38 protein-coding genes and 1 tRNA gene (2 of these 39 only partly in view) are annotated in these 57,671 nt (G+C 45.4%); 5 read left to right on the top strand and 34 right to left on the bottom strand.

The window, feature by feature from the left end; translation table 11 throughout:
• Positions 1 to 2,325, top strand: the 3' portion of a protein-coding gene (locus HXT44_RS06075) for a Rib/alpha-like domain-containing protein (protein WP_421782816.1). 7,050 nt of this gene lie to the left of the window's left edge; the window shows 2,325 of its 9,375 coding nt (coding positions 7,051–9,375); its start codon lies off the left edge, out of view; its stop codon occupies positions 2,323 to 2,325.
• Positions 2,326 to 2,694: 369 nt separating this feature from the next.
• Here the strand turns inward: HXT44_RS06075 and HXT44_RS06080 are convergent, their stop codons facing one another.
• The 3 genes from HXT44_RS06080 to HXT44_RS06090 form a co-directional block, all read right to left on the bottom strand.
• Positions 2,695 to 12,264 (bottom strand): fatty acid synthase subunit beta domain-containing protein, encoded by a 9,570-nt coding sequence (locus tag HXT44_RS06080; RefSeq protein WP_421782818.1) that lies wholly within the window; start codon positions 12,262 to 12,264, stop codon positions 2,695 to 2,697.
• A 128-nt stretch (positions 12,265 to 12,392) separates the two neighbouring features.
• The gene (locus HXT44_RS06085) at positions 12,393 to 14,039 is read right to left on the bottom strand and encodes an acyl-CoA carboxylase subunit beta (RefSeq protein WP_004106297.1); all 1,647 of its coding nucleotides are present in this window, start codon (positions 14,037 to 14,039) and stop codon (positions 12,393 to 12,395) included.
• Complete coding sequence (locus HXT44_RS06090; protein WP_004106295.1) at positions 14,036 to 15,940, bottom strand: biotin carboxylase N-terminal domain-containing protein; 1,905 nt, start codon at positions 15,938 to 15,940, stop codon at positions 14,036 to 14,038. The genes HXT44_RS06085 and HXT44_RS06090 overlap by 4 nt, the downstream gene beginning before the upstream one ends.
• Before the next feature lie 205 nt (positions 15,941 to 16,145).
• Between HXT44_RS06090 and HXT44_RS06095 the strand changes: the two genes are divergently transcribed.
• Complete coding sequence (locus tag HXT44_RS06095; protein WP_004109189.1) at positions 16,146 to 16,796, top strand: biotin transporter BioY; 651 nt, start codon at positions 16,146 to 16,148, stop codon at positions 16,794 to 16,796.
• A 407-nt stretch (positions 16,797 to 17,203) separates the two neighbouring features.
• Here the strand turns inward: HXT44_RS06095 and HXT44_RS06100 are convergent, their stop codons facing one another.
• Positions 17,204 to 18,106 carry a biotin--[acetyl-CoA-carboxylase] ligase gene (locus HXT44_RS06100; protein ID WP_421782820.1) on the bottom strand — a complete coding sequence of 301 codons (903 nt, stop codon included), beginning with the start codon at positions 18,104 to 18,106 and terminating at the stop codon, positions 17,204 to 17,206.
• A 102-nt stretch (positions 18,107 to 18,208) separates the two neighbouring features.
• Between HXT44_RS06100 and HXT44_RS06105 the strand changes: the two genes are divergently transcribed.
• Positions 18,209 to 20,239, top strand: a complete 2,031-nt coding sequence (locus tag HXT44_RS06105; RefSeq protein WP_116994975.1) for a DUF6020 family protein — start codon at positions 18,209 to 18,211, stop codon at positions 20,237 to 20,239.
• Between the two features lie 15 nt (positions 20,240 to 20,254).
• On the top strand, positions 20,255 to 21,616 hold the full coding sequence (locus tag HXT44_RS06110; protein ID WP_119522622.1) for a PucR family transcriptional regulator: 1,362 nt from the start codon (positions 20,255 to 20,257) through the stop codon (positions 21,614 to 21,616).
• Positions 21,617 to 22,098: 482 nt separating this feature from the next.
• Here HXT44_RS06110 and HXT44_RS06115 read toward each other — a convergent pair whose 3' ends face one another.
• The 19 genes from HXT44_RS06115 to HXT44_RS06205 form a co-directional block, all read right to left on the bottom strand.
• Positions 22,099 to 22,665: a peptidase gene (locus HXT44_RS06115; RefSeq protein ID WP_102703254.1), complete on the bottom strand. Its 567-nt coding sequence runs from the start codon at positions 22,663 to 22,665 to the stop codon at positions 22,099 to 22,101.
• Positions 22,666 to 23,266: 601 nt separating this feature from the next.
• Positions 23,267 to 23,962 carry a 50S ribosomal protein L1 gene (gene rplA, locus HXT44_RS06120; RefSeq protein ID WP_004106273.1) on the bottom strand — a complete coding sequence of 232 codons (696 nt, stop codon included), beginning with the start codon at positions 23,960 to 23,962 and terminating at the stop codon, positions 23,267 to 23,269.
• Between the two features lie 14 nt (positions 23,963 to 23,976).
• Positions 23,977 to 24,408: a 50S ribosomal protein L11 gene (gene rplK, locus HXT44_RS06125; protein WP_004118588.1), complete on the bottom strand. Its 432-nt coding sequence runs from the start codon at positions 24,406 to 24,408 to the stop codon at positions 23,977 to 23,979.
• Positions 24,409 to 24,823: 415 nt separating this feature from the next.
• Positions 24,824 to 24,952 (bottom strand): hypothetical protein, encoded by a 129-nt coding sequence (locus tag HXT44_RS06130; protein WP_004109178.1) that lies wholly within the window; start codon positions 24,950 to 24,952, stop codon positions 24,824 to 24,826.
• Positions 24,953 to 25,134: 182 nt separating this feature from the next.
• A complete protein-coding gene (locus HXT44_RS06135) occupies positions 25,135 to 25,596 on the bottom strand; it encodes a Panacea domain-containing protein (RefSeq protein ID WP_012914475.1) in 462 nt (153 codons plus the stop codon).
• Positions 25,597 to 25,690: 94 nt separating this feature from the next.
• A complete protein-coding gene (locus tag HXT44_RS06140) occupies positions 25,691 to 26,710 on the bottom strand; it encodes an ORF6N domain-containing protein (RefSeq protein WP_012914476.1) in 1,020 nt (339 codons plus the stop codon).
• A gap of 346 nt (positions 26,711 to 27,056) precedes the next feature.
• Positions 27,057 to 28,424: an ATP-binding protein gene (locus HXT44_RS06145; RefSeq protein ID WP_033888488.1), complete on the bottom strand. Its 1,368-nt coding sequence runs from the start codon at positions 28,422 to 28,424 to the stop codon at positions 27,057 to 27,059.
• Positions 28,425 to 28,610: 186 nt separating this feature from the next.
• The gene (locus tag HXT44_RS06150; protein WP_288231256.1) at positions 28,611 to 29,609 is read right to left on the bottom strand and encodes a class C sortase; all 999 of its coding nucleotides are present in this window, start codon (positions 29,607 to 29,609) and stop codon (positions 28,611 to 28,613) included.
• Positions 29,610 to 30,358: 749 nt separating this feature from the next.
• The gene (locus HXT44_RS06155; RefSeq protein WP_415685014.1) at positions 30,359 to 32,260 is read right to left on the bottom strand and encodes a SpaH/EbpB family LPXTG-anchored major pilin; all 1,902 of its coding nucleotides are present in this window, start codon (positions 32,258 to 32,260) and stop codon (positions 30,359 to 30,361) included.
• A 227-nt stretch (positions 32,261 to 32,487) separates the two neighbouring features.
• Positions 32,488 to 34,836, bottom strand: coding sequence for a hypothetical protein (locus tag HXT44_RS06160; protein ID WP_421782823.1), 2,349 nt, complete (start codon positions 34,834 to 34,836; stop codon positions 32,488 to 32,490).
• A 331-nt stretch (positions 34,837 to 35,167) separates the two neighbouring features.
• Complete coding sequence (gene nusG / locus HXT44_RS06165; RefSeq protein ID WP_421782825.1) at positions 35,168 to 36,055, bottom strand: transcription termination/antitermination protein NusG; 888 nt, start codon at positions 36,053 to 36,055, stop codon at positions 35,168 to 35,170.
• 41 nt (positions 36,056 to 36,096) lie between these two features.
• On the bottom strand, positions 36,097 to 36,324 hold the full coding sequence (secE, locus tag HXT44_RS06170) for a preprotein translocase subunit SecE (protein ID WP_004106254.1): 228 nt from the start codon (positions 36,322 to 36,324) through the stop codon (positions 36,097 to 36,099).
• Positions 36,325 to 36,360: 36 nt separating this feature from the next.
• A tRNA-Trp gene (locus HXT44_RS06175) sits at positions 36,361 to 36,436 on the bottom strand.
• A gap of 158 nt (positions 36,437 to 36,594) precedes the next feature.
• A complete protein-coding gene (locus HXT44_RS06180) occupies positions 36,595 to 37,833 on the bottom strand; it encodes a pyridoxal phosphate-dependent aminotransferase (RefSeq protein ID WP_410311054.1) in 1,239 nt (412 codons plus the stop codon).
• A gap of 102 nt (positions 37,834 to 37,935) precedes the next feature.
• Positions 37,936 to 39,081 (bottom strand): glutamate 5-kinase, encoded by a 1,146-nt coding sequence (gene proB / locus HXT44_RS06185; RefSeq protein WP_410309325.1) that lies wholly within the window; start codon positions 39,079 to 39,081, stop codon positions 37,936 to 37,938.
• Positions 39,082 to 39,106: 25 nt separating this feature from the next.
• Positions 39,107 to 40,789 (bottom strand): GTPase ObgE, encoded by a 1,683-nt coding sequence (gene obgE, locus HXT44_RS06190; protein ID WP_116994983.1) that lies wholly within the window; start codon positions 40,787 to 40,789, stop codon positions 39,107 to 39,109.
• A 135-nt stretch (positions 40,790 to 40,924) separates the two neighbouring features.
• Positions 40,925 to 41,176 (bottom strand): 50S ribosomal protein L27, encoded by a 252-nt coding sequence (gene rpmA, locus HXT44_RS06195; protein WP_004106248.1) that lies wholly within the window; start codon positions 41,174 to 41,176, stop codon positions 40,925 to 40,927.
• A gap of 33 nt (positions 41,177 to 41,209) precedes the next feature.
• Entirely contained in the window at positions 41,210 to 41,518 is a 309-nt protein-coding gene (gene rplU / locus HXT44_RS06200; protein ID WP_004111933.1) for a 50S ribosomal protein L21, read from the bottom strand.
• Positions 41,519 to 41,704: 186 nt separating this feature from the next.
• Positions 41,705 to 44,995 (bottom strand): Rne/Rng family ribonuclease, encoded by a 3,291-nt coding sequence (locus tag HXT44_RS06205; RefSeq protein WP_410309326.1) that lies wholly within the window; start codon positions 44,993 to 44,995, stop codon positions 41,705 to 41,707.
• A gap of 393 nt (positions 44,996 to 45,388) precedes the next feature.
• Between HXT44_RS06205 and HXT44_RS06210 the strand changes: the two genes are divergently transcribed.
• Positions 45,389 to 46,330, top strand: coding sequence for an AEC family transporter (locus HXT44_RS06210; RefSeq protein ID WP_103013894.1), 942 nt, complete (start codon positions 45,389 to 45,391; stop codon positions 46,328 to 46,330).
• 47 nt (positions 46,331 to 46,377) lie between these two features.
• Here HXT44_RS06210 and HXT44_RS06215 read toward each other — a convergent pair whose 3' ends face one another.
• From HXT44_RS06215 to HXT44_RS06265, 11 genes are all read right to left on the bottom strand, one after another.
• Positions 46,378 to 46,665, bottom strand: a complete 288-nt coding sequence (locus tag HXT44_RS06215) for a toxin-antitoxin system antitoxin subunit (protein WP_076003078.1) — start codon at positions 46,663 to 46,665, stop codon at positions 46,378 to 46,380.
• Positions 46,666 to 46,677: 12 nt separating this feature from the next.
• Complete coding sequence (locus tag HXT44_RS06220) at positions 46,678 to 46,971, bottom strand: hypothetical protein (RefSeq protein WP_076003079.1); 294 nt, start codon at positions 46,969 to 46,971, stop codon at positions 46,678 to 46,680.
• 330 nt (positions 46,972 to 47,301) lie between these two features.
• A complete protein-coding gene (locus HXT44_RS06225; protein WP_102703264.1) occupies positions 47,302 to 48,162 on the bottom strand; it encodes a KilA-N domain-containing protein in 861 nt (286 codons plus the stop codon).
• A gap of 409 nt (positions 48,163 to 48,571) precedes the next feature.
• Positions 48,572 to 49,999, bottom strand: a complete 1,428-nt coding sequence (locus HXT44_RS06230) for a Maf family nucleotide pyrophosphatase (protein WP_415685018.1) — start codon at positions 49,997 to 49,999, stop codon at positions 48,572 to 48,574.
• A gap of 33 nt (positions 50,000 to 50,032) precedes the next feature.
• Positions 50,033 to 51,109, bottom strand: coding sequence for a homoserine kinase (gene thrB, locus HXT44_RS06235; protein WP_421782827.1), 1,077 nt, complete (start codon positions 51,107 to 51,109; stop codon positions 50,033 to 50,035).
• 19 nt (positions 51,110 to 51,128) lie between these two features.
• Positions 51,129 to 52,499 carry a homoserine dehydrogenase gene (locus tag HXT44_RS06240; RefSeq protein WP_415685020.1) on the bottom strand — a complete coding sequence of 457 codons (1,371 nt, stop codon included), beginning with the start codon at positions 52,497 to 52,499 and terminating at the stop codon, positions 51,129 to 51,131.
• 65 nt (positions 52,500 to 52,564) lie between these two features.
• On the bottom strand, positions 52,565 to 53,566 hold the full coding sequence (locus tag HXT44_RS06245; RefSeq protein WP_102703268.1) for a CPBP family intramembrane glutamic endopeptidase: 1,002 nt from the start codon (positions 53,564 to 53,566) through the stop codon (positions 52,565 to 52,567).
• Between the two features lie 51 nt (positions 53,567 to 53,617).
• Positions 53,618 to 54,760 carry a D-alanine--D-alanine ligase family protein gene (locus HXT44_RS06250; RefSeq protein WP_116440651.1) on the bottom strand — a complete coding sequence of 381 codons (1,143 nt, stop codon included), beginning with the start codon at positions 54,758 to 54,760 and terminating at the stop codon, positions 53,618 to 53,620.
• A 71-nt stretch (positions 54,761 to 54,831) separates the two neighbouring features.
• Positions 54,832 to 55,827, bottom strand: coding sequence for an NAD(P)H-dependent glycerol-3-phosphate dehydrogenase (locus tag HXT44_RS06255; protein WP_116440650.1), 996 nt, complete (start codon positions 55,825 to 55,827; stop codon positions 54,832 to 54,834).
• A gap of 141 nt (positions 55,828 to 55,968) precedes the next feature.
• The gene (locus tag HXT44_RS06260) at positions 55,969 to 56,853 is read right to left on the bottom strand and encodes a lysophospholipid acyltransferase family protein (RefSeq protein ID WP_064340516.1); all 885 of its coding nucleotides are present in this window, start codon (positions 56,851 to 56,853) and stop codon (positions 55,969 to 55,971) included.
• Between the two features lie 20 nt (positions 56,854 to 56,873).
• Positions 56,874 to 57,671: the 3' portion of an anchored repeat-type ABC transporter permease subunit gene (locus HXT44_RS06265; protein ID WP_064340515.1), read on the bottom strand. The gene runs 66 nt beyond the window's last position; the window shows 798 of its 864 coding nt (coding positions 67–864); the start codon falls outside the window, past its right edge; it ends in the stop codon at positions 56,874 to 56,876.

Here is a 57,671-nt window from a genome sequence, read left to right on the forward strand (position 1 = left end):
ACGGTAAACGTGCAAAAAGACTCCGCTTTGCCGGATCCAAAAGACATGATTGCCAATAATGGTGACTTCCCTGAGAAAACCACATTTACTTGGGCAACTAACGGTAAGCCATCAACGTCTAGTACTGGTGAGCAAACTGGAACTGTTGTTGTAAATATTCCGGATATTACAACTCCTGTGAATGTAACAGTAAAAGTAAACGTTGTGGATAAAGACAAGCTATTTATCAACGATGACAAAGCCGAGAACACACCGGATAAGCCTGATAAGACCACTATTACTGGTAAAACTCAGCCAGGAAACACAGTAACTGTCAAAGACAATGACGGTAATACTGTTGGTACTGGAGATGCCAACAAAGACGGAAACTTCACTATCGAAATCGATAAGAAGGATCCTGGTACAAAACTCGAGCTTGTTCCAAGCAAGGGTAATAACGAAGGCACTCCAGTAGAAGTAAAAGTTACTGCTAAGCCACAAAAGCCAAAGATTACGGTACCAACCGACGATCACAAGAACGGCGGAAACGTAACTGTAACACCGCCACACGGCGATGAAAACGTTGTCAAGATTGTGATTAACGACAAGCCAAATCCGCTTAACGGTCCAGAAAAGCCAGAACAGACAATTATTGTCAAGAAGGGTGATGACGGCACGTGGAAGATTGACGGAGACACTCCAGAAGGTGTAACTGTTGATCCGCAAACTGGCGTTGTTACGATTCCGGCAAAAGACTTGGAAGACGGTAGCACTATTACTGCAGTAGCTAAGAACAAGACGGATAAACCATCTGATCCTGCTACTGCTGTAACCGGCTTTAAGACTCCGCAGATTACCAAGCAAACGCTAAAAGACAATCCATATGATTCTACTAAACAAATCATCACTGGAAAGACGCTTCCAGGCGCGAAGGTAATTGTTACCGACGAAAAGGGCAAGGAAATAGGAAGTGGCGTTGCAGATAAAGATGGCAACTTCACTATTACTATCCCGAAGCAAAAGCCTGGTGCTATCGTCACCCTCACGCCAACCAATGGTAAGGGTGATGATGCAAAGACGGGCGATAGTGTAAATATTACTATCGGCGGAAATATTACTAAGCCAAAGATTGACACTCCAACCAATGGTGGCGCTAGCGTAACGCCGGATCTCACGGATACTCGTGTCAACAAGGTTGTAATTACCTACACGCCAGAAGGCAGTGAAACAACCGCAACGATTACCGTTGTTGCTGAAGGCGATAAGCATGAGTGGAAGATTGACGGCTCTGCACCTAACGGCGTGACTGTTGATCCGCAAACTGGCGTTGTTACGATTCCAGCAAACAAGATTAAGCACGGTAGCACTATTACTGCGCAATCAGAAGACAGTAGCGATAAGACTGGCAAGAGCAAGTCAGAAGTGGTAACTGCTAAAGTTGGCGAAAAGGAGAAGCCTGCACCAACTCCAACGCCTATCCCAACAGACAGGCCACTTGTGGTAACACCACAAGATGGTGCCGAGCAGGGCTCTGCAACTGTTACACCACCATCTGACGCTGATTCTATGGAGATTACATACACTCCTGAAGGAACTGGAGCGGCTGGTGAAATACCTGGAATCTCTATTCCTGGTTCCCCGTTGGTTCCAACACCAACACCAACACCTACCCCAACACCTACCCCAACTCCAGCGCCTGATACCACTCCTTCTACACTCGTAACAATCAGAGTGAAGAAAGGAACGGACGGCAAGTGGACGTTTGACGGAAAAGCTCCAGAAGGCGTAACCGTTGATCCAACTAGTGGTAAAGTAACGATTCCAGCAAATAAGATAAAGGACAATACTGAAGTTACTGCAAAATCGACGAAGGGTACGTCTACTTCTCCAGAAGCAAAAGGAACAGCTGGGGCAAACCCAACAGGAAACCCAACGCCGTCTCCTTTGCCGTCTCCTTTGCCGTCTCCTTTGCCGTCTCCTTCACCGCTTCCTGATAAGCTTCCTGACGTTCTTCCTGAGCAACTTCCAGAAGAACCTACTGAGCAAAATCAAAGCGACAAGAAGGAACAAGAGCAAGATTCTAAGGACAATAAGCAGCAAACCCAAACTGCTAAAACTCAAGAATCTAATGAGAATAAGTCTGATTCAGACTCTGTAAAGCAAAATGCAAGCAACGCGAAGAACGTAGCAAATAACGCTCCGGCACGGCACTCATCCGGTAAGGTTACTACTTCAAATCTGAGTAACACTGGAGCCGCTATTGCTGCTGCAGGAGCTGTTGCAGCATTTGCAGTAGCAATAGGTGGAGCGATTGCTGTTATTGCTCGCAAAAGGAAGCGCAAGTAAGGCGTACATGCTGGGAAATAGTCAGCATAAACCACAAAACTAAATAAACTAAATAACTAAATAACTAAATAACTAAATAACTAAATAACTAAATAACTAAATAACTAAATAACTAAATGCTCTGTGGAAGAGAAAATTCGCAAATTGCGATAACTACTCAACCACAGAGCATTTTAATATACAGGTTTTTGCCCACTATTTCGCGTTGACATACTGTAGTGCTCAAAGCGCAGCGAGCGAAGTGCACAACGGTGTAAAGTTTCTGCCGGATTTCGCCTAAAAAACGACCTTTATTTTACACGCCTGTAAAATTTAGGTCGGATTTAAGCTAAAATCCGACCTTTTCTTTACATTTGCAACTACTTAGACTCAGCAGTAGTATCCGTTAGCGTTAAGGCGAGCTTCAGGATTAAGCAACATCGCCTTTTCCGCTTCGTGACCGTCGTAGCGAGTACCATCCGGAAGGCGCGTGCCATCCTTCAGCAAGTGACGATTCTCAACAGGCTCGAACAAAGCAGATCGACCCATCATGCCTTCCTCAAATCGCCTCTGACCTGCAGCCAAACGCGCATTTGCCTTGGTACGCCAATTCTTAAGCGCATCAACACCTGCACTAGCAGCCACAGCAGCCTCAAAAGCACCAGGGTGAACTAATGCCACAAATCCGCTAACATGACCGAAACCGAGCGAAGTTGCGAGAGCAGCCTTCACTGCACAAGAACCTGCACCATCGCCAATACGCATCGGTTCACGCAACCAAACCATGTGGTCGTCACGCGCAAGCTTAGGATCCACGCAGTCAAGTGATGCGTTTCCAGGAATTACGCCACTTCTAAACAGTTGAGTCAAACCGTTGATTTGGAAGATGCACGCACCGCCCTTTGCATGTCCGGTCAGCGTCTTTTGGCTGATTACGAACAGTGGATTTCCGTCCGTACGTCCGATTGCGTGCGCAAGAGTATTGTGCAGCTCGGATTCGTTCGGATCGTTGGCATTCGTAGACGTATCGTGCTTAGAAACCACAGCAATATCGTCCGGAGTAACGCCGAGAGCTGCCAAATCACGCACGAGCTTAGACTTAGCTCCACCCATGCCCGCAGCCAAAGCACCCAAGCCCGGAGCAGGAATAGAAGTGTGAATGCCGTCAGCGTAGGAGTGAATGAAACCAACCACACCAGCAACAGGCAAGCCAAGCTTCAAAGCAATATCGCCACGCGTAACCAAAATCGTACCGCCGCCTTGAGCTTCAAGGAAGCCGCCGCGTCTGCGATCGTTTGCGCGAGAGAAGAATCGTGGATCGATGCCCTTCGCATACATTTCTTCGCTATTGGCAGTTGCGTTCATATTGCCGAAGCCAACTACGGATTCCACGCCGATATCGTCAATTGCGCCAGTTACTACGAAGTCAGCTTTGCCGAGAGCAATCTTGTCGACGCCTTCTTCGAGCGAAACAGCTGCAGTTGCGCATGCAGACACCGGCTGAACCATATTTCCGTAGCCGCCGATATAGGTTTGCATTACGTGAGCTGCAACAACGTTTGGAAGCGCCTCTTGCAGTACGTCCGTAGGAATTTCGTGGTTAAGGAAGCGATCCAAGTACAGTTTTCGCATTGAGCTCATGCCACCGAAACCGGTTCCTTGCGTGGAAGCAACCATTGACGGATGCACAGATTGCAAAATCTCCGAAGGTGTGAAACCAGCAGAAATATAAGCATCTACAGTTGTGACAATATTCCACAACGCAATCGTGTCAACACTTCCAACCATCGAAGCTGGAATTCCCCACTTCAGCGGATCGAAGCCCTTAGGGAATTGTCCACCGACGGTTCTGGTCATTGCAGCCCTACGCGGCACGCGAATCATAGAACCCGCCTTGCGCGTAACAGTCCATTCGCCAGATTCTGCATCACGAGCAATCTCAGTATGCGATTCGTCAAGTGCCACATATTCGCGCGCAATTGTTTCTGTTGGAACGCTGAAACTCACGTCGTGATCGAGGAAGATTTCTGCTTCTTCTTCGTTCGCTCCATCCTTGTAGTCGCCACCCATACCGGTTTCGAATGGTCGAATACCGGAGCGCGCAACTACTTCATCGCGATATTTCTCTGCAATATCTTCTTCTGGAACAAGCGTGCCGTCCGCATCGTACCAGCCTGGCTTTGGCGAATCTTGCCAAGTAAGCAAGCCCATATTCCAAGCCAATTCCAGTACTGCTCCTGCAGAAAGCTCCACGGATCCATCTTCGCGAATTCCAAGTTCTGCTTCGAAACGAGTACGTCCGGAACCCCACGGTCCAAGCTCGCCGACTGAGACGATCACAATTTCGTCTTCTGGACGCGCTGTTACGTTCTTCCAATCAGCCAAGTTGACTCGCGGCTGAGTTGGCACGTAAGGGGTAGGAAGTGCTTTGTTGGTTGATTTAGCAGTTGATTCTGCAGCTTCTTCTGCAGCTTCTTCTGCAGCTTCTTCTACAGCTTCCGCCGCTTCTTCCGCAGCTTCAGCACGCTTCTGATCTTCCAGCGCTTCTGCACGAAGAGCATTCAAATCAAGAGGCTCCTTGCCTAATCCACCCGTAAAATCAACATCCAAAGGCGCAATTGCAGCCTGTTCGCGCGCTTCCTTCGTGCACAAATCGAGCAAACGATCTGCCATTTCTTGCGTTGAGTAGGTAGTTAAACCATGACGTTCAACTACAGCCACAAGCGGATCATTTCCACCCATTAAGCCGGTTCCACGCACCCATCCAATCTTAGGATGCGCAAAAGTCACGCGATCCGACCACACACTTTCTGCATGTGCACGGTTCACAATCGCGTCGAAAGCACTCTTGACTTCGCCATAAGCACCATCGCCGCCAAACATACCGCGGTTTGGAGAGCCAGGTAACACAACGTGCATACGATGTTGCACATCAGTATCTGCTCCAATCTGTGCAAATCCGGCGATTGCACGCTCCACTCCCCACAGCATTAATCGCGATTGCGATTCAAAAAGCGAACCAGAATCAGCCAAAGTGCCGTGAACTGGAGGCGCTGCAAACGGGAAGAACATGCTCGGCTCGTAAGCAGGCTTCAAAATAGTAGTAGTTGCGCCGCTAACTTTCTTCGAAACTGTGCCAACCCACTTTACAAGCGCGTCGACATCGCGATAACTAGACAAGTTTGCTGGAACAAGCCACAACTTTGCGCCCATTTGAGCGTTTTCGCGATACGCTTTCTTCGCCCAAGACTTAACGCTCGGCTTGAAACTGTGCGAAGTTGCGATAACCGTAGCTCCACCCTTAAGCAAGCCCGTTACTACGCGAGCAGCAATCGAATTAGGAGCAACGCCTGTAACCACTGCAACTTCTCCTGCAAAACGAGTCGCTTGAGCAGTATCAGCGTTGTTTTGCGCAAGTTTAGTGCGAGAATCGTGAGCAATATCATTAAATATTGTTGCAAGATTGTTTAATTCGCGAGATTTAGAAAGACTTGCAAACCACTCAGCTTCCGAAGCTACTGCTTCCCCTGCACCAAGGAAACTACCAAAATCATTTAAGATTTCAGAAACTTCATTTACCTGAATATCAACATTCTTTCCAGCATACTTGTAGTACAAGCGCGCAACGTCTTCACGAGCAGAGGCCCAGCGGTCGTCGAAAAGAATTGCCTTACGCTCATCAAATCGAGGAGCAACTTGCTTTGGCCAATCCGCACCAAGCTCAGCTTCAACAGCAGCTACAACAGCAGCATTTTCGTCACTTTCAGTTTCTGCTTTAGGAGCCTCAACACCAAGCTTTGCTAGCACAAACTTAGCAGTTGCAGCAAGTACGCCATCTGCGCCAACAACCTGCTGAGCGAAAGCGTCAAGAGCTGCAGAATCAACAACAGCACCGCCTGCGCCGCCAGCAGCACCAGGCTGAGAAACGCTAACGCCGTGAGCTTGAGCAACTTGCGCAATTGCTGCATCGATTAAAGCGTCAGCTGCAGCAGTATTCTTTGCAGGATCAGTTGAAAGTTGCGCAAGATTTTCACCGCGCACGCTAGCACCTTCACGCGTTTGCAAAACCAAAGCCGCAAGAACGTGCGCACGCCAGCCTTCACCAAGCTGCCAAACTTCCAAAATACGCTTGTCAATTTGCGCTGGTTTCACACCGGCTGCACCGAAAAGCGCACGCAAACGTTCGCGCACAATATCGGAAAGCACAGCACCAAAAGCTTTATAGCGAGGAGCAACCGAATCAACTAACTTTTTAAGCGCACTCATTGGAGCTTCTGCAGCACCATCCACGCTTGCCACGCCAAGCTCGGAACTAATATCCATAAGAAGCTGGTTTCTGCGCGAAGATACACCGTTTGTAAGCGTATCAGTTGTATCAGTGTCTCCGATTTGGTCAAGACGGATTTTTGCACTATACGCAATAAGCATTGAGATTGCGTCGGATGCTTTGAATGGCAAGTCTGCTACAGGTCCGCTTGCTGCTGCATTAGCTGCAGGAGCAGCAGAGACAACATTTGCTGCAGGAGATGCAGGAGCAGCAGTCGCATCAGCAGTGCTACTTGCTTCTTGACTATCTTCCTCAGTAAACACTTCAGGCACAAGCGAATCAGTGTCAGTCATATAAACGCGGCCTTCATCACGACCAACGTTGTAAACAGTCACTTTTTCGCCACTAAACTCCGGCAAAGCAAGAGTTTTAGCACCAAGATTTGCCAAAGTTGGCGCGTTTCCTAAACCAACTTCCACGTACTCTTCAACGCCAAGACCACCGCGAGCGCGATCGGCAAACATAAGAGCCTGCGTTTCAATCCAACGAACTGGAGAAGCGAACTGCCATGAAAGAAGCTCCGTAAGAAGCAATCTACCAAGCTTTTGCTCATCCTCTGCATAAGATTTCCACGTAGTTTCATCTTCCAAAGCTGCTTCAATGCGCTCAGATGGCACAACATCCAAAATCTTTTGCGCAAATTCTCGCGTAAGCTCAAACGGGCAAGCCACGAGGTTTGGAATGTAACGATCTACAAGCACAGAGTAATCAATATGCTTCGGCAGCAGCGAATCGAGCTTGTCGCGGAATTCCGGCACACCCTTTCGAAGAATTCGAGAGTGGAACGGCACGTCAATTCCTGGAACAAACATGAATGGAGGCTTGCCGCCATACTCCTTAGCGCGCTTAGAAGCGTCTGCCGCCAATGCCTTCAAGCCTTTAATAGTTCCAGCAATTGCGTACTGCTGACCTGCCAAGTTGTAGTTTACAATTTGCAAGAATTCGCCAGTAGCCTTGGAAATGCCATCAACGTAAGCGTTCACACCTTCGTCTGATACTCCAAACTGGTTTGGTCGAAGCGCACCCATGCGGTAGTTCGAGCGACCTTGCGCATCGCGCTCAATCAAGTGATGCATTGTAGATCCGCGGTGGAACACCAATTCAAGCACAGTTTCGAGTGGAATAATTTGCGCGAAGGAGCTCAAAGCATTGTATTCGCCAAGCGAATGTCCTGCAAAGTAAGCAGGCCAAATATCGCATCCTGCCTCACGCAAACGCGCGGTTTGCGCAAAGGCAACTGTTGCGAGCGCAACTTGCGTAAATTGCGTTAAATTAAGCAATCCTTCAGGATGGTGATAAGTTACGCCGTGAGCAGTAAGCTCCTTTGGATTATCGCGCACGACTGCGAGGATTGAGAATCCAAGCTTTTCGCGAGTAAGCTTGTCTGCTCGCTCCCAAGTATCGCGCACTGCAGGTGACTTTGCGCGCTCATCCAGCGACATTCCTTGCTTTTGGATACCCTGACCTGGGTATACGAATGCTGCACGTGGAGCGCGAGTAAGTGCGCTTGCTTTAGACACGATTTGCCCATCAACTCTGCATGTAACTTCCAAAGCAAGTCCGCCGCGACGAACTTTTCCAACGCGTTCAACTGTGATTTCTACTTCGTCATCAAGCTGAACCATGCCGTACATGTTGTAGGACCAACCAATGAGCTCGTAGCGAGCACCTTTTTCATCAACCGCTTGAGCCACATGCTGAGCTGTTGCAGAAAGCCACATACCGTGTACCAAAGGAGCAGAAAGCCCGGAAATTGCAGCACCTCGTTTAGAAGTGTGAATTGGGTTGAAATCTCCAGAAGTACGCGCGAAAGCGGTCATATCGTGAGGAGCGCGAACGACTACTCTGCGCAAAGCTCTGCGAGGAGTGTCTTCAATTTCATATCCGTGCAATCCTGCAGCTTCGCCATATTGCGCAGCTGGAGCAGGAAGCGCGTTGCTGAAGCTTCGTCCACGAATAGCAAAACGCTCAGTTTCATGAGCCAAACGAGTTCCATCTGCAGCAGTATGCACTACGTGAATAGTTACCACGCGTCCGGAAGCAGATTCTGCATACGGCTCAGCCCAGCCGAGCAAATTAATTCGCTTGTCGACATACTTTTTAAAGTCTTCAGCATCGACGTCAAGCTCTACTAAATGATCTAAGTGAACAGCGTTAAGCAGACCCTCAATAATCGGGTATCCATCAACCATTACGGAACCCAAAGCCGAGTAAATAGTCGGCCAAGCAGGACCTACTAACGCGTCTGGCACAATGCGAGAAGCAAGCAATCCATCTGGAAGTCTTCCAGCAGTAGCAGACTCGTGATCAATTCCAAGATTTCTTGAGAAAGTATAGGAAGAATGAACCAATCCAAACGGGAAATCTCTATAACCTTCTGCGAGCAAATCTTCCGGCAATTTTGCCAAACTGCCATCTTCTTTTACTGTTTCAACCTTAGGCATAGCGTCAAGCACATCGCCAGTAATCGCTGTATTTCCAATACCTGCGGTTGCTGCAAGCATTTCGTACACGTGCTTTGGCAAGCGCTCGCGGTCAACTACTGGTATGCTTCCAGCTTGACTTGCGTCAACAGTTAGCGGAATTACAATATCTCGTACTGCATGCTTGCGTTTTGGCGAGTTTGCAGCATTTTTTGTAGAGTGTTTTGCTTCCTGATTTTCTTGATTATCCCAGAATGTATCTAGCTTAATATCTAAATCAAGCGAAATTACGTCATTATTACTAGAAGTTACTGTAATTACGTAATTTTCGTCTCCTAAAGACGTTCCGTAAGCAGGGTTTGCAGTTACATGACCAACCCAAGAAATATTCGGGCATGCGCGCACGTAAGCTTCAACGTTTTTAGCATCAGCAATCTGACTAAAAGCAGATTTTGAAGACTTGCTCGCCGCATTTTCCTTATTTTCTGCTTCTACTCCAGTTTTAGATCCAGATTCTGCACGATTGAGCACAGCCGCTTCAAAACGTCCCAGAATATCGGCAATCGGCTCATCCATAGTCGTAATTCCAGCCACGGAAATCGGTCCTGGAATTACACGCACAGCATCTGCCGAGTAACGCGAATCTTCCGACTGCCAAAGCTGATCTTGACCCCACCAACGCAACAAATCGTTGTCAATAACTGGCACGAATGGCATTGGCTTAGGGTATTCGCGCACCAAAGTTGGGAACCAAGCGGCATCCATTGGCACAACGTTCATCTCGCGAGCTTGAGGCAACGCATCAATCAGCGTATATAAAGCAGCTTGAGGGTGCTTAGAAACTTCTTCAATAGAAGGCAGAATAGAAGTAAATTCGCCTGAATCTTGATTAATTAAACGCGCTTCAATACGCTGTAACAAATGCATGTAGCGATCTGCGTAAGTCGGATCCACCCAAGGGTATGCCAAATCTAGGAAACGTTGAGCAAATTGCAAGTAAGTCATGCTTTCTACGTCACCAAAATATGGCTTTGCAGTAGAGTTAAGCGCTTCGATTACTTCATCGCGACGTGATTCAAGCTCTTCAGGATGTTTCATCATATGAACGAGCAATCTACCGCAGCGAGCAGAAGCGTTTTCTAACTCGTAAATATCTGCGTGCAAATGGCTTAAACCACTCGTCACACCGCCAATCACTTTGCCAGAAGGCACCCAACGCTCACCCATTGGCGCGAACGGATCCCCATCAAAACCTTCAATGCTAGAAGATTTTGGCATCGCAATACCCGGAGTTTCCACAAGCATACGCTTTACTTCAGGGCTTGTATGCGCTTCTTTTGCTGTCATTGCAGCTGTGCCAATCATTACAGCATCAACTGGCATATTTGGCAAACCGTATTCACTCGCCCATTCACCAGAAATGTAGTCTGCAGCACGCTCAGGAGTGCCAATACCGCCACCTGCAACAAGCACCAAATTCTCGCACTCACGCACTTGCGCGTAAGTTGTCATAAGCAAATCATCAAGAGATTCCCACGAATGGTGACCACCTGCAACACCGCCCTCAACCTGCACAATAATCGTGGCTGGAGCAACAGCCTTAGCAATTCGCACAACTTGACGAATTTGATCAACTGTTCCAGGCTTAAACGTTACGTAAGGGAATCCATCAGCTTGCAAAGATGCTACTAATTCCTTGGCTTCGTCAAGTTCTGGAATGCCTGCAGAAATAACTACACCATCAATAGGAGCTCCCGACTGCCTCTTTTTTGGCACGATTCGCTTCGAACCAAATTGCAAATTCCACAGGTAGCGATCCATAAACATGGCGTTAAATTCAATAGTTGCGCCTTCACGAAGCTGATTTTCAAGCGACTTCATATGACGATCAAAAACTTCTGCAGTTACTTGACCGCCGCCAGCAAGCTCAGCCCAGTAGCCTGCATTTGCTGCTGCAGCAACGATTTCCGGCTCTACTGTCGTTGGTGTCATTCCTGCAAGAAGCACAGGAGCTTTGCCTGTAAGCTTGCTAAATTTGGTAAGTACTTTGCGTCCTGCAGGCGTGTTGATTACTCGAGGCGCAAAATCAGCCCAGCAGCCCGTACGCTCTGGCTCAGAAGCAGAGTCAGCTGTCGAAAGCTCTGCACGCGAGCGCAAGGTAGCAGCCTCTACTATTCCAGCGCCGGTTCCTTGCACAAGTACTCCAGTAAGCTTTCCGAGAACTTCGCTAGGACCCATGTCTAAAATCCAAAGCGAGCGCGCGTCGTTTTGCTCCAAAACTTCGCCAATTTGCGTAGCCCAATCAACAGGAGTTACAAGCACTGCATCAGCCAATTCGCGAGCAACTGTAGTGTTCAAACCAGCCTCATCCGCCCACTCTACTACCTGCTCAACTGCAGATTGAAGCATTGGCGAATGGAATGGCACTGTAACATCCAAATATTCAGCGACTGGCGCAAATACAGCTCCACCGCGAACTTTCATTTCGCGCAATTTTTTCGAACGCTTTGTTTCTTTTTGCGCTTCGTTTGCAACAGCTTCCATATCTTCCGGGTATCCTGCAATAACCACGTGATTGTAAGCGTTTTTAACAGCAATTGAGATTTCTCCGCGCGTGCGCTCTACGCGGGAAATTAACGCTTCTGCCTGCTTTTTAGTAACTCCTTTAAGTGACAGCATTGGCGTATGCTCGCCGTCACCAGTAATTTCAAGCATTCGAGATTCACGATCTCCTGCAGCTCCAATTAAGTAGGCAATTGCGAGTAACTCTTCGATTTGAGCACGAGCCTTCTGCCAAGACTTTGCTTTTATGCGAGCTTTTACCATTTCTGCTGCGATTACGCCTTGAGAATGACCCAAAACTGCGCATGGCTTGTTTACTTCAAAGTTGTATCCAAGATTTGTTAAGTCGCGCACTGCACCGAACTGTGCAAGCGTAATTCCAGGCACACTAAGAAGCGCGTTTGCAGCGTTAATATGCTTATTTTCTAGCGCGTCAAACACGTTTATGTCGCCGCCTGCATTTGCTAAAAGCTCAGAATAAATTGGCGATAGCAAAGCTTTTGCGCCTGCTTCATACTCGTGAAGTTCTGCGTTTAATTCTTCGTCTGAACTAAGCTCGCGCAAAGCTTCAACCCACGGAGTTGACTGACCTGCAAACACGAGTGCGTGCGGATTATTAGCGAGTTGGTCAAAAAAGTATGTTGTCATGATGTTTCCTTCTCGTTGATTTGGATAAGTTTTATAAATTCTGTAAGTTTTGTAAGGTTTATAAATTCTGTAAGTTCTATAGTTTTTAGTTATAAGTTTGATAATTCCTATAATTTTTATAAATCTGCTTACATTGGCTGATTTCCGTGATGCTTTCCAGTTCTGGAAACCCGCTTTTTACTGCGCAAAAGTTTCAATGAGCCAGCAATCATATCGCGAGTCTGCTCCGGGTCAATCATTGCGTCAATCTGCCCAGTTTCCAACGAAAGATTTGCGTTAACAGTAGTCGCCTCATACTCGTCAACCAGCTGCTTTCTAAGAGCTGCAACGTCTTGTCCACGCTCTTTAGCTTTTTGCAAATCTTTACGATGAATAATATTCACAGCACCTTGCGCACCCAAAACCGCAATCTGGCTGGTTGGCCACGCGTAATTTACGTCCGCACCCATCGACTTGGAACCCATAACGATATAAGCTCCACCGAAAGCTTTACGCAAAATCACCGTAACCAGCGGAACCTGCGCGTTCGCGTACGCATAAATCACTTTCGCGCCTCGGCGAATAATTCCTGCGTGCTCTTGATCTGAACCAGGCTTATAACCAGGAGTATCTACTAGAGTCACCACAGGCAAATTAAACGCATCACACAATCGCACAAATCGCGCGACTTTTTCGGAAGAATTTACATCCAAAATACCAGCGTTCACCTTCGGCTGATTTGCTACGATTCCAACAGGATGACCCTCAATGCAAGCAAAACCAACCACTGCAGAAGCAGCATACAATTCCTGCACTTGCACGAACTCACCATAATCAACAATTCTGCGAATCACGTCGAGCACATCGTAAGGCTGACGGTCGTTATCTGGCACAATATTCGCCAACTCGCGCGCAGTTTCGCGATCGGCACGAGTAGCAGAATATGCAAAAGTTGGAGGCTCTACCTCGCAGCTAGATGGCAAATAAGCCAAAACTGTGCGCGCGTAGTCAATTGCGTCAGCTTCATCCTCTCCCAAATAGTGAGCGACACCGGAAGTTGCGTTATGTACAAGACCGCCGCCTAAATCGTCCATGCTAATAGCCTCGCCGGTTGCAGCTTTAACAACATCCGGACCGGTTACAAACATGTTTGAGTGCTCGCGAGTCATAATAATCAAATCTGTTAACGCAGGACAATAAACTGCACCACCAGCGCAAGGACCCAGAATAATTGAGATTTGCGGAATTAAGCCGCTCGCTTCGCAAGTTTTTTTGAAGATACGCCCGTATTGCATAAGCGCGCTCACACCTTCTTGAATGCGAGCGCCGCCGGAATCAATTACGGCAACAACTGGCACGCGAAGTTCAACAGCCATATCTAAAAGATGGCAGATTTTCTCGCCTTCAGCTTTGCCTAAAGTTCCGCCACGCACGGAAAAGTCTTGTGCATAAACTGCAACTTTTCTGCCATAGACTTCGCCAAATCCGGTGATTACAGCGCACCCTGCAACGTCGTTATTAATGTCACCACCGTTAAAACGTCCGATTTCCACGAACGATCCGGTGTCAAAAAGCAAGTCAAGACGCTCTCTTGCAGTTGACTTTCCTTTTGCGTGCTGACGTTCTAAAGCTTTTTGTTCTGCGTCACGAGCAAGTTGTGCTGCGTGCTGAACTGCAGCTTTTCCGCGACGAGGCTGCAAGTTTGTATCGTCAGCAGAGCTATTAACAGAAGAGTTATTAACTGTTTTCGCTGAAGTTTCAGAGATTTCAGACTTTTCTTTTACTAAAGCGCTCATTTCTGCTCTCCTTCCGGCTTTTCATCGCTTTTTTCGGAAGATTTTTCTGCGCCTTTATCTGCGCTTTTGTCTCCAGCAAGATCAATCGTCACAAGCTTTGCGCCCGATTCCACGCCGTCACCAGGCCCCACAAAAATTCCAGTAACAGTACCAGCAGCCGGCGCGTAAACGTAATTTTCCATCTTCATAGACTCAAGCACCACAAGCAAATCACCCTTAGCAACCTGCTGTCCTTCAGCCACATTCACGCGCGTAATAACAGCTTGCATAGGCGCTGCGATTACGCCAGGAATCTGCTTTTGTTCTTCAGATTTGTGAGTACTTCCGCGAAGCGAACGTCCGCGCAAAGGCTGCGAAGCTCTAGAAACGCTACGAACTCGCGCCGAGCCAGTCAAATTATCAACAATATCTTGCGGAATCGTAAGCTTTACGCGCTTATTATCAACCTCAATAATGAAGGATTCCATTGCAGGCTGCTTATTTTCGGATTCATCCGCAGACTTTCCAGAAACAAGCGAAGCCGGCTGACCGCCCAAGGAAGCTGCAGGAACTCGGTTCAAATACTTGCGTTCCATCCACTTAGTAGACACGTCAAAACTGTGATTTTCCGCAGTAAACTCAGGGTCGTTAAAAATCTGCTCAAAAAGTTTTGCTGGAGTTGGCACGCCCTCAATACAAAGTTCCTTCAAAGCGCGACGCACGCGAGCGACAGCAGTTTCGCGACTTTGCGCAGTAATAATAAGCTTGCCCATCATCGAATCGAATTTTGGCGAAATATTATCGCCAACTTCAACACCAAAATCGACGCGAATACCAGGACCGGAAGGCCACTTTATTTTCGTCAAAGTGCCGGAACTTGGAGTCAAATTCGTAGCAGGATCTTCCGAAGTAATGCGAAGCTCGAAGCTGTGTCCGCGAGGTTCTGGATCCTTAATCAACTCGCCGCCGTCAGCAATATTGAGCTGTTCTCGCACTAAATCAAGTCCACTAACTTCCTCACTAACCGTGTGCTCAACTTGCAATCGCGGATTAACTTCCAAGAAGTAGACTTTATGCTGAGAAGTCACCATATATTCGCACGTGCCAAGACCAACGTAGTCAACAGCTTCAAATAGGTTACGAGAATATCGGTAAAGCTGATCTTTTTCATCGTCAGTCAAGAACGGTGCAGGAGCTTCCTCAACCAGCTTTTGGTTTCGGCGCTGCACCGAGCAATCGCGCGTGGAATATACGGTGAAATTTCCGTGAGCGTCGCGGCCGCACTGCGTTTCAACGTGGCGAGCCTTGTCGATAAAACGCTCAATAAAATATTCATCTAAGTCGCCGCCCTGAAGAGCGTCGTGATTCATGTAAAAGCCTCGCAACTCGTCATCGTTACGAACGACTGTAATGCCGCGTCCGCCACCGCCATCCGTGCGCTTCATCATCACAGGATATCCGTGCGTTTGCGCAAAAGTTAAAAGTTCTCGAATATCTTTTACCGGCTCCGAAATGCCTGGAACTGGCGGCACTTTCGCGCGAACTGCCACGCGACGAGCCGTAATCTTATCGCCCAAGTCAATAAGCGCTTCTGGGCGAGGACCAATCCAAATAACCCCAGCATCGTTAACTTTTTTCGCAAAAGACGCAACTTCCGAAAGGAATCCGTAACCCGGGTGCACGGCATCCGTGCCGCTTCTTTTAATAATGTCAAGAATCGCGTCTTCGTTTAAATAAGTATCGCGATACGTGTCTCCGGAAAGTGCGTATGCTTCGTCTGCCATTTCTACAAACTGCGCATTGCGATCAGTAGGTGCGTAAATAGCAACGGTAGAAATGCCCATTTCGTGAGCCGTGCGAATAACTCGCAAGGCAATTTCACCGCGGTTTGCGATGAGAATTTTTTTGATATTCGTAACCATACGTTACAAGATATTAGAAAAGTTGCGTTTACGGATGAGTCGACATACACAAAAGCTAGAGCAAAATTTTGTACACTTCTCCAATGCACATGATTTTTTAGGCACGTAATGTGATTAGCGAAACGGAAAACAACCGGCAAAACCGTTTAATTGACAACCTATTAGCTGCAAACGGCGAACCGGAAATAACCAAAAGAAGGTTTTCATGACTAACATAAATCAAAATAATGCAACAACAGCATCAGCAAATTCAAACGTTGCGAATAAGTTGAAAGTAGCTGCAGCATGGCTTGCAAAGCCAGCGCTTCTCACTGTGCTTTTGGCTCTTTCTACTATGGCAGGCGCAATTTATCTTCCTATTACTCCTGTGCCTATTACGTTGCAAACTCTTGTTTTGTGCATTATTGGTTTAACGTTGAGCTGGCGCGAAGGCGTAGCTTCTGTGGTTATGTATCTTGCTGTTGGCGCAGCAGGTTTGCCTGTGTTTGCTGGCTTTAAGGGCGGCTGGGCTGTTTTTGTTGGCCCTACTGCAGGATTCTTAGCCGGTTTCATTTTTGGCGTTGCTGCAACCGCAGCTTTGAAGCGCGTATTTGACGTAGCTCTTGACGCAATGATGCCAGAAAACTCCTTCAAGAAGACTTTCGCACGCTTCTGCACTTACTCTGTAGCTTCTATAATCGGCACGATCGTGATTTACGCATTCGGCATTTTCGGCCAAAGCTACCTAACTGGCATGCCACTTTCAACTGCCGCCGCAACCTTGATTATCTTCATGATTGGCGATTTGATTAAGGCTTTTGTTGCGAGCGCAGCTTGCTCTGGCTTGTACAACGCACTTAACAAAAAGCGCGCATAGCGGAAACGTTATATTGCAGAAAAACGGCATTTCCTTTACACGACTGTAAAGGGAATGCCGTTTTGTATAAGATTGCCGCGCACTTGCTCTTTGACTGAGATAACTAGCAAACAGCTGACGCTTGCGCTTTAAGCGCTCGCTGTTGAGCTTGCACGGAAAGTCCACTGGACTTTCCGTCTGAGCAAGCTCACGCTCCGAATTGCTTTCGCGCGCTAAATCGCAGCGCTCAAGCATGTCGTCAGCGCACACTAGTCACAACCTAGTTTCTAAAGCACAACTACACTAACCTGCCCTGCCTGCGTCTTTTTCAACGCAGGCAGACCTCGCTTGCGTTGAAAGCACACCGTGCTTTCAACTCTAAGCAAGCTCGGCGCTCCGAGTTGCTTTCGCGCGCTAAATCGCAGCGCTCAAGCATGTCGTCGCGCTTCATACGCAACTGCGTGCACATCGCCGCTTTTTACCACAATTTCCTCGCCAGATTCCTCACGAATCGTAAGCGACGCATCTTCTCCAAGCCGCACAGCAGTTCCTGTCACTACGCTTCCGTCAACTGGATGCACGTTAACTTCGCGCCCAAGAGTCCAACACACACCATTTACTTCTTGAAGCAAATCTGCAGCGTTGCTTGGATAATCGCGCATAAAATCACCAAGTCTAGAACGCAATCCAGTAACGATTTTCGCAGCAATCGTATCACGCAATTCTTTAGCTTCCGGCAAATCAGTCATATGCATTTGCAGCGAAGTTGCCATTTTAATTGGCAGCACTTCTTTAGGCACACACAAGTTCAATCCGATTCCAAAAATTACTCCAACAACATCATCTTTGCTTGGATCAGCTACAATTTCTGTTAATATTCCGCCTTCTTTACAATCGTGCAAAAACACGTCGTTAGGCCATTTAAGTTTTATCGCGCAAGCATCACCGTGCATCGGCGAGCTTCCGCACTCTTTAAACGTTTCTAGAAGTGCGTCACGCGCTGCAAGCCCTGCAATAATAGGCAGCCAGCCATTGTGACTTGCGTCCATAACAATTGACTTCGGCAGCAACGTTACGAATGAAACTAAAAAGCTTTCTCCCGGCCGACTTACCCACGCACGCCCTAATCGTCCTCTTCCTGCTGTTTGCTCGTATGCCACAATCGCAACTATTGTTGGCTTTCCGTCATCTCGCGCGATTATTTCGCCTTTTTGTATCATTTCTCGCGCAATATTTTGCGTAGAATCTGTAATTGCGAAATATTTTACCAAATCTGCTACTTCTGATGTCTGCGGCATCAATGCCACACTTTGCGAAGAAAAAATAGTCATATGTATAATTTACATCAGATTATATTTTTGCGCGCGTCATTGCATGTTTTGCGCGCAATAGCAAACAAAGTAGCTGAGCATCAATTAAGCAGGTGTTAACACATGGAGCGCATACGTCGCAAAACGCAGTACAAGAAGCCGCGCAAATTGCGTGCTGTTGTAGCACGTTTTTTAGATTACACTCTTGCTGCTTTGTTATGCTTTGTACTTGCTTTTTGCACTAGCTTGGGACCAATTTTCCGCAGTCAAGATATTAAAGTTCATTTAGGATCAATCGCTGATTTTTCGTTGGTTAATGCTTTTATTTTCGTTGCTGCCTTCATAATATACGCATTAATACTGACTGCGCTTATTTACTATGGTAAAAATAAAAAGTTTTTGCCTAAATATCAACGTTTTACGAAATTAATAAAGTCAATTGCGTTAAGAAAAAATAGTGAAAATAAAAAACATTCAAAATTACAAATTTTTACTACTAAACACACTATTTTCCGCAATATTTCGCATTTTCTTTTAAAATCTGCAAAACTATTTTTTAATTGCGCTAAATGGTTCATTAACCACTCCACTCGCAACAGAAGAAACCTACTTCTTACTTTTTTCGTGGGCTGGATTTGGGTTCCAGTTACGTTACTTGCCGCATACGGTGCAGATATATGCTCGCAAATTCGCGAGTACAGTTGGACTTGGAATAAAATTACAGGCTTAGATCAGCCTTATATCGGCTTCTTTAGCTTTGTCCCAATGGATATTTACCCAACTGCGCACTACTTGTGGCCAACTTATCCAACTTATTTAACAAATCAGCACAACATTGTTCTAACTGTTATTTATGGCGCAACAACAGCAGTCTCCAGATACTTTACCGACTCAAACGACGCTGGAATTGTAGTTCTTGCCTTTGCACAATTTGTATTTGCAGCATGGTGCGTTTCTGCAACAGCACACCGCTTCTTAAACAAACCTTGGCTTGATGCAGAATCTAGCTCAACAAATTGCAGCACAACAACTTTTGCAAGATTCGTTATTCTGCTTATGTTTTTACTTAATCCGCTTGTGTTGTGCTCAACTATTGCGCTTACAAAATCTCCGCTTTTTGCATTCGCTTTTGTTTGGTGGTTTGGTATAAATTACGAGTTAACTAATTGCTATCATGCGAAGGACACTAAAAATACACCTAGCACAAAGCCAAATGCGCAAAAGCCTAGACTTCACACTGTTTTGGAATTAATTGTTTCAGTGTGCGTAATGCTTATTGCTGCAAAATACGCTTGGTATATTCTGGTTGTTCAATTCGTGCTTTTGATTATTTTTGAGCGCAAACGCTGGCGTTTGTGGGTTTGCGGAATTTTGCTTCCAATCGTTGTGATTCACGGCTCGTTAATTATGCTTATTTCGAGCGGTGCTATTATTAGCGGCGATCCTATTGAGAGTCGCGGCATTCAGTTACAACAAATTGCACGTATAGCTAAGCTCGATCCGCATAGCATACCGCGTAGCGCAAAGCGCATTATTGCACCAATTTTTAATCTGGATCAAACTGCAGAAGCATACAAACCTTATGACGCAGATCCTGTGAAATCTTCCGGATTGCAGTCTAAAAAAGTGAGTTATCGTTGGCGATACGTTACTAAAGATAATATTCGTAAATTAGATTTCGCTTGGTGGCAAATGATTACGCATAGTCCACTCGTTGCAACTGACGCTTTTCTTGCGAAGACTTACGGATACTTTGATATTTTTGACCGCCCGTATGTTGGGCCAGAATATTACATAGACACTGACAGCATACACAAATCTGATTGGATTAAATATTGGAATCCTAAGTGGCGAACTAAATTTGCAGAAGACATTAGCACGTTTAGTGATATTCCTGTTTTAAGTTGGCCAATTCACGGAAATACTTTCGTTATTTTTACACTACTTATTGGAGTTGCAGAAATTATTCTTCGCCGTTGGCGCACATTGTTATGGCACATTCCACTTGCCTTGCTAGTTGGAGTTATGATTCTTGCTCCAGCTAATAATTTTGAGCGACACATGCTACCGTTAGCTTTTGTTTTCTGCTTTGTAGCACTTACTTTTTGGCGAGATACTTTTACTCAATCGCGCTATAATAGTAGAGAAGGTTAGGATTAAAGGCATAAGATGGACGAGAAGAATACACCTCAGTTTGCGCAAGATAGCAGCGCTGCTTCTTCTGTTATGTCCGAAGAAAATTATGAAGATAAACTTGCAGGAAACAGCTTACTTAGTAGCGATTTTCTTTCGATACTAGCAAGCGTACAGGCAGCAGAAAAGCACGCGGAGGATTCTAATATTGCCAATTCTCTTGAGAACCAACAGTTAAACAAAACGCAAGTAAACGCTGTATCAAATGATCAAGAAAGATCTTCTACAGCAAAGCAATCTAAAGCAGAGCAAGAAAACGAAGAAAAGCACAAACACCACTTGTGGCATCGTCTTTCATCAAATCAAAGTCGTTCGAGTCATTCAAGTCAATCTTCTGAAAATACTAAAGGTAATAATTCACCGAGTTTTACTCCATTGCCCAGCGCGCAAAAATCAACTAGCTCGGAACCGCTTAGAATTTTCGACAATCGTGATGGCCAAGTTTTTGACGCGGCGATGCGCTTGCAATTACACTCGATTATTGCCACGTGTTTAATGAATGGTATTGCAGACGCTCGTATTGACGCTTTCATGCATTTACTTCAATGGTCAGATTCGCCAAAAGTTATTGTTATTGCAGGAACTTTCGGCACTGCAATTAAGCCAGATGACGGACCAAATCGCAAGCCAGCACCAGATATTCCACCTGATAACACTGACACTTTGCGCCGAAATATTTGGCCACAGCTTGGTAGTTGCAATGCGTATGATGCAATAGTTGAGCGCACACAAAGTAGTGCTTTGCAGCGCATTACGGGAGCTTGGCAAAAAACGCAAGCACTGATATCGGCATCTACGAAAAATTCTTCTACTTTTGCAGCGCCTTCTCATATTATTTTGCTTGCTGTGCGCGAAAATCCTAGCGATCAGGCTTTAGAGAAGCTGTGCAAAGTTTTTGAGAATTCTCATAAGACGATTTGTGTTAGCAGCATGGTTGAAGGCGTTGAGCAGATTTCTTCCGCTCTTACTGCTACTCTTGCCGCGATTGCTGTTGCTCCAGCAGTAAAGCATTTGCCGCAAATCATTCACACAGATGATTTGCTTCCAGAACGAGCGCTTATTGGCGATGCCACAGCTTTTGATACTCTTTACAACAAGGTGTATCAAAGTTTGGCTCCTTACAATCATGACGATCCAACTCTGGAAACTATTGACATGTTCTTGCGCTTTGGTGGAGCTCTTGACCAAACAGCACACGAACTTAATGTGCATCCAAATACTGTTCGTTACCGTTTACGTAAAGTTGCGCAAACTACAGGATGGGATGCTACGGATCCGCGCGCCGCTTATGTGCTGCAAACAGCTATAACAATTGGTAGAATTCGTGATTCGCACTAAAACGAAGTGCACGACAATAAAGACGCGCGGCCTAAACTACTCGCGCGCGTGATGTTTAGACCGGATTTTCTTGCGTAGGCGACCTAAACTACTCACCGCTGAGTCGTTTTGGTCACATCGCAACAACAAGCAGTACTCACACCACAGCAAACAGACACATACGAAGAAAGGGCTTGGAGACTGATGCCCCTAGTAGCACCAAACCCAAGCCCTTTAACAAAACCGACTCGTTTCCCTAACAAACAAGCCAGCCAAACACTCAACAGTCACGCCATCGAAAACCAGCGCACAACACTACCGTGAAGAAAGAGATTCGGCAAAACAGTAGAATCATGCAAAAGCCCGAAAGCAAACCCGCCACAAAAACACTAAACAGCATTCGCAGCACGTTGAGTGAAAGATTTAACAAGTGAGCGCACCATACTCACATACGGCACGCTCACAAATCATTAAACAATCAGCACACTTAATGTGCTAACAGCTTAGTGACGGATCTTGCGAAGAGCAGCACCCATGCCAGCAAGCACGGAAGCAGCAACAGCAGCCAAAGCTACAGCAGCACCGGTCTTAGCCAATGGAGCAGCAGCCTTCTTACCAGCCTTCTTACCAGCCTTCTTATCAGACTCCTTTACAGCGGCCGTATCATCAACATTCTGACCATGACGCTTGAGGTAGTCAGCGACAGCTTTGCACTCGAGAGAATCTTCACCGTAAAGCTTCACACACTTCTTGTAATCCGTGTCCATATTGCCAAATGGAGTATGCTCATACTTATCTTTCTCGTCAGCCGCAACCTTAGCAGCCTTCTCAGCATTCAAACGATCAGCAAGAGCACCAGGGTCCTCAGTCTCATATTGCCAATTATCATCCTTCTCATCCTGAGCAGCAGGCTTATTCTCTGCAGGCTTATTCTCTGCAGGCTTATTCGCTGCAGGAGGGTTCTGTGCACCAGCACCTGGTTCTTCTGCCATTGCTGGGGCGGCGAAAGCCAAGCCGGAAACGAGGGTGGCGCCAGCAGCGAGTGCGGCGATAGCCTTCTTATTCAACATAATATTTTCCTTTCTTCTTCTCCTTCACGCCAAACGCGCGAAGAAAAAATTAACATTCACAACTTAAGTTTTGTGAATAACTACCAGCGCAGAATATCCAGCCGGAAGCTGTTATTAACATACCCCCCCCCCGTTCGAAAAAGTCAAGAGCAGACGCACAACTCATTAACAGAAAACATTTATATTTTTACGGAAATATTTCAGTCAAACTATTTTTAAAAGTAAAAAATACAGTATTACGCATTATTTTTCGTAAAAATGTCAATTTCAAGGTTTTTAAAGATTTTTCTCAGAAAACTCTCAGAAAACTCCTGAATACTCCCCCAACCAGCCGCAAAACCGTTGCAATATAGCCACTCTTGCGCGACACGCCGCGCACGACCACGCGCCCTCAACCTCTCCAGTCACCTATTCATTACCAACACAGTTTGCGTACTGCACCAGCAACGCTAATCGCAATTACTCGTTACTAACGCAGAAACGCAGTAACAAAAAACGCTGAAAACATGACTCAAAAGAGCACATTTTCAGCGTTTATAAGTTTTAAACTTAATTTACTACGTACCAGCCATGCTTTCGCATAAGCTACGCAAGCAATAAATCAGGCAGCAATGCTGGCGATATCAACTGGAACACCAGGAGCCATCGTAGAAGTCACAGTTACCTTAGTAATGTAACGACCCTTGATGGTGCTTGGCTTCAAGCGGCGGATTTCGTCTGCGACAGCCTTGAAGTTCTCTTCAAGAGCCTTAGCATCGAAGGAGAGCTTGCCGAAGAGGAAGGACAGGTTGCCCTGGCGATCCACGCGGAACTCAATCTTACCGCCCTTAATGTCAGCAACAGCCTTGGCTACATCCATAGTCACGGTGCCAGTCTTTGGGTTTGGCATCAAGCTACGAGGACCGAGAACACGACCCAAGCGGCCAACCTTACCCATCATGTCTGGGGTTGCAACAACTGCATCGAAGTCAAGGAAGCCACCGGCAACCTTTTCGATCAATTCGTCATCACCAACGATGTCGGCGCCAGCTTCCTGAGCCTCAGTAGCCTTTGGGCCACGAGCAAACACCAAAACCTTAGCGGTTTTACCGGTGCCGTTTGGCAAGTTCACAACGCCACGAACCAACTGATCAGCCTTGCGAGGATCCACATTAAGGCGCATAACAGCCTCAACGGACTCGTCGAAAGCGTGCTTTGGCATGCTCTGCAACAAAGCAATTGCTTCAGCTGGGGTGTACAGGTTATTGCGGTCGATCTTCTCAGCCGCTTCACGATACTTCTTAGAACGCTTAGCCATTTCTACACTCCCTTTCAGTCGGTAACGGTAATACCCATCGAGCGAGCGGTGCCCGCGATGATCTTCATACCGGCCTCGACGTCACGTGCGGAGAGGTCAGGCATCTTAATTTCGGCGATTTCGCGCACCTGAGCCTTGGTCACAGAACCAACCTTGTGAGTCAATGGATTCTCGGTGCCCTTCTGAATGCCAGCAGCCTTAAGCAACAAAGCAGCGGCTGGTGGGGTCTTCAAAATGAAGGTGAAGGAACGATCTTCATAAACGGTGATCTCTACTGGGACAATCTGCCCCATCTTGTCCTTCGTCTGGTCGTTATAGGCCTTGCAGAAGTCCATGATGTTCACGCCGTGGGAGCCTAATGCTGGACCCAGTGGTGGGGCTGGATTTGCCTTACCAGCCTGAATCTCGAGCTTAATAAGCGCGGAGACTTTCTTTTTCGGAGCCATAATATGGTTCTTCTTTCTTGTACAAGCGGTTCAAACGGTTGTTGCAAACGCTGATATAGTCGCTTCTTACAGAAGTAAAGCACTTACGAAACGTTGCTATAAAGCTGTTTTGCAGCTTCCTCCCGCATCTTGTATTGCTGTGCTGTGCTAGCGGATTCCTCCTCCAGTCACAAGCCTTCCTATTATGCCACATCTTCGCGACACGCTGCATTACGAAATCTGCAACTATTTTTACGCAGCTACTTTTGCGCAACTATCTTTGCGCAGCTATCTCAGTAGACAATTCGTTAAGTATAGCGTTTCTAGTCCACGCACTCACAGTCATTTTTCTGCGCTTTGCATCGGCTTCGATTAAATGCCAAACGGTATCACTTAACCTAACAGTACGCGGTTTCAACGGCTGAGTTTCATCTTCCTAAGCTCTTCCAGCAAACTCTGTAATAGTGGCACCAGGAAAATTATCTTCTGCCTCCTCAGCCCACTTATCAACAATATCGTCAGTAATAACGAACCCATTTTCCGCAGTATACGTATTCTTACTCATCTCGCATCCCTTATCTCTTGTAAAAATCCCTTTGTAAGACGATTCGCATGAATTATAAGTATTGCGTTGTTTTCAAGCTACCATATCATGCTTTACTTCTATGCTCTTAATACAAACTCCACAAATCTCGAGCAACGCTATAACTAACTCAGAGCAAATAAGAGAACAAGAGAATATCACATTTACTTAAGCAAATTATGAACTGAATAGTACTCTTTCAAAGAATCCTTAGTAATTTTTTGAACGCATATTGCCGAACTATTAGTAGCATCATAAGCATTCTTCCATGGATCCTCACGATGTGTCATAGCACTCAAATCACTACCAGAACACTCAGCAAACTTTTTGCACACTTTTTCCACAAGAAGCTTTTGACCATCTGTTAAAGAATCATCATTCAACTTATCAGTGCTAGGAAGCACAAACTCCCCTTTACGAATCAAAAACTTACCGCGATGCAATGCGAATAATTCTGGGCAAACAGGACCATTTCTCCATGCCTGAAAATCCTCGTTAAATAATGGATATCCAGTAGTAGCCAAAGAATACGCTTGCGAATAGTAAGCTAACTTCTGAAGCTTCATAGTAGTAATAGTTCCAGCAATATCAAGGATGTACGATGCCACGTTAAAGATTGTTGTCATACGCACCTCCCTTTGCGCAACTACATTTGCGCAACAGCAAAAGTTGGAAGTCTACTTCCAAGTTGAGCGCAAAACACTAGAACATTATAAAATGTTAAAACTCTAACTCAGGATTCTTTAACAACTCATCAAACATCGCATGATACAAGCGCAAATTCAAAGACTCTATTCGCGTAATAGTCGAAATTTTGCCGCCAGCATCTTTCGACGAAGCGCCACAAACGTAAACAGCCTCATCATCCGTTCCATAATCTATAACCACATACCTATCGTGATACTTTCTGCCAGCAGTCTTAAACTTCAAATCAACACCAGGACAATCGCTTACAAAATCACCCAACATGCTTTCCGTAAGCATATTCTTGCTCCTAGCGTTATCACTAAAAACTACGATTTCAACCCCTTCACCAGCAAACCGTAATAGTTCCAATGTTTTAAGACCAATATAATTATCAACAACGTAAATGCTTTTCTTAGCTGATTTATATATTTTGCAATACGCAAGATCCGCTTCTATTTTATTGCCGTCCATAAGAAGAAAATGTTTATACGAATCTGGATTAATAAAATTATCCATTACCTTATTAAAATCTTCCTTCGTTGCCATTTGAGATTTTATTTCCGCTATATCATTAGTATTCTGATTCGTTTGAATCGCAAGCTTAGCTAATTCCTTCGCGCCAATAAAATCCTTATTTTCAACAATATAATCCTTCATTTGCTTAAAGGTTCTAATAAGCGCTTTCGACTGAATTATGGCAAGTTCGCCTCTTAACACAGTCATGAGCATATAAATACCTTGCTCCGTAAAAGCATATGGAAGCTTTCTGCGACCACCCCAACTTGATGTAGAATTTTTCGACATCAAGTTTTTGAACTCATCAGCAGTTAGCTGAAACATAAAGTCATCATCAAACTTTTCTATGTTATTTTTTACCTGCTCGTTGAATCTTGCCGTAGTATACCCATATATTTCAGCAAGCTCAAAATCAAGCATGACTTTTTGATTACGAATGTTGTAGATTTTCTCTTTTATTGTTTCAGCGTCTATTATCATTCCAACAGACGCGTTTTTAGAGTCAGCGATAATTAGATTTTTATTCCCCTCTACCATAAGATCACTCCTAAAAAATGTGCGTAAAACCTAGCGCTGTACAACAAAAACTACATTTCTAACACAAAACCCATGAATCGCAAGCAATCAGGGTTATTCCCAAAAATCAATCACAAGCCATAAAACATCTAACAACTAGCAAAACTAGCATGCATCAGCGCATAAATATAATTCTATAAGATTCCACAAATAAAAAGCAACAAAAAAATCGGTTTTAATACAAACGCACAGCACATTTATGTAGTGCGCTTGTACCTGATTTACGGCATGTCATGCCAAATCAGCCAAACGGCTAAGCCGTGAGGAATAAGTGCACTACATAGCAGCGCGAAGGCAGGTCGGAACGCTACACCAATCCACACATATAAAGTGGTAATATTACGAGATTCAAATCTTTTCTAACGCTAAGCTGTTTAGGAGCAAATACATAACTAGTTCCAATTCTTTTTGAAAACTTGTTCTTAAATTTATCAAGAGAAACTGTTTTAAACACATTCCCAGATTTAACTTCAATAGGAGATATACGCATTTTGCCAGCAGAATCCTGAAAAGCTTTAGAAATCAAAAAATCTATTTCCATAGTATTTTCCGAATTTTCTTTGTCTCTATTTGAATAGAAGAATAGGCGATGTCCAGATGCTATTAGCTGTTGCGCAACAACGTTTTCAACTAGCATTCCTTCATTAATTGAGATTTTTCCAAATAAAATTTCTTTATACAGATCATTAGACGCAATACTACTATCTGAAAGTATCATAGAAGTCAACAAACCGGTATCAGCCATATAACATTTTACTAACGCATCATCTGCATTAAGATTCAATCCCACATTTGGATCTGTAGATTTGTAGCAATTATTTGTAATACTCGCATCCGAAAGCCAAAAAAACGCATCCTTATAGTCACGCATACGAGCATTCTTACCTAAGGAAGTAATCCTATATCTTTTTTCATGTCTGGAAAGCTGTGCTGGTATTCCATCAAACACAGACATAACTTTCATTTCATAACCTTTTGCAAACTTTGCAGCATCCTGCCTATAGAGCGAAAGAATACGACGCTTAACCCTATCTACTCGAGCAAAATCTCTCGAATCAACATATTCATTTACAGACTGCGGCATGCCACCAACTAGCATATATTCTCTAAAAAGTCGCATCGCTTTTTTATGTAAAACATCTGGCAAAGGATTTAACTCATCAAATGAATCTTTAATAACTTTCGATAGATTTTCTTCTCCAAAAGCCCACAAAAATTCTTCAAAATCAAGAGGATACATGCGTTCTTCTTGTTCTTCAGATGGAATCAATATTGTTTCAACATTGTGTTTAATAGACAATAACGAGCCAGTCTCTATATAGTCGTATCTGCCATCTGCAACTAGTTGTTTTACAAATTCTCTAGCCTGTGGGAAAAATTGCACTTCGTCAAAAACCATTACCGATTCACGGTTATAAAGTTTCACACCATATAGTGCAGATATGTATGTAAAGAAAGTGCTTAAATCTGAACGATAATCTTCAAATAGCCGAAGCGCATCTTTTGATGCTTGCGAAAAATCAATAAGAATATAAGACTTGTATTCGTTTCTTGCAAACTCTTCAACTATAGTACTTTTCCCAACTCTTCGAGCACCTGTTACTAAAAGCGCTGTTGAACCGCGATCAGCATTCTTCCAATCGAGCATTTTTTGATAAAATTTTCGCCTTAACATATAACACCACTCTTAATTACCACAAAACCGTTGAAAATACTATTGTTTTATAGTATATATTTCACGAAAATCAATGTCAATTTATGCTAAATTTTCACGAAATCAGGGGTAAATATATGCCGAATTTTCACGAAAATCAAGGTGTTATTTCTCTAAATCTTCGCGACACGCTGCATTACAGCAATTCTAAGCAGTTATATGTTTGGCATGAGCAAGTGAAGCAGCACGGCGGTGGCGCTTGCGAACCGCGGCAATAATCATCGTCGTAAGAATCACAGCGCAACCAATAAGCGCGAGCACAAACATCGTCATCCAAAGCGGCCACTGCAACTTATCGCCCGGCACGGAAACAGGATCCGGCAGCACGCGATAGCCTGTCACCAGCAATCTCTGCGTATTAACACCATACGGCGTACAGGTAAGCAGCGTCGCCAGATCACGCCCATTCTCGCGTTGAAGTAACCTAATATCATGCGGATCGACCACGCTAATGCGGAATACCCTGTAACGCAGCGTCTCCCCCTGCACGTCAAAGTAGAAGAAATCACCCTTCTTCAACTCCACTAAATCATCAAACATGGTCGCATTTGGCAAACCCGTATGCGCCGTCACAACAGCGTGACGCGTTTTACCCCCAACCGGCAAATCTGTGCCATACAAGTGTCCAGCGCCATACGCCAAAACCTCCTGCGAACTACCGTGGTAAATCGGCAGCTTAACGCCAATCTTCGGGATTTTCACAATACCCATAATCCCCATCGGCTCATCCAGCTGCTTCGCATACTCCTTATACTCCGGCGTCTTCATATAATCCGTCGTGCCATTGTACGGATCAGCCGTAATAATCGACTTGTGGCGCGCATTATAACGACGAGCCGCGTTCAAAATCTTCTCGCGAGCACTCGCAATCTGCTTACGATTCAAACGATCATACGCGGTAGAAATCTCCTTCGACACCTTGTTATTCCACAACGTTGACGCAACCGGGTACGTGAAGCACAAAATTGCTGCAAGTGCGAGGGCAATTGGCTCGAGAGTGCGGCGGAGTTTGGATTTGGGTTTTTTAGCGGGCTTTGGTGCGGGTTTTGATGCGGTTGCTGAGTCTTGGGTTGATTCGGTTGCAGGTTTTGCTTTAGACTGATTGAAGAAAGCATATACTTTTGTAACAACTTTGTTTAATTTCATGCTTCCTCCTTGTGAAGTTTATATGCGTAAATACTTGCTTGATGTGGCGCGAGTTTTGGGGGCTGGTGTTTGGCTGGTGGATTTCTGAAGTGGATGTGAGTGGTGGGTGTTACTTGTCTCGCAGCGCTCCGCTCTTATACCTTACTTGGACTTAATGGTTGCGTAGTTAAGTTTAGTTTTTTACTTACTTTCTCTGCAAAAATAGTATTCGTCAATAAGATTATTACTATCGTTCCGCTTTTATATTGCTCGACCAAGCAACACCCACCCCTCACTACTAGTAAAACCGCTAGTGTTCTGTGGTACGGTAGGAGTGCCTGGCTTGATGTGTGCAGCAGCAATAACGCTAGTGTTCACTATGCAATAAATACTCAACGTCAGCAGAGCATTAATACTAAAGTTCACTAAGCAATAAATAATCGACGTTTGCAAAGCATTACTGCAAAGATTCAGGAGGTTTGGGGGAAATACGACCTTTATTTTACACGACTGTAAAATTTCTGCCGGATTCGAGCGCGTAGCCGACCGTTTCTGTACATGCACGTAAAGTTTATGCCGCTTGTTAGCGCGCAACCGACCGTTCCTTTACACGTGTGTAAAATTTCTGCCGCTTGTTGGCGAGAACACGACTTTTTCGTTACGAGGCTGCAAGAGAACAATCATAAGAGCAAGTGAGTCTAGGATTTAGTTCAGTAAACCCTAGACTCACACTTTGCTATTAGACTACAAGACCAGCTTTAAAAAGCGGATCAAGCGTTCTGCTGCTGTTCTTCTTCCTTGCGATTGCGCACGTACATAATCACGCTCGCAACAATAAGAACCATGCCCACAACAGCGAAAATCAGCACGCCGTAAGCACCAGTTGCAGGAAGATTGAACCAGAAGCTCTTGCCGTTGTCGCCGCCCTTAAGTGGGAGGTCCTCAAACGGCTCAGTCGTAGTTTGATCCTTCTTAACAGTCACATCGTGGACTACAGGAGAAATCGCATAACCCTTAGGAGCTTTAACCTCAACAAGATAAACAGGAACACCAGCGCGAGTCTTGTATGCCTTCGCGAAGTTACCTTTAGAATCTGTTGTAGCAGTCTGCACATCAGTAGTAGCAGCGCCAACTGGTTGGGAAGCACCAGCTGCAGCAGCATCATTAATAGTTGACGCAGCCTTGCAAGCATCAATCGAGCCAAGTTCCTTATTTTCCTTCAGACCTTGAGCGCAAGCATCAGCCTTAGCCTTATCAGCAAAAATCCTGAACTCAGCATTTTCAAGCGGCTTCTCTTCAGTACCTTCCTTGTAGAACTTATGCACCTGAAGGAAACCGAAGTCAATAGTCGCTTGAGAATGATCATTATCAGGAATGATTGGCGGCAAGTCACCCTCATTCTTCTCATGAGCCTGGAAGAAGCCAGACTTGTTTACAACCTCATCCTGCGATTTATCCTTCTCAGCAACACTATCAGTGCCAGTCGGAGCTTTAGTGTTCTTGTAAGCATCACTAAGCTCAAACTCAAGATCAACCGTAACCTTAGGTGCTTCTTGACCTTCAGTAACGTTATTCAAGGCAGTAGCAATCTTACCTAAGCCATCATTATTAAACGTTACAAGAATACGCTTATGACCAGCAGCAAGATCCTTACCACCAGCTGCAGTAGCATTGTCTACAACACTAACGGTGTACATATCTTTATTTTGATTGTCTTTTTTATCAAGACTAGTTTCGCCAATCTTTACATGCTTCACAACACTTGCATCAATAGTCTTGAAGGCAGCGGTTGGAGCATCATCGAAGACCTTATAACCCTGAAGATTAGCAGCCGTCAACTTACCATTTTTAGGCTTAGCTTTGTTCACTTCCGCAGTAATCGTGAAAGGCACTTTATCCTTAACGCTAGCGAACTTAGTCTTATCGTAAACCTTCTGAATAGTAGCCGATAGATCCTTGTTCTTCGGCTTCACAACAGGATTATAGTTATACGAAACAGTCGTCTTTGCATCCTTGCCCTCGCTAGTAGTGTACTCCGGCAAAGGAAGCGTCATATAGAAGGATTGCAAATCCGAAACACCATAGCCCTTAGGCGCGTTAGTTTCCTCAACCTTATACAAACCAAGATCAAGATTATTCTTGCCATCACCAAACTTGGCTATACCATTTTCACCAGTGGTCTGCGTCTTAGCGTTATCAGTATCAAGCTTGACTTCTGCATCAGTGCCACTGTCTTTAATAGTGTGATCGTTCAGCTTAGTAACAAGCTTTGCAATCTTCTGCCAAGACTCAAATTTGCCAAGATCTAAGTTAACATACTTGTCACCTTCCTTAACAGAAGTGACTTTAGTCAATTTGAAAGTAGCGTCTTTAAGCGGCTTAAAACCAGTTTTGCATTGAGGCTCTGTTTGTGTCTGAGAAGAAGTATCTTTATCATCCTTCGTCTTCTTCACGCACTTAAGAATGGTTATAGTACCTTTTGTCGGAGCATCCTTCTCCCACGGAGCCTTAGGATTCTCAGTAGCATGGGTTTCATTATGCACAGGATGGTTAGGATCCGGTTTCGCACCCCACGCAACGCCAGCCACGGTTACAGCGCCGGCGACGCACAGCGTGCCAGCCATCGCAAGCGACGCAACTGCCGCCACGAATTTATTAGTGAACTTTTTCATGTTCACTCCTTTCATTGCTTTTTACGGCAACTAGAAAATTAATCTGCATTGATAATGCTCATACGAGTAAAGTTTTAAAATTTTTGGCATTTACCTTGTGTTATCACGCTCCCGAATCCGGAAAGACTGCGCAATAAAACAATGCGCGAAACAGGAAGGCTTTATGCGCAAATGCGTACGTAATCGCCTTATGCGAAGCACGGCGAGTAAATGCATATACAACTGCTTTATACGTGATTGCATAAGCCTCGCCACCTTCCCAAAATTAATTTGCGACCGCGCTCACTTTGACTTACCACAAAGCCAGCCGCCAGCAGATTCACCAATAGCGCTGCAAGAATACCGAGCTGCAAATTCCAACTCTGCCCGCCCGTATGCGGCAAAGTAAACTTGCTCACCGAATGAATATTGAACGTAAAAGCAGCAAAATCCTTGTTTTCTTTAAAAGATGCTGGATCAGTAGTTAGCGCAGAGCTTATCGTTGCAGGGGTTAAGCTGCCAGTTAGACCATCAAACTTAGCGAGCGCTTTAGGTTTCAGCGCGTACACAACGCACTGGTAATTGCCAACCTCAGTCGGCTTTATGCTCACTTCCATATCAGTTCGCGCAGCAGCATTACAGTCCTTATCACCTTTTTTGCATCTATTTTGATTATCATCCGCAGGCACACTCAATCCAAGCTCGGCAAGATTACTGCTCCAAGTCTTATATTCAAGATCTTCCGCAGATTGCGGAGATCCAGCAGTTTGAGACGGTTGCGACGGTTCAGAGGGTTGCTCAGATCGCGAGCCAGAATCCTTCTTCTTGCCCTTCGAGCACAGCACGCGCAACGTAATCTTCTTCGTGCTATCCGCCGCAGAAGTAGCATCAACAAACGGCTTAAGCTCCATACCGAGCATCGCAGAAATATTGTTATTGGTGCTAGTCAACGCCGCTGGCAACGGATCCGTGCCGTTTTTAAACGGATACACTTTCAGCGTAAGATCATTATCACCAATTTTTGGCTTTGGCTTATCTCCAAACTGGATTATTACAGTCTTATAATCCCAGTCAACGCCCTTCGCAATAGATGTTTTATTGTCCCACTTATCTTCAACAATGTTTCGTTCTGGATTATCGAACAATAACTTCATATCTGTATTAGTTTTGACTCTTTTGCCAAACTCTTCTGCCAATTTAGACGATTGTGGCTTTTTATGAGTTGATAAGTCTTGTTTTAAGTCAACATCCTTAATAGCAAACACTTTGCACTCAAAAGTGCCAGCCTCTTTAGGCGTGCCACTAATCCAGCTTTGAGAGCGCTCAGTATAATCATCATTCTCATACACAGCAGAATTCTCTGCATTTTTATCAGGTCGATTCTGATTTTCCATATGCTTGAACTGAGTCTGCGTAACTAAACTCAAATCATTAACACGGTCTGACGTATAATTATCGCTACCATTTTCATGGCAAATCATACGGTGATAGATAGAACCAGGCTTATCTGTCGATTTCGATTCAATAAAAAGCTTATTAATAGGATCGTAAACGTCTTTATTATCATCACTGACGACAGTACCTACGCTAGGAGTTGAACCCTTAGACTTTGGTTTTATAATAATTTTATTACCACTTACCGCAACACCATCCTGCGCACTCCCAAAATCGTATAAGCTCAGCGATAAATCATCGGGCTGAGCCTTAGGCAAATCATCCTTAGCAAGTATCGCTTTAATCCTAGTGCTGGATTTAGAACCACCTGGATAATGTATTACAACATAAAACCTATATGTATTAGCTACTAACCATTTGCTCGCAAAAAAACGTATAGAACCATCGCTATTTTTCGTAGATTTAGCAGTGTAGCTATCATTCTCACCCTTGAAAAAAGCATACTTTACGGAATCATTATTTTTACTATACTCTTCCAACCCAAGCCACACGCCAGCAGGTAATGTTTGCTGCACTTTACCTGCAACTTTTATTGTTGGAATAATAATCTGAGGAACCCTATTATAAGGCTCGCCATTCTTACTTTTAATGTTTATTGTTTTATTACCATAAGTAATGCTGTAGCATTTTTCAGGAGCCTTATACCTTTTATTATTCTTACACGCTTCCGGAAGATCAGTCGTTTTTCTCGCACCTCTGTCCATTCTGCTAGAAGTTTCCGTAGAGGTGCTTTTCTTTGGAGCATCTTTAACGTTTTTCTTTACATCAGAATCAGTCGACTTAGCCTTATCAACACCATTGTTACTATCAGACTTCTGCTGCTTTTCAGCAGGCTTCGATTCCTTATTATCTTTATTTAAAGTACTTGAAGTATCAGTATTTTTCTTATTAGGCTCAGTAGTATTATTAGATTCACTCTGCTCAGACTGCTTATTCGATTCACCATCGTTTTTAGTAGAACCAGCCTTCGCACCCTCAGCCTTCTCAGTAGAAGTAGCACTTTCGCCAGCACTCAACGCATAAGTTGGAGCAATCACAAAAGTAGCAAGCAACATTGTAATTGCCACGAAAAAAGCAAATAACGAACGGCGAATTGAGCGCACTAGTCGAAGGAAACGGCTAAATATATGCGAATTAAACATATACACCTACCTTCTAATCTGCAAAGCTTACGAATCATGATGTCATCATTACGATGACACTTAAAAAAAAAACAACTCAATTACTCTGCTTAAACACTCAGCACTATACCCCCCCCCACGCCTATTTGCAAGCCAAACGAAATATTTGGAAATATTTATTATTTACATTGATAAAAGCACTGTAATTGCAAGAAAATTTAGGATTATTTCCCCATTTTACGGCGTGTTGCAGTAAATAATAAAAACCGGGGCGCGAATTAACACACCCCGGTTTGTAAAAGTTACAAAAACTTAAAGCTTTTCACTCAAGCTTTTGGATCAGTCTTTCATCTCAAACAATCGGCTCCACTTGGTTGAATCCAAGCTCCACAGGAGTTTCACGCCCAAAGATGGAAACCAACACTGTAAGCTTCTGAGTTGTAGGCTCCACGTCCGAAACCACAGCTGCCATCGTTGAGAATGGACCGTCAGTCACAGTCACCTGATCGCCAACCTTGTAAGCAACCTCAACCTTACGCTTGCGCGCTGCAGCCGGCTTATCGCCAGCATTCTTCAAAGCTTCGGAAGCAATCATCGGAGCCATCATTGACACAACTTCCTTGCGGCTCAATGGTGCAGGCTCTCTAGAAGGACCAACGAAACCAGTCACGCCCTCGGTCTCGCGCACAATGCGGCGAGCGTTCTCATCCGGCCACATGCGAATCAATACATAGCCTGGAACACGCACGCGGGTAATAACCTTCTTACCCTTTTCTGTATGCTTCTCGACTTCTTCCATAGGAACTTCAATCTGGAAAATCTTATCTTCCAAACCAAAGTTCTGCACACGGGATTCAACGTTAGTTTTTACGCGCTTTTCGTAACCAGAATACGTGTGAAGAACGTACCACTTGCCTTCCAAAGTGCGAAGTTTCTTAGAAAATTCTGCTACAGCGATTGCGCCTGCATCAGTTGGGTCGGATTCGTTCGCATCATCAGCATCAGTAGTTTCGCCAGCATCGCCAGTTTCGTTAGAAACATCAGCAACACTGTCAGCAGCAGCGCCATCAGCTACATCAGCTGCAACATCAGCAGATTCCTCATCCACATCAGCTTCAACGGACTCGCTAGAAGCAGCAACTTCATTATTCACAGCTGATTCGTTTGCTTCGTCAGCATCATGAGAAGCAAAAGCCTCATCAGCTTCACTCGCTTCTTCGAAATTGAATTCATCAGTCATCTTGCATACACCTTCAAAATTTCAACTCAGCCAATTTCAACTCAGCCGAACAGCCACATTACGGACTTACCCAAACCGAAGTCCATGCAGGTGACGAAAGCCATCAAAAACACAACAAATATGAAAACTGCAGACGACCAAGCAAACAACTCTTTGCCATGAGGTGCAATAACCTTGCGCGTCTCGTCAATAGTTTGCTTAACGAACATGCCAATACGCACGAACAAGTTATGCTTTACTGCTTTCTTAGTACTGCGTGCCTGCGCCATGCTTGAATCCTTCGTGTAAAAACTTGAACAAAAAACTGGCAGGGACGGCGGGACTCGAACCCACAACCTACGGTTTTGGAGACCGTTGCGCTACCAATTGCGCCACATCCCTAAGGTGAACTTGCTCATCATACCCCAAAAGGAACGAAATAGCAAACCGCCAGATAGACATACTATCTCATGGGCATGATTTCGTTATATCATCGCACAAAAAGCGAGTGTCGCATTGTGCAACGGCAAGCAAGTTCTTATTTTGCAATAAATACTTGCTTAAGCTTCAACCCACTTCTTCATGCGACGCATGCCCTCAGCAAGCTGGTCGTCAGCAAGAGCGCAAGAGAATCGCAAATAGCCAGGAGCACCAAAAGCTTCTCCCGGAACCGCAGCAACATGCGCTTCGTCAAGCAACATTTCAGCAAATCGAGAAGAAGTATGCGGCAGTTCGCATTTCTCGCCAAGCGGACGCTCAAGCAACGCCTCAATGTTAGCAAACGCGTAAAAAGCGCCGTGAGGAAGAGGGCAAGTAACGCCGTCAATATTGTTCAACGCTCCCACAATTGCTTTGCGTCTAGCATCAAAAGCCTCACGCATAGTGGCGACCACATCCAGCGAACCGCCGACTGCAGCAATTGCTGCGCGCTGCGAAATATTAGAAACATTAGAAGTCATATGGCTTTGAAGCTTAATTGCAGCTTTAGCAACATCTTCTGGTGCCACCATCCAGCCAACACGCCAGCCAGGCATGGCGTAAGTTTTAGCAACACCATTCAAAATCAGCAGCTGCTCGCGAATTTCCGGCACCTCGACGCCAATATACGAAGTCGAAATGCCGTCGTAATGCAAGTGCTCGTAAATCTCATCAGAAATAACCCAAATATGGTGTTTTACAGCCCACTCGCCGATTGCGCGAATAGTTTGCGCGCTCCAAATAGCGCCTGTAGGATTCGAAGGCGAAGTTACGATAATTGCGCGCGTGCGTGAAGTGCGAGCGGACTCAATTGCCTCAATATCTGGCTCAAAACCGCAATCTGCACCTGCCAAAACCGGCACAGGCACGCCGCCTGCAAGCTTCACAGCCTCCGGATAACTCGTCCAATACGGAGCTGGAATAATAACTTCGTCGCCATCATTTAAGAGGATTTGGCAAGCCTCATACACAGCTTGCTTTCCGCCGTTTGTAACTACAACTTGATTTGAGGAAACTTCGTAGCCGGAATCTCGCTGCACTTTGCGCGCAATCACCTCCCTAAGCTCCGGTAAACCTGCCGTAGCAGTATAACGATAGTTGCGCGGGTCTTTACACGCTTGTGTTGCAGCATCAACAATGTAAGAGGGAGTAGGAAAATCTGGCTCGCCTGCGCCAAAGCTTACGACGTCAATGCCGTCAGCTTTCATAGCTTTTGCCTTGCCGTCTACTGCTAAAGTTGCACTCGGAGCGACCCGGTTAATACGCTCGCTTAATACGCGCCAATTTTCTGAGGATGAAGTTTCTGCAATATTCTCTGCCATGATTTACAGTGTAACCTTAAGCCGCGAAACGAGCGAAACAAGCGAAACTGTCGAAAACACAAAACCATTTGGTGAAATCGACAAAACACGAGCCACTAGTAATTACACAAGCACGAGATTGTCGCGGTGCACAACCGGATGCGCATACTGACGGCCGAGTGATTCTTCAAGCTCATCGCTCGTACGCCCCATAATCTCCGGAATTTCCTCCGCGTCAAAAGCAACCAAACCCTTAGCCAAATGGTTACCCTGCTCATCGTCAATCCACACAGGATCCGTCGCCGAAAACTCACCGCGCACGCCAACAATACCAGCCGCAAGCAAGCTCGCGCGACCTCCGCGAACCGCCTTCGCAGCACCATCGTCAACTACCAAAACTCCGTGCGGATGCGAAGCAAAACCAATCCAAAGTCGCCTTGAAGAATCGCGCGTATGCACCGGCGCAAACACAGTACCAACAGCATCTCCAGCCAGTGCCGGACCGGCATTTCCAGCGCAAGTTAGCACAGTTGGAATTCCCGAAACTGCAGCAACATGCGCAGCTTCCATCTTCGTCACCATACCACCGGTACCTACGCCCGAAACACTTGCGCCAACTTTCACTTCTTCAATCGCGCGCGTCACATCTGGCACAAAACTCACACGTTTAGCACCCGGTTCACTAGGCGGTGCAGTATAAAGAGAATCCACATCCGTAAGCAACACAAGAGCTTCCGCTCGCACAATATTTGCTACAAGAGCCGCCAAACGGTCGTTATCACCAAATCGAATTTCGTTGCTAGAAAGCGCATCATTTTCGTTTACGATTGGAATTACGCCAAGTTCAAGAAGCCGCAGCATTGTGCGCTGAGCGTTACGGTAGCGAGACGGCGAAATAGTAACGTCCGCAGTAAGAAGCATTTGCCCGACTCTGAAACCAAATTGCGAAAATGCTGCTTCGTATTGAGCCATAAGCAATCCTTGACCAACTGAAGCTGTTGCCTGCTGAGTTGGCACATCTTTAGGACGCTCATTAAAGCCGAGCAAACCAAATCCAGCTGCAATTGCACCAGAAGACACAAGCACAATGCGAGCACCTTGCATTTGCGCGTGACTTATTGCAGTCACAAGAGCGCGCAACTTTTGCACATCCAGCTGCCCAGACGCGCTCGTAAGTGAGCTTGAGCCAACTTTTACAACGATTGTGCGCGCCTCACGAATTGAACACCGAACCCCATCTTCGGTAAGCTCAATTTCTGGATTATTCATAAGATTCCCCTTGACCTTGATTCTTCTAGTTTTCTTGCTCTTCGCCACGGCCAAACAAGCTATTTTCATCATGGCGATCGTCATCCACAGAAGGATCCGCCCAGTGACCCGACTTTCGCTCAGCCATCATCGCGTCTCGAACTGCGCTCTTTGCATCCATCATGCTGTGATAATCTCGTCTACGCTCAGCATTCGTGCGCCTTGCTCCGCGAGGATCGTTCGCTTCGATTCGCAAATCCTTGCCACGCGCACCCAAGTTAGCGCCGTCCAATCCTTCTGCACCGGCAGCGATACTTGGATCCCAGTCGAAGCAAACCATATGATTCCCAGTGCCAATACGAATTTCGTCTCCTGGACGCGCGCCCTTCTTGCGCAATTCATCCTCAACGCCAAGCTTTGCCAAGCGATCCGCCAAATAACCAACGGCTTCGTCGTTGTCGAAATTCGTTTGTATAACCCAGCGCTCAGGTTTTGCGCCAGTAACAGTGAACCAAAAATCACCATTCCTGTCTTCCTCGCGCTTAATTTCAAAGTCTGCACTATTTCCACGTCCATCATCGCGGCGACGACGCAAAGCTGAAGTCTGCTGCTCAAGAGGCTGAATGACAACACGCTCTTCTTCACGCGCTGCTTCCTCGGCAGCGAGCTTCTCGCGCATCTTTTCAACCAATCGTCCAAGCGCAAAACCGAGCTCTTTCAAGCCTTCGTGAGACGCGGTAGAAATCTCAAATACAGTCAATCCCATTTTCTCAAATTCACCGCGTACAAAATCAGCCAATTCTTTAGCTTCAGGCACATCGACCTTATTTAGCACAATAATGCGCGGACGCTCAGGAATTGGAATCGCACCCAACGGAAGCTCAAGCTTATCAGCGTATTGCGCAAGCTCATGCTCAAGAGCGTGGTAATCGCTAATTGGATCGCGATTTGGCTCCAGCGTTGCGCAATCAATTACGTGCGCAATAATCTCTGTGCGCTCAATATGACGCAAAAACTCAAGACCTAAGCCTTTTCCTTCGGAAGCTCCTGGAATTAAGCCTGGAACGTCTGCAATTGTGTAGCGATAGTTGCCGAAGCTTACAACACCTAGGTTTGGCACCAAAGTAGTAAACGGATAGTCAGCAATTTTCGGCTTAGCTGCACTAATTGAAGCAACTAAGCTTGATTTTCCTGCAGAAGGGAATCCAACTAAAGCTACGTCTGCAATAGACTTGAGTTCCAAAATTACGTCGCGTTCTTCACCAGGCTCGCCTAAAAGCGCGAATCCTGGGGCACGACGAGTTTTGTTTGCGAGTGCTGCGTTGCCAAGACCGCCAGCACCCCCCTGCGCCACAACGAATTTGTCTCCAACATGTTGCAAATCCGCCAAAACTTCGCCTGGTCGCTTTTGAGAGTCTACAGCACCGCGTGCAGTAAAAACAACAGTTCCAACAGGCACAGGAAGTACTAAGTCTGCACCTTTTGAACCGTCTTTAGTGTCACCTAAGCCCATCGTACCGTTTTCTGCAGTGCGGTGAGGCATGAAGCGGTAGTCAAGTAAGCTGTTTGCGTTACGATCAGCTACAAAAATAACGGAACCACCGTCACCGCCATTACCGCCATTTGGACCTGCTAATGGCTTGTACTTTTCGCGACGAACTCCGGCAGATCCGTTTCCACCATCTCCGCCTTTTACATGCACTGTTACGCGGTCTACAAAATCACTCATACTGCTACCTTACTCGAAGATAAACACTTAAATTCTCGGGAACATGCGAGAACAAAAAAGCCGCACCGAACGGGGGTGCGGCTTAAACGTTTTATTGTCGACTTATTGTCGAATCTGTTTAGGCTTAGCTAAGATTCAGGCGGTAACAACGTCAACAACCTTGCGGTCGCGACGAATACCGAACTTCACATTGCCGTCCACCAAAGCGTACAGCGTGTGATCCTTGCCCAAAGCAACGTTCTGACCTGCGTGGAACTTAGTGCCGCGCTGACGAACGATAATGTTGCCAGCCACTACAGCTTCACCGCCAAACTTCTTAACACCAAGATATTGCGCTTGTGAGTCGCGACCGTTGCGCGAGCTAGACGCACCCTTCTTATGTGCCATCTCACTGTCCTTTCAGGTTTATAACACCGTCAATCAGGCGATGGCCGTGATCTTGACGAGAGTCAACTTCTGACGATGACCCTTGCGACGAGCCACACCAGTCTTGTTCTTATACTTCATAATGCTAATCTTTGGACCTTTGGCTTCGTCGTTCAAGACTTCTGCCTTCACCGTAATCTTAGCAAGATCCTTGGCACTCAAGGTTACCTTAGCACCGTCAACAACGAGCGCGACCGGGAATTCCACGGTATCGCCCTTCTTTGCATCGAGACGGTTCACGAGAATGGCGTCGCCAACCTCGACCTTCTCTTGATGGCCACCGGCCTTCACAATCGCGTACATAATTCGTTCCTTAGCTCAATTGAAAGCTTACTTTTGCCTTGCGCACAGCAAAACGCGCGCGGCAAGACACCGACTATCAAAAATACACCTACCCATGTACTAACGTCAAGTCGCTAGATTCATGAGTCAATGCAGACAATATTCAATATTGTACTCAAGGCATATACTTAGTCACTATTCAGAGGCTCAATCATCACTTTCTGTAGTTTCTTGCATAATTTCCTGCGTATTATCTTGCGCAGTTTCCTGCATAGTTTCTTGCGTAGGTTGCTCCGCAGTATACTCAGCAATCTCTTGCGTAGTATCCTCTAAATTATTTTCAACTAATTCTTCAGAAGTTTTATCCGCTTCACTAGTTTCCGCGGTTTCGCCAGCATCCGCAACTTCGCTAGTTTCATCCGCCTTAGAAGATACAGACTCTTCATCAGAATTCAAAAAATTACTATACTGCGTTTCTTCTTCAGATTTATGAGCTGCGTCAGTAATTACAGACGCGGCAGCTATACGCGCTAACTTAGCTCTCACTTCCGCACTAGAACCCTGCTGCTTAACAGGCGCAGGCTGTTCCGTTGCGCTTCCGTGACCATACTTGTTCGTTTTAACAAAAGGATCTCCGCCCTTAAGCGCGTAAGGATCTGCATATTCCGAAGAAACAGTAGGCTCATCGTGCAAAATAAACCCACGTCCCTTGCACGTTGGACACTCTTCAGAGAACGCTTCAACTAAGCCTTGACCAACGCGTTTACGCGTCATTTGCACAAGACCAAGAGACGTAACTTCAGCAACTTGATGCTTCGTGCGATCCCTAGCCAAGCATTCCAAAAGCCTACGCAAAACTAAATCGCGGTTCGCTGGCATAACCATATCGACATAATCGATCATGACCATGCCACCAATATCGCGCAAACGAAGCTGGCGCGCAATCTCTTCAGAAGCCTCCAAATTACAACGAGTAACCGTTTCTTCCAAAGACTTACCACGCCCAATAAATCGTCCAGTATTCACATCGATCGTAGTCATTGCTTCCGTACGGTCAATCACGATAGAGCCACCAGCCGGCAAATAAACCTGACGCTCCATACCCTTACGAAGTTGACTATCAATCTGCCACTTATCGAAAACGTCCTTGCCTTCATGCTCAGCAGGATCCCAATATTCAACCTTGCTGCGCAAATCTGGAGCCATCATCTCAAGATATTCATCAATTCGCTGACGCACTCCCTCGCCTTCAACAATAAGCTTTTGGAAGTCATCGTTGAAAATATCGCGCACAACACGAATTGCCACATCAGGCTCACCCTGTAACAGCTTAGGGCGCTTTCCATGCAAGTATTCTTCGCGCTTAGCTTCAATGCGCTCCCACTGCTTAACAAGCGAATCTAAATCTTTTTCAATCGACTCCTCGCTTGCGCCGTCAGCAGCAGTACGAATAATAACGCCCATATCTTTTGGTGCAATCTTCGACACAATAGCACGCAAACGCGAGCGCTCTCGATCCGAAAGCTTGCGACTCACACCGGTCATGCCGCCAGATGGCACAAGCACTAAGAAACGCCCTGCAAGAGTTACTTGCGAAGTCAATCGAGCACCCTTATGCCCAATTGGATCCTTAGTAACCTGCACAAGCACAGGATCACCAGACTTAAACGCAAGCTCAATCCTACGAGGCTGACCTTCAAGACGAGCCATATCCCAATTAACTTCGCCTGCATAAAGCACGCCATTCCTGGCTTGACCAATATCTACGAATGCCGCTTCCATGCTTGGAAGCACGTTTTGAATGCGCCCAAGATAAATATTTCCAACAGTAGCAACTTCTTGAATATCAGAAACATAATGTTCTACAAGAATATTGTCTTCAATAACAGAAATTTGCGTGTGGCGATCGCGCTCACGAACAACCATTAATCGTTCAACATTTTCGCGACGAGCAAGGAAATCTTGCTCCATAAGAAGGTTTTGACGGCTACGCTCACGCCTATTATCTCTACGGCGTTGGCGCTTTGCTTCAAGTCGCGTAGAGCCTTCAATATCCGTAATTTCGTCTATATACTGCTGCTTGCGCGAGCGGCGAGAAGTCAAGTCGTCTTCGTTCGCATTAGTGTAGTCGGATGACTCTTCCTGAGAAGACGCGGAATTTGCGTCATCGGAGGATTTAGAACGGCGGCGACGACGGCGACGCGTATAAAGAGTTTCTTCCTCATCTTGCTCACGAAGTTCTTCTGGATCTGGAATTAAATCGCGATCTTCTTGAGAAACTTCATCTATTCTCGTGCGTTTTGTGCGAGAATTTGCGTCATCGTCAAGATCGTTAGAAATATCGATGTCAAAATCGCGACTTTCGTTGCGACTTTCATTTCGATCAGTGCGAGAGCTACGACGGCGACGACGGCGACGCGTAATCATTATTTCATCGTCATCGTTGCCATTATTTGCATTATAATCGTCGTTTATACCTCTGTTATCGCCTTCGTCACTGCTATTGCGGCTATCTCTGTTATCTCTGCTATTGCTACCGCCTCTGCTGTCTACTGCACCATTTTCATTTCGAACGTCATCATCATTAGAAATGTTATTCGACATATTGCGACGATTAGAACGCCTATTTGAAGTATTTTCCGCAGATAAAATATCGCTAACATCAAGAGTTTCATCGATGCGCGTATCAATGGGAGCATAAACAATATTGTCGTATGCAAGATCCTCTTCAATTTGCTCAACTTCAGCTGCAGCACGTCGCTCAACAGCATTCAATCTGCGAGAACGGCGAGAACGCTGGCTTTTGCGAGTTTTTTCATCGCGATCATCTTGCGAATCCTGAAAATTCTTAGCGTACTCAGAATCTTGAGAATACATAGAATGACTTGTTTCACGCGATGTTTCACGACTATTCCCTCTGCCACTATCACGCTTTATTTCGCTTGAATTCTCACGTCTTTCAGAACGTGACTTGCGTTCGCTACTATCACGGCTATCATGACTATCGCGACTATCGCGACTATCACGGCTATCGCGGCCGTTGCGGCTGTTGCGCCTTCCGCGAGAAATATCACGTAAATCATCACGCAAATCATCATTCAAGACATCACGCGAGTTGTCACGCAAGTCATTACGAGAACTGCTGCTTTCTTCACTACGATTGTTCACTACCTTAGGAAGAACTGGCTCCTGGAATAGGAGCGAAGTTATCGGGCGCGATTTAACAACATGCGGCTCAGAATCCTTCGTACTAGAATCCTCAACTTTTAGTTCCATTGCTTCTCCAGCCGCACCGGCACCACGAGTAACTCGTCGACCGCGACGGCGACGCGTAACGCCAGAGCTTTGCTGCAAAGTATCGCCGGCAGCTATATTACTTTTCGCAAAATCTGTAGATTGCATTATTCCGGACATTTCCGCAGAAGTAGCGGTTTTAGACACAGTTCTACTATTTTCAGCTTCAAATTCATTGAAGCGTTCTCTTATTATTCTGGGCACTATGCTCCTCACGAGACGCTGCATCGTCTCGCATCCCTGGCTTTAAGTTGAGCACGCACGTGCGCGAGCCACCCCAAAGCTCTTTACAAAGTCTAGCTGCGCGACAGCGGACGCCAGCCTCGGAAAACGCTCACGAGGGGATCGACGCCATCGATTGCCTGGCGGCTTGCAGTGCCACCGCTCTCTAGTATGCCATATTGCCGAGTCAAATATATGACTCGTTGAATATTAAAATTTGCATCGCTGTTTTAAGCCAATTAGCAGTTACTAAAAATTCCAATAATTTCAAACTCATCCATAACGCACATAAAAGTTGCGTATCTCTCCTATAGTTACAACATAGGTTCGCACGCATGCAATTTGCGTGCAATTAACGAATTTTGGAGGCAAGAAATGGGCTTAATCAGCGCAATGCAAGGCTTTTGCGTAATTGGCATTGTTATTGCTGCAGGCTACGTTACTGCTCGCATGCACGTTGGCGGTTCACAGGCTCAAATGGTCCTAAATCGCGTAAGTTTTTTCGTTTCCAGCCCTTGCTTAATGTTTGCAATACTTTCTAAAGAGCCTATTTTTGAGATTTTTCACTCTTCGATTTTTGTTGCATTCTTTTCTGCAATGATTGTTGGAGTTGCGTTCGTGCTGCTTAATCGCTTTTGCTTCCATCTTCCTGCAGCCGACTGCACTATAGGTGCTCTCAATTCTCTTTATTTAAATTCAAACAATATTGGCTTGCCGGTTGCGACTTATATTTTGGGAAATCCTGCGCTTGTTGCTCCGATTTTAGTTATGCAACAGGCTGTATTTACTCCTGTTGGTTTGACGGTTCTCGACATTACAACTACTGGAAAATGTTCGCTTAAACGCATCGCTCAGCAGCCTTTAAAACAGCCACTTTTAATTGGTTCGCTTGGTGGAATTATTATTTCTGCAATTTCCGCAAAAGTTGGCTACTTCCCTGTTCCTAATTTTCTTTACGATCCAATTAAGATGATTGGCGATTCTGCAGTTCCAATGATTTTAATGGCTTTTGGAATGTCGCTTTACGGAAGCAAACCTTTACGAAAAGATTCCAATCGCGCTGCTATTGCCACTGTTGCTGTGCTAAAAAATCTTATTATGCCTGCAATTGCATTTTTGCTAGCTTATTTTGTTATGGGTTTTCGCGGGGCAACTTTGTACGCGTGCGTTGTGCTGGCTGCGCTTCCAACCGGTCAAAACGTTTACAATTATGCTGCGCGCTACAACGTCGGCTTAAGTTTTGCGCGCGACGGCATACTGTTTTCTACTGTCACTAGCCCAATTTGCATAGCAGTAATCGCCGCTATTTTGGGGTGATTAATCCGCGCGCAATCGTAGAACTTTGTAATCACAACACTTTGTAATCATCTTGCTTTTTGAGCAAGAAGCAGTTTGCATGCTTCGCGCACAACGTCCCCAACTTTCACACCCTGCTTATCGGCAGAAGCCTTTAGAGCATCAGCATCTTCAGCAGATATACGAAAAGTTATAGGCAACATAGCTTCTTTGTAAAGAGGCGGTCTGCCGAGCGGCTTTTTAATACGCAAATTACCAGCTTTACCGTGATATTTGCCTTTTTCAGCATCACTTTCCCATTTATCAAGCATTTCATCAGTGACATCAATGCCACCTTCACCACGAAAATTAGCCATAATCACTCCTACCTATCTTCTACCAAAAATTTGTCTAATTTCTTCTTGACTAAATCCCATTTCAGCAAGAAACTTTTTAGTTGCAGGCACTACATGAAAAATAATCCATTCCCCATCTTCGCCCTTATATGCAATAAGTTCCGTAATAACTCCGCGAGAATCCCAAGCAAATGAAAGCATCTGACTAGGCTCATATTCACCTTGCCTGGGAAGCTCTCTACAAGATGAGTTCCACATATTTATTACTTCAGTTTCGCTGAACCAAGGTCGTTTTCGAATAACTCTAGGATGCACTAAAACCTTCATAAATATTATCTCCCAACTCTCAATACTTTCGTATACGAAATATTATCACATTGTGCCAGAGATTATCAAAATATGGCTAATCGAACTAATAAAAGCATGCAAAAAGCCTAATGCAAATTGGCAAAAGTTGGAAGTCTGCTTTCAGATTCCGCAAAACTAACTCATACTTGGAAGTCTACTTCCAAATTGAAGCTAACTTTGCGCAACTACCTTTGCACAGCTAACGAGTCGAGGCAAGAGAATCAAGACACGCGCGGAAACTGTACTGCACACGTACCAGAAGACGAGGTAAATATCAGCATTAAGTGCAGAATTAAAAAGTGATTAGACTCAATTTTTTAGCACGGAATCCAAACTCTTTATTCCAGGATTATTCAAATTCTCAAGAGATAAAATCTGCGTTCGCGCCAAATTTCTAAGTTCCGCCATTCGATCAGCCTGTGGCAAACCCTTAGAGATCAAAACAGCGTTATAGCTTTCCATATTCGCCAATACCAGAAGTTCATTAATACTCGCCTCGTCTCGAATGTTTCCTTTTGACTTAGGATTTGCGTCTCTCCATTGCTTAGCAGTCTTATTAAACAATGCAACATTTAACAAATCTGCTTCATTTGCATACTTATACATCAACTGCTCAGAAGTCAAATCCTTCAACAAATATTCTTTAATAGCATCCGTATGAATCTTGTAATTAATCTTCGAAATCTCACGGTTCAAATTCCAATTCAACGAAAGCCTGGAACCCTCATCAGATTTAAGTCTTTGATAATCTTTGATAATATATAGTTCAAATTCTGCTGAGATCCAAGCCGCAAACTTAAATGCTATATCTTTATGAGCGTAAGTTCCGCCATTCTTACCAGATTTGGAAACTATGCCAATAGCATTTGTTGATTCTACCCATCTTTTAGGAGATAAAGTAAAAGCATTAGAACCAGCCTCATTCTTAAAGGAATCGAATTCGACCCCTTTAAAATTCGGATTGTTAATACTCTCCCACAATCCCAAGAATTCAATAGTATTCTTTACTCTCAGCCAGTTTTTAACAACATCTTTAGGCTCTTCTTTGTTTTTATATCTCGCAATATCGGTTAAACTAACGTAATCATTCCTAAAATCTTCCGTATAAACCTGAATTGTAAAGCCTTTTGCCGTAATAATATCTTTTTTAATATTTGATGCATTAGACATAATTGCCCCCTAATATTTACGCAAATTTACGCAATTAGTTGCTTTATTTGATTTGTTTACTTTATTTCTATGCGCTTGACACAAAACCCATGAATCACAAGCAAAATTACAAAATCAAGCACAAGCCACAAAACATCTAACAACTAGCAGAAAACTAGCATGCACCAGCGCATAAGTAGTATTTTATAAGATTTCATAGATTAAAAGCAACGCAAACACGTAGATAAAATAAAAAAGTTAATTCCCAAAACAATACTCTAAATAAAATTTCGCAAGTTGGAAGTCTACTTCCAAGTTTAGTGCAAAATGGCAAAAGTTGGAAGTCTACTTCCAAATTCCGCAAAACTAACTCATACTTAGAAGTCTACTTCCAAATTGAAGCTATCTTTGCGCACTTACCTTTGCGCAACTAGCGAATCGAGGCAAGAGAATCGAGACGAGCGCGGAACGACGGCCAATCAGTGCGCATTGCCGTAAGCAGCTTCAGCTTAGGCACGTCGTCAATCGGCACCCACTTAATTTCCATACTCTCGTCGTCGTGCGCGCAAGGATCCACACTATGCCCCGGCTTTTCAAACGCAAAAACCGTTGTATAACACCAATTTCCATGATCTTCGCGGTAAGCTCCAACAACTTCAATATCTCCCGAAGTGATATTTGCTTCCTCGAAAGACTCACGCAACGCGCCCTCAATCGCGCTTTCTCCGTCGGAAATTGCGCCACCAGGGATGCCCCAAGTGCCACCTTCAGCGCTCCAAAGAGCACGATGTTGCATCACAACGTGCGTCACGCGACCAGTTTCAGCATCTCGCCTAGCAAGCAGCACTCCAGCAGCTCCGTTATGACCCCAATGTCTGCGGCCACAATCGCAATGCACCCAGCCATCTCCCGGCTGATGCACATTTTCTTTAGGCACTTCCGTGGAAGTCGGATCATTCTTTTCGCCAGTTTCTTCCAAGCTTTCCTTATTCCACAAATCCGGCCAAGCGTATCCAAGCTCCGAAACCATTTGTCTCAGCAGCGGCAAGCTGATTCCAAGAACACCGTGAGGATCTCCATTAATGCTTTCAATAAAAGCTCCGCCAAAACCTTCTAGCGTAAAGGATCCTGCCACTTCCAGAGGCTCACCAGTTGCTACATACGCGCGAATTTCCGCGTCATTCATTTGCGCAAAAGTTACGCTTGCATGACTTGTTTTGCAAATAGTTTTGCCGGTTTTTGCGTCGATTAAGCAGTGACCAGTCCACAATTGTCCTGTTTTTCCGCTCATCTGCTTGATTCTCTCAAATGCCACTTCAGGAGTATGCGGCTTTCCGTAGCACTCACCATCGAGTAAGAACATGGAATCGCAGCCAACAATCAGCACACCGCTACAATCATGAGAAGATTTATTTGTATATGCAAAATCGTGAATATCGAAAGTTTTTGTAGGAACAGTAACGCCTGAAAAATCGCGAGTTTGCGCCGTATCTACGTTATGCGTTACGTCTGATTGCGAATCGCTTGCTAAAGCATTATCAGCAGATTCAGAAGATTCAGATCCCGCAGGTTCAGCTTCCAGCGGATACCCCACAACTAAATCGCCACTAGCCGAAGCAGCCGCATCCGCCACACACTTCCACGCATGGTACACAGCTTGAGCTTTTGCACGAGCCAAAATAGAAACTCGCTGCTCAACGTTCAACTGCTCAACGCTCGTACCTCGCTCACTAGCGGCATCACGCAAAGCCGCCGGCTCATCCACTTCGCTTACGTGAATTACCGGAATCACGCCAGCGGCCGCCAAAACAGCCCTACGCGCTGGAGACTGTGAGGCCAAAATCAACGAAACTGTCATACCTTACCCTTCCCTTTTACAACTTCACATAGGTTATTCGCGAGTTATTGCAACGCCAATAGAATCAACCTGCACATGCAAAACACGCCAGCCAGCACGCGAAAGCCACGGCTCAGCAATTGCGTCGATTTTTTGAGCTGCACTCTTGTTATACTCGGCATCTCCTGCATAAAATACAGCAACGCACGATCCTGCTCCCGAAATCGCTGCAGCAAAACCATGCTCGCGCAACGTTTCCACTAGCTTCCACGAATCTTTCATAAGATTTGCACGATACGTTTGATGAAGAGCATCTTGAGTTGCTGCAAAAAGTAGCGCATTTCGCGAAATATCAGATTTTACTGTGCATAATTTATTTTCAGAATCGCTATTTAACTCACCAAAAGCAACCGGAAGCATTGCAGCTCGCGACACGTTAAATATTGCGTCACCATACGGCACTTTTGCCGGAAGCGCGCGCCTAGCAAGCTCTGTAGAAAGCTCGAAATCAGGAACGAATACCGACACAGAAATATCTTGCGAAACTTTGTATCGCACAGTATGAAAACCGGTAGAAAGCGGAGCTTCGCAATCTCCAGCCACGCGCACAGAACCTTTGCCTTCCCCAGCATCAAGCTTCCAACTCATCGTCAAACCGCCAAAAACTGCAGGAGCAACATTGTCTGGATGACCTTCAATTGCGGCCGCAATTTCGAAAATTGCTTCGCGATTAAGATCACCTTCGTGAGCAAAAGCCCAAGCAGCAGCAACTGCAGCAACAATCGCTTCTGCAGAAGAGCCCATACCGCGCGCTTGCGGAATACGATTATGCGCTTCTAACGTAAATCGCAAGTTTGGCAGACCAAATATTTTGCAAGCTTTGCGAAAAGTCGCTACAACTAGATGCGTTTCATCTTTTGGAAGCGTATCCTCGCCTTCGCCGTGAATAATTACGCGCACGTTTCCAGCATAATCGAGCGAATCAAGCGAATTTTTAGAACGATTATCATCCAGAGTAAAAACTAAAGAATCCGCATAATCAAGCGCAATACCGGCTGTATCAAAACCAGAACCAAGATTTGCGCTAGTCGCTGGCACGCGCACGGAAACACTGTTACACACTGGCTTCATACGATCACCTGCAGCTTCTCTACTTTATAACGCGCAAAACTAGCGGCTTTCCACACACAACATCCAACTTCTGCAAATCCTCACAAATAGCTTGAACTGCAGCTTCCGAACATTCGCGCACAAGCACGCGCACACTGCCAGGTCCACCAAGACCGCACTGTGGGCAATCCGAATCAGCTTCAGTTTGCGCATACTTAGCTTGGCACGCCGAAGCCAAACGTTCAGCTGCAACGCCATGATCTACAAAAACATCCATAACTTCGCTGCACAAAGCCAAAGAAGTATCTTCCATATTGCAACGAATCACAAAATCCGCTCTAGTCTGCTCGCTAGAAGCCGGCACATACTTGTTGTACATTGGCACGCCAAAACCTGCGCATCCACGCACAAGATTTCGAGCAGCACTAACAACATCTCCAACAACAGCACTTGCAGTTGGAGCGCCGCCGGCACCGCGTCCGTAGAACATCAAATCGTCTGCAGCCTGCGCCTTCACAAACACAGCATTAAAACTGCCGTGAACCGACGCCAAAGGGTGCTCCGCACTAACAAGCGCCGGATACACATTAACGCTTACTCCGCCATCCGATTTTGACTTACCGTCGCAATGCCTTTCGACTGCTGCAAGTAGCTTAATTACACGCTTTTCCGCGCTCGCTGCAGCAATATCTTCAGCAGTAATCGCGCTAATTCCTTCAACGGATACGTCGTCAATACTTACTGGCATTTGGAATGCAAGAGTTGCAAGAATCGCAGCTTTATTTGCAGCATCGAAACCTTCAACATCTCCGGTCGGATCTGCCTCAGCATAACCCTTTTCTTGAGCTGCGTGCAAAGCCAAATCAAAATCAAGTCCGCGCACAGTCATTTCGTCAAGAATATAGTTGGTAGTTCCGTTTACAATTCCGAAAATTTGCGTAATTTTGTCACCAATAAGCGACTCTCGAAGCGGTCGAACAATAGGAATCGCTCCTGCTGCAGCCGCCTCAAAGTACAAGTCAACTCCGTGACTTTCTGCACACTCGTATAATTCCGGACCAAACTTCGCAAGCAACGCTTTATTTGCAGTAACAACAGATTTTCCGTGGCATAGCGCACTTTTTACAAAAGTATGAGCCGGCTCAAGTCCGCCAATAAGCTCGACTATAATATCAATGTCTTCGCGAGCGCACAAAGAGGCAGTGTCTGTAGTTAGCAAATCACGCTTAATCCAAGGCGCATCAACTTCTTCCGGGCGTAAGCATGCAACTGCTGCAAGCTCAATTTCAGCGCCAGTTCGCTTCTTAAGCTCATTGAACTGTTCAACTATTAGTCGCGCTGTTTGAGACCCAACAGTTCCAGCCCCAAGTAGGCCTACGCGAATAGTTTTAGTCGACTGATTGCTTTGCATAACTTTCGCCTCCTTCGTTGATTTATTTTATATTTTATTTTTATGCGATTATTTTTTACTCGCTTTTACACAAATAACATTAGCAAATTAAGAAGTATTGAAATAATCAAAAATGCTATTACTCCAACAGTTCCGTACAATGCTTTGTTGCCAGCTTTATTCGGAAGTTCTTGCGGAGCATTGAAGAATACAAGATACTTGCGGCGGCGAACTAGCAAAACCACGCCTACTATAAGCATGGCAATCATAAACATCCCATAAATTCCAGCTAGAATAAAACCGGTTGGCAGTCTAGTTAATTCCTGACGAGACATCTTTTCTACGTCAATCATATTTCCGCTTGCATCAACCAGCTGCTTTTCCAACCACATTGCAACTATGCTTCCTTGGAAATTCACAATCATATGAAGAAATATGCTGTAGCTCAACTTGGACGTACGAATATAAATGTAGCCAAAAACAAGTCCAAGTCCAAATGCGTAGAAGAATTGGAAAATGTTCATATGGAAAAGCGCGAAAGCAAGTGCAGAAAATACAATAGCTCGCTTTTCTCCGTACGCGCGCAAACGAGAAAGCAGCTGTTTTCTAAAAAGCCATTCTTCCACAATTGGCGCAAGAATTACCACGAATATGAAGGTTTCCCACATATTTCCCGCTGCAATAGTGTCTGATACGCGATTTTCTGCTTTGCCACCGCTAAGAACTGTTGCTAGGAAAACGCCAACTATATTACCAATGTACATAATCGGTATGCACACAGCAAAGAATCCGCCAAATTGGCTAAATTTCATAGAGAATTGTCGGGTTTTTGCCGCAGGGACAGTGCGCATAATAAGCATTGCGATTGGTAAAGCGACTAAACACTGCGAAATATCCGACACAAGTAATGTGTTAAGAGAGTCGCTTAGCATGCTCTTAGGCACAAACTGTGAAGAAAGAACTCCAAGAACATAGGCAACAGCAATCCAAACTACGAGGAATACGCATAAAGACATGCCAATAGTTCCTTGACGTTTGCGCGCTAACAAATAAGTGTCGTCGCGCCATGAATTTTGCAAATCTTGCATACTTATTCCTTTTTATTGCTGCTTTTTGTTTCTGCTTTACAGTTGATTAAATTATTTCAAAACGCCTTCAATAAGCTTTGTGATTAAATCGTTGTAGCTTATTCCAGTTGCTTCCCAAGCTTTTGGATACATGGAGATTGGCGTAAATCCAGGCATCGTGTTGATTTCGTTAAGAATTACGCGACCATCTTTAGTTACAAAAGAATCTACGCGACTTAGTCCCCGCCCATCTGCCGCTTTGAACGCTGCAAGCGCCGTTTTGCGAACGCGCTCTAAAGTTTCCGCTGGCAAGTTTGCTGGAACTTCAACGTGCGAAGCTGCGGAATCCATGTATTTGCTGTCAAAATCGTAGAACTGGTCTTCACCAGCCTCGCGCTTGTCTAGCACAACTTCTCCAGGCCAGCTTGCTTTCGGTTCTTCGCCGTCGCGAGCTGCAAGAACCGCGCACTCAATTTCTCGTGCATCAATTCCCTGCTCTACCAACACTCGCCAATCGTGCTCTGAAGCCTCAAAAATAGCTTCTGCTAAGGCTTTAGCATCGCGCGATTCAACTTTTGTAACTCCAAAACTGGAACCTGCGCGGCTTGGCTTTACAAAAAGCGGATACTCGAGTTTTGCTGCTTCAACTTGAGTAAGAATTTCTTCTGCGTATGCATCAAAGCGATTTTCCGCGTCGCTTGCAAACTTGCGCGCATCAAGTGCAATTCCAGGAGCAACATTAATTCCGGCAGCTTTAAACAGTTGCTTTGCATAGTATTTATCCATGCACGCAGCCGAAGCCAACACTCCACAACCAACGTATGGAACTTGCATCATTTCTAGCAAGCCTTGCAAAGTGCCATCTTCACCGTTCGGACCGTGAAGAACTGGGAAAACAGCGTCAATATGACCCAAACTTGTAAGTGTACCGTCATTTTCGCGGGCTAAAAATCCGTCTGCGCCTTTGGCAGGGTCTAGCACAACATCGCGCGTTCCAGCAGTTTTTGTTATTACCGGAAGCTCTCCTTCTTCCATACGGAAGTTTCGCGGATCTTCGCCGCCAACAATCCATTCGCCTTGTTTTGTGATTGCGATCCGCACAATGTCAAAACGATTTTCGTCTACAGCACTGAGCACTCCAGCAGCAGATATGCAAGAAATCGAATGTTCGTCTGCCTTACCGCCATACAAGAACACTACACGCTTTTTCGTCATTTTTTTCCTTTATATATTTTGAATTATTCTAATTATTTTGGACTAGTTTTGATTATTTTCGCAAACGCTACTTACTCTTCGCAAACGTCGTCGTCGAAAAGCATTGCGAGCATTTCTTGGCAGGAAATTCCTTCTTCAAGCACGCGAGCCATTGCACTTGCAAGCGGAGTTGCAACACCCAAACGCTTGCCCATTGCAACTACTGCGCTTGTGGTTGGCACGCCTTCTGCAACACCATTGCTCACGGCAGTTGCTTCTTCAACGCTCATGCCTTTTCCAAGATTTGCACCGAAAGTATAGTTGCGGCTTAGAGGAGATCCACAAGTTGCAACTAAATCACCAAAGCCAGCAAGACCTGCAAAAGTGCGCGAATCCGCGCCTTCTGCTACGCCCAATGCCGTCAATTCTGCCAAACCGCGCGTTTCAATCATAGCCGCCGTGTTTTCGCCATATCCTGCACCTCGAGCCATACCAACTGCGAGCGCAACCACGTTTTTAAGCGAGCCACACATTTCTACGCCGATTACGTCTGTTGACACAAATGCTTTAAAGTAGCTGTTTGAGCATGCTTTTGCAACTACTTCTGCCTGAGATTTTTCTGCGCAAGCAACTACTGCTGCAGCCGGGTGGCGAGATGCAACTTCCTTGCTCAAGTTTGGTCCGGAAAGTGCAGCAAAACGGTTACGCGGTAAGTTCAAAGCTTCGCACACAACTTCATCCATACGTTTGCCGGTTGTGCGCTCAATGCCTTTCATCAGCGAAACAACGATCGCATTTTGTGGAATCAAACCCACAAAACCTTCCAACGCAACGCGAGCAAACTGTGCCGCAATCGCCACGACTACAATATCCGCATTTGCAACAGCCTCTGCTCGGTCCCCAGTTGCAGTCATGTTTTCTGGAAGTTTTTCTACGCTAGGCAGACGCACGCCATTATGATGATGATCGCGAATTCCTTCAACAATTTCTGGCTCTATTGCCCACATTGTCACTTGATTTCCTGCATCCGCAAGTACTTGTCCAAACGCAGTTCCCCAAGCACCAGCACCCAACACCGTAATGTTCATGTTTTACGTCCTGCCTTTCGGTTGTGAGTTTTATAAGCTACTGTATAGCTATTTATTTGTAATCACACTATTACATAATTCTACACATGCCGCTTTACGGGATTTTTAAAAGATACTTTATTTTATTCTTCTGTATATTTTTTATTCTTCCGTAACGCGTTTCATCTGCCTGTAATCAAAGTATCCTGCAGGAGATTTTTCTCCACGAATTTCTTCCATAATCTGCGTCATACGCACACGCACGCGACGAGCCAACTCTTCAGCAGATTCAAGAGGAGGTAGCTCTCCCCAATTTTCACTCCCCTTTAGCAAGTCAGCATAATCAAGTTGAGTATCGTAGCACATTACAACATTTTTCTTTGGCCATGGCCACCAGTGGTTAATGCTTGCCGCGCCCCATGTAACCGCGCAAAATAGCGGAATCTGATGTCCGAGTCTGCGCGATGCTTCGAGAGCAATTATACCAATTCCGGGCTTCATGCTCATAGGCCATTTTTTAGGATCGCGCGTAACTGTTCCTTCAGGCCATACACTTAAAGGTCTGCCATTGGTGAGGATTTTAATAGATTCTTCTTCTATTTCTCGCGCTTTTCCGCTTCTGCGAGGAACCGGCTGCATGCCTACAAGCTGGAACCATTTGCCTAAGATTGGCCAGTGAGCGAGTTCCGCTTTTGCCATGTAGCGCGGACGACGACCTTGGTGGAATAGTGCAGTCATAGGTATGAAAACATCAAACATCGTCACGTGTGTGCAAGCTGTAATAAACACGCCTTCTTCTGGCACGTTTTCCAATCCCCACGCCTTTACTTTGCAGCGCGAACGCAATACGCGCGACGTTCCTTCGAGCAGTCTTTCGGCGGCTTTAGGATTTTGCGCGTCAATTTCTACCTGATTTGGCTTGCGTTTTCCTGTCGGATAGTAATACGTTGGGTCAACTAAATTGTGTTTACTTGCTAAAAGCTTTACTTGCTCATCACTGAGTGGTTTTACTGCACTTCTTGGCGAAGGTTTTCCTTTTGATACCATGCTTTCTATTGTGCAGCATGCTATAAACCTACGCTACGACCTACTTTTGCAATCAACCCATGTTTAGGAGAGCACGCCCAAGCGAGCACAAAGAGAGCGGTTGCTACGAGCACAATTGTTCCGCCCGTTGCCGTATCAAAGCTCCACGAAATATACATTCCAACAATCGAAGAAACGCAACCAATAACAGGAGCTAAAACCATCATCCTAGATAGCCGATCAGTAAGCAGTCGCGCAGTTGCAGCAGGAGTCACAAGCAGAGCAAGCACAAGCACGTTTCCAATAATTTGCACGGAAACAACTACAGCGATAGCCACTAACACGTACAACATTCCATCTAGCCATGCAACCGGCAATCCCATTGCGCGCGAAGTTTCTCGATCCATCGATACGCACACAAGCTCTTTGTGGAACATGCATAATATAGCCAAAATAATCAAACCAGTAATAGCAACAACAGCAATATCTGAATCAGGAATACCTGTAATCGAGCCAAACAAGAAGGATTCCAAGGATCCAGCGTAGCCAGATGCTTTAGAAATAATCACAATTCCAAGAGCGAAAGCAGATACGAAAAATACGCCAATAAATGAGTCTTCGCGAAGCCTACGGTTTTGGCTAAAAATAGATACGATTAGCGCGGTTGCAACTCCTGCGAGTGCTCCTCCAAATAGCAGATTTCCTTGCAATACGAAGGCTATAGCAAGTCCTGGGAATACTGAGTGAGCTACAGCATCTCCGATAAACGCCATTCCTCTAAGTACTACGTAGCATCCAACTACACCGCAAATTACGCTAGAAAGGCACGCTACAATAAG

This window comes from Gardnerella sp. DNF01198P (assembly GCF_049244165.1).
In the GTDB taxonomy this organism is placed as follows: Bacteria; Actinomycetota; Actinomycetes; order Actinomycetales; family Bifidobacteriaceae; genus Bifidobacterium; species Bifidobacterium swidsinskii.

Bases quoted from the DNA above. Each gene is read 5' to 3' on its own strand.
- HXT44_RS06260 (WP_064340516.1), bottom strand. From the start codon at position 56,853: ATGGTATCAAAAGGAAAACCTTCGCCAAGAAGTGCAGTAAAACCACTC.
- HXT44_RS06210 (WP_103013894.1), top strand. From the start codon at position 45,389: ATGGGCTTAATCAGCGCAATGCAAGGCTTTTGCGTAATTGGCATTGTT.
- HXT44_RS06080 (WP_421782818.1), bottom strand. From the start codon at position 12,264: ATGACAACATACTTTTTTGACCAACTCGCTAATAATCCGCACGCACTC.
- proB (WP_410309325.1), bottom strand. From the start codon at position 39,081: ATGAATAATCCAGAAATTGAGCTTACCGAAGATGGGGTTCGGTGTTCA.
- HXT44_RS06130 (WP_004109178.1), bottom strand. From the start codon at position 24,952: ATGAGTAAGAATACGTATACTGCGGAAAATGGGTTCGTTATTACTGAC.
- HXT44_RS06135 (WP_012914475.1), bottom strand. From the start codon at position 25,596: ATGACAACAATCTTTAACGTGGCATCGTACATCCTTGATATTGCTGGA.
- HXT44_RS06255 (WP_116440650.1), bottom strand. From the start codon at position 55,827: ATGAACATTACGGTGTTGGGTGCTGGTGCTTGGGGAACTGCGTTTGGA.
- rplU (WP_004111933.1), bottom strand. From the start codon at position 41,518: ATGTACGCGATTGTGAAGGCCGGTGGCCATCAAGAGAAGGTCGAGGTT.
- HXT44_RS06180 (WP_410311054.1), bottom strand. From the start codon at position 37,833: ATGGCAGAGAATATTGCAGAAACTTCATCCTCAGAAAATTGGCGCGTA.
- HXT44_RS06250 (WP_116440651.1), bottom strand. From the start codon at position 54,760: ATGACGAAAAAGCGTGTAGTGTTCTTGTATGGCGGTAAGGCAGACGAA.
- HXT44_RS06220 (WP_076003079.1), bottom strand. From the start codon at position 46,971: ATGAAGGTTTTAGTGCATCCTAGAGTTATTCGAAAACGACCTTGGTTC.
- HXT44_RS06085 (WP_004106297.1), bottom strand. From the start codon at position 14,039: ATGAGCGCTTTAGTAAAAGAAAAGTCTGAAATCTCTGAAACTTCAGCG.
- thrB (WP_421782827.1), bottom strand. From the start codon at position 51,109: ATGAAGCCAGTGTGTAACAGTGTTTCCGTGCGCGTGCCAGCGACTAGC.
- HXT44_RS06230 (WP_415685018.1), bottom strand. From the start codon at position 49,999: ATGACAGTTTCGTTGATTTTGGCCTCACAGTCTCCAGCGCGTAGGGCT.
- HXT44_RS06150 (WP_288231256.1), bottom strand. From the start codon at position 29,609: ATGAAATTAAACAAAGTTGTTACAAAAGTATATGCTTTCTTCAATCAG.
- HXT44_RS06155 (WP_415685014.1), bottom strand. From the start codon at position 32,260: ATGAAAAAGTTCACTAATAAATTCGTGGCGGCAGTTGCGTCGCTTGCG.
- secE (WP_004106254.1), bottom strand. From the start codon at position 36,324: ATGGCGCAGGCACGCAGTACTAAGAAAGCAGTAAAGCATAACTTGTTC.
- HXT44_RS06160 (WP_421782823.1), bottom strand. From the start codon at position 34,836: ATGTTTAATTCGCATATATTTAGCCGTTTCCTTCGACTAGTGCGCTCA.
- HXT44_RS06090 (WP_004106295.1), bottom strand. From the start codon at position 15,940: ATGGTTACGAATATCAAAAAAATTCTCATCGCAAACCGCGGTGAAATT.
- rpmA (WP_004106248.1), bottom strand. From the start codon at position 41,176: ATGGCACATAAGAAGGGTGCGTCTAGCTCGCGCAACGGTCGCGACTCA.
- rplK (WP_004118588.1), bottom strand. From the start codon at position 24,408: ATGGCTCCGAAAAAGAAAGTCTCCGCGCTTATTAAGCTCGAGATTCAG.
- HXT44_RS06225 (WP_102703264.1), bottom strand. From the start codon at position 48,162: ATGTCTAATGCATCAAATATTAAAAAAGATATTATTACGGCAAAAGGC.
- HXT44_RS06100 (WP_421782820.1), bottom strand. From the start codon at position 18,106: ATGACTATTTTTTCTTCGCAAAGTGTGGCATTGATGCCGCAGACATCA.
- HXT44_RS06095 (WP_004109189.1), top strand. From the start codon at position 16,146: ATGACTAACATAAATCAAAATAATGCAACAACAGCATCAGCAAATTCA.
- HXT44_RS06115 (WP_102703254.1), bottom strand. From the start codon at position 22,665: ATGTTGAATAAGAAGGCTATCGCCGCACTCGCTGCTGGCGCCACCCTC.
- obgE (WP_116994983.1), bottom strand. From the start codon at position 40,789: ATGAGTGATTTTGTAGACCGCGTAACAGTGCATGTAAAAGGCGGAGAT.
- HXT44_RS06110 (WP_119522622.1), top strand. From the start codon at position 20,255: ATGGACGAGAAGAATACACCTCAGTTTGCGCAAGATAGCAGCGCTGCT.
- HXT44_RS06245 (WP_102703268.1), bottom strand. From the start codon at position 53,566: ATGCAAGATTTGCAAAATTCATGGCGCGACGACACTTATTTGTTAGCG.
- HXT44_RS06240 (WP_415685020.1), bottom strand. From the start codon at position 52,499: ATGCAAAGCAATCAGTCGACTAAAACTATTCGCGTAGGCCTACTTGGG.
- rplA (WP_004106273.1), bottom strand. From the start codon at position 23,962: ATGGCTAAGCGTTCTAAGAAGTATCGTGAAGCGGCTGAGAAGATCGAC.
- nusG (WP_421782825.1), bottom strand. From the start codon at position 36,055: ATGACTGATGAATTCAATTTCGAAGAAGCGAGTGAAGCTGATGAGGCT.
- HXT44_RS06215 (WP_076003078.1), bottom strand. From the start codon at position 46,665: ATGGCTAATTTTCGTGGTGAAGGTGGCATTGATGTCACTGATGAAATG.
- HXT44_RS06140 (WP_012914476.1), bottom strand. From the start codon at position 26,710: ATGGTAGAGGGGAATAAAAATCTAATTATCGCTGACTCTAAAAACGCG.
- HXT44_RS06145 (WP_033888488.1), bottom strand. From the start codon at position 28,424: ATGTTAAGGCGAAAATTTTATCAAAAAATGCTCGATTGGAAGAATGCT.
- HXT44_RS06105 (WP_116994975.1), top strand. From the start codon at position 18,209: ATGGAGCGCATACGTCGCAAAACGCAGTACAAGAAGCCGCGCAAATTG.